The sequence below is a fragment of the Chitinophaga sp. genome, from assembly GCF_017745275.1.
Lineage (GTDB): Bacteria > Bacteroidota > Bacteroidia > Chitinophagales > Chitinophagaceae > Chitinophaga.
Genome location: NZ_JAGHZS010000006.1, coordinates 519,043 through 576,713 on the forward strand (window position 1 = coordinate 519,043; position 57,671 = coordinate 576,713).

Consider the following 57,671-nt stretch of genomic DNA (forward strand, 5'->3'; position numbering starts at 1 on the left):
GTACAAACAGGTACTTATTGATACCAAAAGACACGTCAGCAAATGCAGCCTGTTGATTTCTTTCTGCTTTACCTTCGCCGGCAGTTTGCTGCCCTATATAACTGGATACATTATAGAAATCATTAAACGCAAGGGTATTGGCGTTATAGTTTTCAAAATTGTATTTATCCTGTACAATAGAGTGGCCTAATAAGAGTTTAGAAGTGATGTTGTCAGACAACTGCTTTTTGAATGATACTAACAGGTCTCCGGTTAAATGTGATTCAAAGCTGGATCCGCCGCCGGCAGTAGGTAATAACACCTTTCTGTTAGATGCCTGGGTACCGCCCGGAACGTTATAGGGATTGGATTGTTCGTAGTCGGAATACTTCCAGCCATTACCTGTGTTCTTGTAATTAAAAGCGCTGTAAGTATACCCCAACCGGTAGCCGGCTTCGATATCGTCTGTGATAGCAACTTTAGCGCCTACATTTCCTACAAACTTATTATCGGTGCTTTTACTTCTGAAGTTAGCGAGGTTCCACCATGGGTTGTCGTTCCAGGCGTTGAAGTAGTTATCGGGAGAAGAGAAGAAGCCACTTTTAAACCAGTTTAAATCAACATGCGCCGGGGAGTTCAGGATTTGGTTGTAGATACTGCTCCTGTTCCATACCTCGTCTTTACTGGTATTGGTATAACCCAGTGCATAATCGATACTTACAACGTTGTATTTAGTGCTCCCATTTAGTTTGAAGAAGTTCTTCGCCAGTTTATTTTGTGGAATGATGTCGGAACGGTCGGTTCGCTGGTACGCTACATAAGTAGAAGAATTCTGTGATGCTGTACCAATAGATAAATCATACTGTTTGGTAATACCTGTCTGGAAAAAATCAGTACGTGATCCTTTTTTAGGAGAGTAGGTGGTGGTGATAACAGTGTCTTTATAAGTACCATCATTATACAATATTCTTTTAGGCGTACCTACTTCTACGATGCTGCCATCATATTTAGGACCGAATTGCTGATTTTCATAAGGCACGTTCACCGTTTGACCGGTTACAGGATCTACGTACTGAAATTCGCCGCCCCAGCCACCATAGGTATATTGCAGGTCAGGCAGTTTGGAAATACTTTCCCACTGTACGCTGGTTTTGAAGTTTATTTCTGTTTTACCGGCAGGCGTTTTCTTAGTAGTAATCACCAATGCACCGTTACTACCGCTGGCGCCATACAGGGAAGCCGCAGCGCTGCCTTTCAGCACGTTCACACTTTCAATGTCGTTCGGATTGATATTATTCAGGATGTACGGAGGTACAATAGCGCCGTCTAACACAACAATAGCCGAGTTGTTCCCGGTAATAGAGCGGTTACCCCGTAAATTGATTTTATAAGATGGATCGAGGTTGTTGTCCTGGGTTTGAATAGACAAACCAGATACTTTACCAATCAATCCGGAAGTAGCGTTAATGTTTTCCGCCTGGTTTAATTCTTTACCAGTGATGGTAGTAGCGGCATAACCCAGTTCTTTTGGCTGGCGCTTGATGCCATAGGCAGTAACAATGATTTCCTGGATGTTGGCCTTTGATTTTAGATGTACAACAACAGGATCTTCCTTCGTTACAGTTACTTCCACTGTTTCCATGCCAATATAGCTAAACACTAAAATTTTGGAGCTGGTGGAAGCAACGGATATTTGAAAGCGGCCATTTGCATCTGTGCTGGCGCCAAGTGGAGTGCCTTTAATACGGATGGTTACACCGGCCAAAGGAGTTCCTTTTTCATCTGTTACCAGTCCTTTTATCAGCAGGGATGCCTGTTGAGTGGACGAAGCAGGAGCGTTAGATTTTAATACAATGATGTTGTGCCCTACAATAGACCAGGTGAGTGGTTGTCCTTTTAAGCAGGCAGCCAGTGCATCGGCTATGGAAACATTGTTCAGGCTTACGGTAACAGGAGTAGTGGATTTCAGTACATCATCTTTATAAAAGAAAACGTAATCAGTCTGGCGTTCTATAGCCGCAAAAATTTGTGGAATGTTCAGTTGCTCTCCTTTCAATGTAACGTTCTGTGAGTAAGCTTTGGCGCTCAGTTGCAAACTGATGGCCAACAGAAAAACGAAGACTGGTTTCATCTTGCGTAGCGTTAGGTTAGGGCGTGCAAATAACTGTATTCTCTCAAATACATAGTTTAAGAAAATCATATTTTTTTCGGTTGAGTAATGAGCAATAGACTTTGGTCTCTCTTAATTCAAAAGCGCTTTTGGTATTCAGTGATCCCTTTTCAATTGATCCCGCTGAGGGGAATTATTTTATTTTTTAATTGTAATGGTGGAATTATTTATTTCATATTTGATGTTATTCAGATCCAGTATTTTTAAGAATTCAGATAAATTTTCATTGCGTTTTAACTTACCGGTGAATTTGACGTCTGTCACCTGGTCTTCGAACTGGACATGCACATCATACCATCTTTCTATTTGTCGCATTACGGCCGATAGTGGCACCGCAGAAAACTGTGTATACCCGTTCTTCCAGGCAATGATGGCATTCACATCTGCCGGTTGGGTAAGCGTCATTACGCCTTTGCGGGTAATATTCACCTGTTGATCAGGCAGCAGGATTTGCGACTGTGGCGTAGTATAAGTGTGTACTCTTACTTTTCCTTCTAATAATGTGGTGCTTACAGTTGGTTCGTTAGTGTAGGAGTTGATATTGAATTTGGTGCCCAATACCTCCACTTTGCAGCCGCCGTTGGCTGCTGCGGGATCCGATGCTTCTACGATAAATGGTGTTGGCTGTTGATGGGCCACTTCAAAATAAGCCTCTCCGGTAATGTATACCCTGCGTTCTCCGGCAGGAAATGTTACCGGGAACCGGATAGAGGATGCCGCATTTAGCCAGACTTTACTACCATCTGACAACTGCAGAAAATATTGGCCCCCACGTGGCGTGGAGATGCTGTTGTACAATATTTTTTCGTTTTGCTTTTCATCGCCGCTGTAAACAACTTCCCCGGATTGGGTTTTTATTACGCGCCCTGCGCCTTGTGTAGCCAGCAGCCCATTTTGCGCGCTATCTAATGCAATGGTTTGCCCGTTGCTCAGCGTGAGGATGGCTTTATTACTGCCGCTTCGGCTATGCAGGTCAGGTGACTTTAGCTGGGCTACTTTTGGTACCGGTGTGTGAGTAGCATGTTGCAGATGATAATAGCCGTATATACCCACCAATGCTGCCACGGCGGCTGCTGCGGCCCAGCGCCACCATCCCGGAGATAGGGTCCGGGTGTTGGTAGTCGCTGTCTCATTTGTATGGGGAAGAATATCACGTAAAATTTTTTCGGCATCCGCTGCGCTCAGGAAGGTGTTTATTTGTGCAGGATCCTGGTAAACGTCGGCAATCGTTTGTGCAATCAGCTCCTTTATTACGGCTTCGTTGCCGGTAAGGGAAAATAATTCAAATAGCTCTGCCAGCTCTTCTGCTGAACAGCTGTCATTTACATACTTGTGGAATAATGTTAGTAATCGATCCTGCATAAACGCTGATATAAGGTGCCACTAACCATAATAGACGCACGGCATTTATGCAAAGGGGTAGATGAATAAAAATATTTTTTTCAGAAAACGATGTTGTTGTCTAACGTATTTGAAACCAATATATTAACATCATTTGAAAGAGAAGTGATATGGGAAGGAGGCGTATGGAATTCACCAAAACTGTTGGTATAGTCGCAAACGCACAGGAAAATGACGAGTAAGAAACTCTGGTCCCGCAAAAAGGTTTGCACTATTTTATTGGCGGCCATGATATGTTTCTTGACGGTTTCTTTGGATATCTTTAGTTGCGCAGCAATTTCATCATGACTAAATCCTGCTGTTCTGCTTAAATGGTATACGTGTTTTTGTTGAGGGGTGAGTAACTTTGCGGCCATGGATAAACTGGCCTGCAGATCGCGCAACTTAATAGATTCTTCTGTACCGCTGTCAGTATCGGCGCTATTTTCATGAATGGCCCTGATTACTTTTCCTTCTGCTTTCTTTCTTCTTAATTTGCTATAAATATTATTCCGCACCATGGTATGCAGGTAGGCGCTAAAGTTTTCTACTTCATGAAGCGATTCGCGGTTTAGCCAAATGCCCGTAAATACTTCCTGCAATACATCTTTACTGTTAATGTCTGATTTCAATAATTTTTGAGCGACGAAATATACTTTCGCGCGGTGTTTTTCAAATAGTCTCACAAATGCAGTTTCGTCACCCTCTGCTATTGCAAGCAAAAGCATTTTATCCTCCATTGTTAGCCAATTACTTCGTCCTAAAATAGTGAAAATATAATTATAAGCGTAAAAAGGACCTTTTTAGTAAAATGGTACGCCATAGGAATACCGGGTCCTATTAAAGTTGATTGCAGCAGATAATCGTGAGTAAATGTGGATAAAGATGTTAGCCTGACTTAAAAGAAAAAACCCGCTCATTGAGCGGGCCTATTCTCGAATTTTTGCGGACCGGACGGGACCGCTGTATATCTTCTGAAACCCTTGTAAAATCAATGTTTTCTGAAAGTGAGCAAGGTTGTTAACCTTATCGCTAACCTTGTGTTTGAGTTGTTATAGCAGCGTTAAGAACTGTGATGATCAAATATAACAACTTTATACCTATTAATGAAAATATTCCCTTAAAGACTTCCAAGCGATGAGCTTATGTTCTGAGAATGGCAGTGATGTTTCCAATTAGAAATGGGATGGTGATAAAGTAGATAAGGTTGTAAAAGCAGATGAGAAATATACAGCCTGAATCCCAATTTTTATTCTTTATTTGTTCGTAAAGGCAGCCTGTATACAGTGGTAAGATTGAGCAGAATAAAGTAATAAATGATGTGTATATTAAGAACTTTCCAATATCCAGCCGTTTTACAAACGTAAGGTAACCGATGAAAATTAGGGAAATTATTAATATACAGTAAAGGAGCCACTTTTTGACTTGATTGTTAATCTTCAGCCGTTCCAGCCGTTTTAATTGCTTAATAACGAAGATTCCCAACATTATAAAAATTAAGTAAAGAGGAATCCAAAAGAGAGAGGTGAACAGGTCCTGAGGAGGTGACTTCATTCCTTGAGAAAGTCCCCATTTTGCAAAATTTGGGACCATTGAAAAAAGGCTGATAACTGTAGGTACAGCCGTAGTAAACAATGCTGAGGTATCGGCATTTATTAAGTTCTTTTCTTTCTTTTTCATAGCACTATTGAGGTTAGGGATCAAAATATTAAGAAAGTAATGATATGGAGGTTAATCTGTTGTTAATCCACCTTTATTGAGCTTGTAGCCAGCAATGTTTTGGTAATCCCAAAACCCTTTTTCTCATGCTCCGCATTCGTAATAACAAACCGGGGCGCTGCCGCCGCGCCCCCTTCCCCCGGCGTGGGGTTTCAAACAATGGGGGCTTGCATTGTCTATTAATTCGCCTTAACTGCGAATAGCAAGATGTATCGTTGTAGATACAACGAACTTTTCCTTTGCTCCGGAGTCGCGCGGATATAGGGCTGAAATTTAAAATTCCGGCCAATCTTTTGTTTCGTCTTCAGCTACATCTAAAAGCTCCATTAAACTGGATATATCCCAAATAATATCATCCATATCCAGCGGGACACCATCCAGTGTATGTTGTATATAGGACACGAAAGCCCTCCGTAAGTTGCGGTTGACACGCTTTGCCGGATGGTATTCCAAAAACTGTTTGAACTCCTTTTTTAGTGGTTTACTAACCTTTAACTTAGGAAGTTTATTATTTTTCATATCACCTTAAATTATAAAAGCGGCTTTGGCTGTCTGTTCAAGGTGACAAAGAATTTAGTTGTATAAAGATAATTAAATTTCGTTTGTAGAGAAAATATTTATATTTTTAGTTAATATTGATGTGTTTATAGAGAATAGACTATTAGAAATCAATCTATTAGGCAAATGTATATTTGTATAAAGCAATTTTATTTGCCTAATGGAAAAATTAATATTGAATAGACTTAAAATTGTTTTGGTAGAAAAGCATATTACGAATAAACAACTGGCTAAGGTGTTGGATAAAACCCAATCTACCGTTTCTCAATGGTGTACGAATGATAAACAGCCAAGTTTGGAAACGTTCTACCATATTGCAAAATATCTTGATGTGGATTTAAAGGATCTGTTTGTCTCCACTAAGAACAAATAAATTGCCAGTATGAAAACTTCGTTAGATCATCTCCCTCAGGATAAGCGTGAGCAGTTGAACCAGGTTGTCCAGGTTATTATCGATTCAGTACAACCTGAAAAAATTATTCTTTTTGGTAGTTATGCAAGGGGTAAATGGGTTGAGGATCAACACATGGAAGGGCATATTCTGCATGAATATGTAAGCGACTATGATATTTTGGTTGTGACGCGCAGAGGTGATGAAAGGGTGGAACATGATGTACAGGAAATGGTAGAAGCTCGGTGCAATTTTTATACGCCTGTTACAATTATTGTACATAGTATTGATTATGTAAATGCCCGATTATCCGAAGGGCAATATTTCTTTTCGGATATTAAGAAAGAGGGCATCTTATTGTACGATGCCAATAATATCCCGCTGGCGGAGCAAAGAGATTTAAGTCCCACTGACAGGAAAAATATTGCTCAGGAGGATTTTGATACATGGTTTAGTACAGCCCGGGAATTTTTGATTGATACAGAAAATGCCCTATATAGAAAAAGCCTGAAAAATGCAGCGTTTTATTTACATCAGGCCGCAGAACGTACCTATAATGCCGCTATCTTGGTATTTACTGGATATAAACCCCGCACGCACAACTTGGGCAGATTAATACGTCTATGTAGAGACTTTTCTCCTGAAATGGCAACAGTATTCCCCAACAATACTAAAGAAGAAACACATTTATTTAACCTTTTGAAGAAGGCTTATATTGATGCCCGCTATAAAAAGGATTATGCAATTACTGAAGAGGAGTTGAGCGTTCTTATTGACAGGATAAAACAGTTGCAGGCCATTACTGAGCGTATTTGTGGAGAAAAAATTGCTTCACTGGGTGCTGTGGAATAGGTGGCTTTTGTTCTTGTGCAATATTCGCTGCATTCTCCCTTTTCGACCAGCGGGAGAAAAGGGCAAGCGGTTTTTGTGGAACAAAAACACCGCTTGCTAACAGAGCGAAGCCTGTTTCAAGTCCGCGAACGGGTGGCAAGGCCGCCCGTTCAATCTTCCCGGGCAGGCAGCAACACTGCCCTGCCCAATCTTCGCGGACAGGCGGCTCTGCCGCCGTCCAGTCTCCGCAGGCGGGTAGCGAAGCTGCCCGTTAATCTCCGCTCTGCTAACGAAGGGCTGGTGAAAAGAGAAAATAGGATCGGGTAAAAAACGACAGTGCCTTTTAAACAGATGATTTTTCTGGTAGCGCCGGGTAACGATCTCCCGTTGCAAAAATCATCTGTTTAAAAGGCACAAGCCCGCCGCAGGCGAACACAGCCTAACCGATCTGCTGCTGTAAAGCTCCTCCTTCACCAAATAAGCGGTCTCTTAATTTGCGCATGTTATTACTGATCTTCCGCTGTGTGATCTTGGCGTATATCTGTGTCGTACGAATGCTCTTATGTCCTAACATTTGGCTCACTGTTTCCATGGGCACATCATTTTCCAGTGTTACCGTAGTAGCGAATGTGTGCCGGGCTGTATGAGTAGTTAAGTGCTTTCTAATCCCGCAAACAGTCGCGACCTCCTTCAGATACCCATTATAGCGCTGATTGCTGTTTACTGGCAATAACCGCTTGTGGTATACACAATAAAGATGCTCTTTATACCGCTCTATGATTTCCAATGGGATAGGTAATAGGGGAACCCGCTCCGCCGTGTTGGTCTTCACCCGGTCCTTTATTATCCACTTTTCGCCGTCAATGCCGGTTACAATATTGGCAGGGGAGAGGGTTAAAACGTCCCGGTAGGCATACCCGGTAAAACAGCAGAACAGGTAAACATCCCGTACTTCGGCCAATCTTGGGATCAGCTCTTTTTTATAAAGCGTCATTATTTCCTCCATGGTGAGCCGTTCCCGCTGAGGGTCTTCATAGGTGCATTTAAAGCCCGTCAAAGGATTAGCGCCCAGCCATCCATGTTCTACCGCCATTTTTATCACCTGTTTCAGAATCCGTACATACTTCATTGCCGCGTTTGTACCAATACCCTGCGCCGTGGTAAGGAAATGTTCGAAGTCAGCAGCAAAAGCCAACTTCACATCGTTGAGTAATTTATCTGATACATGATAACGGTGCTTTAAAAACGCTTTAACCTTCCCTTGCGCGGCTTCGTACTTCTCCAAAGTTGCCGGGGCTTTCTTTCCAGCCTTCACCTTTTCTGCAAACCGCCGGTTGTGCAGCTCAAAGGCTTCACAAAGCGTCCTTTGCTGCACACCAATGCCTAGATAAGCATTTTTCAATATTTCCGCTGTAATAGGCTTATTTAGCGATAGTAAATGACTGTAATGCCGGTGTAGATCAGCTTTCATAACGGCCAGTTGTTGGTTAATCGTTTGGGCTTCATCGGAATTGCCCTTTACGCACTGGTTTTGCTGGTTCCATAGGTTTGCATGTACATGCCGGTAAGTGGAAAGCTCCACACGTTTTGTACCTACAGTCAGGCGGAGATAAATTGCCGGCTTGTCATTTTTGCGGCGATGGCGGTTAAGCCAGAAAAGAATAGAAAAACTTTGATGACCTTTTTCCATACAACACTGATTTTTGTTAACCAATTTTGTTTCAACTTCACTTGTCTTGACACCACTTAACATTTGGTCAAACACAATCCAGATCAGCACTTCAGGCCAATGAGGTTAGCAAATATACGACGTGAATCTGCTAACCGTACCGCTCACATTTTATTTGGATTACTTTGATATATTTTGATACAGATAAAAACAAGAAACCCGCGTAAACACTTAATTTACGCGGGTTTCTTTACTTCTTTGTTCTTATCTGAACTTTAAGATGCGGACCGGACGGGACTCGAACCCGCGACCTCCGCCGTGACAGGGCGGCATTCTAACCAACTGAACTACCGATCCATTCCTGACATATTAATAAGAAGCTCTTATCTTTCTGTCTCCCAATTCGTTGTGTTCCTCCGTTTTGGGATTGCAAAGATAGCAACAAAGTTCCCAATTAAGCAAATCTTTTTTAAAAAATATTTTCAGCATTATCTTTACACCCGATCTTTAACCAATTTAATCAAATTATGCAATTCCTGGATTTCGAGAAACCTATCGCTGACTTATATGAGCAGCTGGAGAAGCTGAAGGAAAATGGTGAAAAATCAGGCGTAGACGTATCTGCTACCGTGAGCGAGTATGAACAAAAAATTGCTGATACCCGCCAGCACATCTACGACCACCTCACCGCCTTCCAGCGCGTACAGCTGAGCCGTCATCCGGATAGGCCCTATACGCTGGCGTACATCGAAAAGATGTGTACCAACTTTACGGAACTGCATGGCGACCGGAATGTAAAAGACGATAAAGCCATGGTAGGCGGTTTCGCCGATCTCGATGGTGAAACAGTGATGTTTATTGGCCAGCAGAAAGGCATAAACACCAAAATGCGTCAGTTGAGAAACTTCGGTATGGCTAACCCGGAAGGATACCGCAAAGCCCTCCGACTCATGAAGCTGGCGGAAAGATTTAATAAGCCTATCGTTACCTTAATCGATACTCCCGGCGCTTATCCAGGGCTGGAAGCAGAAGAAAGAGGCCAGGCAGAAGCTATTGCCCGTAATCTTTTTGAGATGGTAAAACTTCGCGTACCTGTTATCTGCATCATTATCGGCGAAGGTGCATCTGGTGGCGCATTAGGTATTGGTATCGGCGACCGCGTATTTATGTTGGAAAATAGCTGGTATACCGTGATCTCTCCTGAAAACTGCTCCACCATCCTGTGGCGTAGCTGGAACTTCAAGGAAAAAGCAGCAGAAGAACTGAAACTCACTTCTGATTATATGAGCCAGTTTGGCCTGGTAGACGGCATCGTACGTGAGCCACTCGGCGGAGCCCACGTAAACCCTGATGAAATGGCACAATTATTAAAAGTGCGCATTAAGGAAACACTGGCAGAATTAAAGAAAATAGATCCCGATACCCGTATAGAACAACGTATTGATAAGTTCTCCCGCATGGGTTTTTACGAAGAAAAATAAAAAATATTTAGAGATCACAATAAAAATTTCGAATTTCGGCCTTCGAAGTTCGAAATTTTTATTTTCCCGTAAACACAGTCATGGAACAACTAAAAGGCACCGGGGTGGCATTGGTAACACCCTTTAAAGCAGATGAAAGCATAGATTGGAATGCTTTGGAAAAGTTGATCAACTACGTGATCGATGGCGGTGTGAACTATGTTGTGTCATTAGGCACAACTGGTGAAACACCTACTCTTTCTGCAGATGAAAAGCTGGATTTGATAAAATTCACTTTTGAAAAGGTGTCGAAGCGGGTGCCCGTAGTGATTGGTATTGGTGGTTATGATACACGGGAAGTAGTGAAAAGGCTGGAAACATGCCCAATAGATCAGGCAGCAGCAGTACTCAGCGTAGCGCCGTATTACAGCAAGCCTACACAGGAAGGAATTATTCAGCATTATAAAGCTATTGCGGCCGTATCTCCCAAACCCATTATCCTGTATAATGTACCCGGACGTACCGGTCGTAATATGACCGCAGAAACTACCCTGCGCCTGGCGCATGAGGTGGAAAACATCGTGGCCATGAAAGAAGCTTCCGGTGATATGCTGCAATGCATGCAGATTATCCGGGATAAACCGAAAGACTTTCTCGTCATCAGTGGTGATGATGCCCTGGCACTCGGCCAGCTGGCCTGTGGCATGGATGGCGTTATTTCTGTGGCGGCCAACTATTTCGCAACGGATTTCTCCAGCATGGTGCATGCCGCACTGGTAAACGATTTCCCATCTGCCCGTGCATTGAATAACAAAATGCTGGAAGGATTTGATATGATGTTCACCGAAAATAACCCGGCTGGTATCAAGGCATTCCTGCACCACGCAGGCATCGTCGAAAATTATTTCCGACTCCCTGTAATGCCGGTCACAGATCAGCTGTACAGCAGGATAGGAGCATATCTGAAAAAATACTAGCAGAAAGCTGAAAGCATAAAGCAGAAAGCTATTTTAGCGAATGACCAGAGCCAATATTTATACGCTTTAATCATTCGCTAAAATAGCTTTCTGCTTTATGCTTTCAGCTTTCTGCTAAATAATATATGTCACCCCTTCTTCCGCAATAGCCGTATTTTCAAACACAGGCTTTGCTTCATCCAGGAAAGGTTGTAATTCAGTGTATTTGGAAGAAAAATGCCCGATAAGCAGTTGTCTCACTCCGGCTGCTGCCGCCAGGGAGGCTGCCTGCACGGAGGTACTATGATAACGTTCGGCTGCCCGCTCCTGTAAATCGTGCAGATATGTGGTTTCATGGTACATTACATCTGCGCCCTTTAGCCATGGTAAAAGGTTCTCATCAAAGATGGTATCTGCGCAATACACATATCGTTTGCCCGGAGCAGGAGGGAGGGTCACCCAATCATTTTTAATGAGCATACCATCTTTCCGCTGATAATCAGCTCCATCCTGCAGTTTGCCGAAGTAAGCCGCCGGAATTTCATAAGCCCTTGCCTGGTCAGGAATCAGTTTTCGCTTTCTTTTTTGCAGCTCAAAGGAAAACCCAAAGCACGAAATGCGGTGCTGGGTGGGAAAACAAGACACCCTTAAGTCTTTATCCTCCACAATAACACCGCTATAGCCCGGTTGAAGCGGAACAAAAGACAATTCAAATTTCAGGATGGTGCCTGAGCAATCCAGTTGTAACTGGATAATCTGCTCCAGTTCCGGTGGCGCATATACGCTGAGCGGCTCTGTGCGCCCCATCAGGCTAAGTGTATTCAACAAACCTATCAGCCCGAAATAATGATCTCCATGAAGGTGACTGATGAAGATATATCTCAGCTTGCTGCGTTTAATCCTGTATTTGGCGATCTGTATCTGGGTGCCTTCCCCGCAATCCACCAGCAGCAACTGCTCGTTACAGGTAACTACCTGGGCGGTGGGATGCCTGTCCAGGGTGGGGATAGCGGAGTTGTTACCTAAAATGGTTACTGCAAACATGTCTTTAGCGTTTAGCCGTTAGCTGTTAACTTTTATCCGCTGCGCTATACCTATGGCGGCCGCATACGGTAAAAGCGGTTATCTATTCCATTCCATCCAGTAATTCCCTTTCCAGTTCTTCCATCATCACCAGGTCTATCGCTTCTGCCATGGTGGGGGCAATATTCAGCATATCATCACCTGCTGTTTTCAGCGCAGCTGTTAACGTGTTGTTAAGACCGGTAATGGCACAGGAAAGCTGGTTGTCATACCTATGCCGGTATACTGTTAAAATGGCTTCAACGCCGCTGGCATCAATTTTTTCTACCAATGTCAGGTCTAGTATGAGATTCCGCCCTTTCAGTTCCGGTATGGAAGTGGCCGTAGCCTGGAAGTCGGCTGACAAATTAGCATCCAGATCGGTAACTTCAGGACAAAAAACGACTATTTTTTCTTTGGTATCAATTTTGAATTTCATGCGTTGGACGTTGTTTTATACTTTAATAAAATTAAATTTTGAACAGAGGGAACCCGCCTATAAAATATAACCGCAAGAGATCGAAACAAAAACCTCCTTTTCTTCGTAGATATTTTTAAACGAACGTACCCGCATCACCGCAAAAATAATTCTTATACTATTAAAGTGTAAGTTGTTTAAATCTAAAAAAGGAATAACTTTCATTCCGACACATAACGCGGTAATCTTAAGTCAGAATTATTCGTTATTATTGTATTAAGCAAGCCCCCGTAAGGGTTTTTGATAATTTAATAATCTCACAATGGACCAGAATTTTTCACCGCAAGTTAAGGAGATCATTTCGTTCAGCAGAGAGGAAGCTTTACGTCTGGGAAATGACTTCATAGGTACTGAACACCTGCTGTTAGGTATTATTCGGGAAGGCGAAGGCACGGCCGTAAAGATTCTGCAGGCTTTGAACGTAGATCTGTATGAGTTACGCAAGGAAGTAGAACTGGCTGTAAAAGATAAGACCGGAAAGAATATTGCTAACATTAATAGCCTCCCGCTTACCAGACAGGCAGAAAAAGTGATACGTGTTACCGTATTAGAAGCTAAGGCACTGAAAAGTGCAACAGTGGAAACGGAACATCTCATGCTTTCTATACTTAAGAATAAGGAAAACGTTTGTACACAAATCTTACAACAATTTGACGTGGACTACGATACTTTTAAAAACGAACTGGGCTTTGTAAAATCAGCGGACCCTAAATCAGAATTTGATGATCCGGGCGAAGAAGAGTTTGAGGACGAAAGAAAGAGTTACGCATCCAAAGCCAAACAGACAAATACCAAATCCAAAACGCCCGTACTGGATAATTTTGGTAGAGATATTACCAAGCTGGCCGAAAGCGGCAGCTTAGACCCGATTGTTGGCCGCGAGCAGGAAATAGAAAGGGTTTCCCAGATACTTTCCCGCCGTAAAAAGAACAATCCGATTCTTATTGGTGAACCCGGTGTGGGTAAAACCGCCATCGTGGAAGGTTTAGCGCTGCGAATTGTACAGCGTAAAGTTTCCCGCGTGCTGTTCGATAAGCGCGTGGTAAGCCTCGACCTCGCCGCCCTGGTGGCCGGTACCAAATACCGTGGCCAGTTTGAAGAAAGAATGAAGGCCATCATGAATGAACTCGAGAAAAACAGGGATGTTATCCTGTTTATCGATGAAATTCATACCATCGTGGGCGCCGGCGGCGCTTCAGGTTCCCTGGACGCTTCCAACATCTTTAAACCTGCACTCGCCAGGGGCGAACTCCAATGCATTGGAGCCTCTACCCTCGATGAGTACCGCATGTACATCGAAAAAGATGGCGCACTCGACCGCCGCTTCCAAAAAGTAATGGTTGAACCACCAACCGTGGATGAAACCATTCAGATCCTCAACAATATCAAGCCTCGTTATGAAGAATACCATAATGTTAGCTATACCGACGCTGCTATTGATGCCTGCGTGAAACTGAGCGACCGCTACATGACCGACCGTCTCCTGCCCGACAAGGCAATTGATGTACTCGACGAAGTAGGCGCACGTGTTCACCTCAAAAACATCAATGTTCCTCAAAATATCCTCGATCTCGAAAAACAGATTGAAGATATCAAACAGGAAAAAAATAAAGTAGTGAAAAGCCAACGCTTCGAAGAAGCCGCTGCACTGCGCGATACAGAGAAGAAACTGGGTGAAGACCTGGAACGCGCAAAAGCAATGTGGGAAGAAGAAGTGAAACACAAACGCTACCCAATTGATGAAGAAGCCATCGCGGAAGTTGTGAGCATGATGACCGGTATCCCCGTTAAACGGATGGTGCAGGCCGAAACAGAGAAATTACGTCGCATGGGCGAAGATCTCAAGGGCGCCGTGGTTGGACAGGACGATGCCATTAGCAAAGTCACCAAAGCCATACAGCGTAACCGCGTTGGTCTGAAAGATCCTAAAAAGCCAATCGGTACCTTTATATTCCTCGGCCCTACCGGGGTAGGTAAAACAGAGCTCGCCAAATCACTGGCCCGCTATATGTTCGACTCAGAGGAAGCGCTGATCCGCATCGATATGAGTGAATACATGGAGAAATTCTCTGTAAGCCGCCTCATTGGTGCTCCTCCGGGATATGTAGGATATGAAGAAGGTGGACAGCTCACCGAAAAAGTGCGCCGCAAACCTTACTCCGTTATCCTCCTGGATGAAATCGAAAAAGCACATCCGGATATTTATAACCTCCTGTTGCAGGTACTCGATGACGGTATCCTCACTGATGGCCTCGGTCGTAAAGTAGACTTTAAAAATACCCTCATCATCATGACCTCCAATATCGGAGCCCGTCAACTGAAGGATTTCGGCGCAGGCGTTGGTTTCTCTACCAATGCAAGAGCCGTAAACGAAGAAGAGAATACCAAATCAGTGATCGAAAAAGCATTGAAACGTACCTTCTCTCCTGAGTTCCTCAACAGAATCGACGATGTGATCATCTTCAACTCACTGGCGAAAGAACACATCTATACGATCATTGACATCACCATGAAGAGTGTACTGAAACGTCTGAATAACCTTGGATTTAGCCTCGAACTCACCGATGAAGCCAAAGGCTTCCTCGCAGATAAAGGCTACGACCAGCAATTCGGCGCCAGACCACTGCACAGGGCCATCCAGAAATACCTGGAAGACCCATTAGCAGAGGAAATCCTCAACATGAACATACATGATGGCGATATACTCGTGGCTGACCTGGACAAGGAAAATCAAAAACTGATCTTTACCTTGAAAAATAACTCCTCCAAGAGTAAGTCCGAAAAATCAGAAGCGTAACCTAATACGCTGATCATAAATTAATAGCCCGTCAATGGTAAATTACCCTGACGGGCTTTTTTATGTATAACATGAACATGTTAATTTCTGCGCTAATACATAACAGTTTACGGCAGAGTTAATCTAATCAAGTATTTTTGCCAGCCATTGATACCCCTTAGAGTCTGTATCCTAGTACTTCGTGTCAGATCTTCTTACCTCTCTTAATCAGATTCACCATATTAAAAATGGTATGATCATGTCATTTTTTAAAAACATTTAATATGTCACATTTGCAGTATGTATTTTATCTAATCTATATAAATAGATATTTATTAGACTAAAATAATTTACTCTTTTTTATATTAGTCGGAACAGGCTTGTGATAGCTTAGATAAGAGTTTTTTGTGCCTCGGTTTTTCATTTTATCCTTATATCCTCGCACCAGCAATGACAGGCTGGTGGTGTATTTGACTTAACTATTTATCCTTATATCTATGAGAAGATCTCTACGTAATGTAGCTCGTGTTATGCTAATAGGTGGTGTAAGCATTGTGGCTACAAAGGCACACGCCCAGCTGAAAGTAGGTAAGAATCCTACCTCTATTCAAAAATCAGCTATCCTGGAACTGGAATCCGATAAACAAGGTTTATTGCTGACACGTATCGCAGATACTTCTGTGATGACCTCTCTCGCTCCTCCGGACGGGATGATCATTTACCTGACAAAAACCGGTGAAGAAGGATTCTATGTAAGACACAACTACCAATGGGAAAGAATGGCTACCAAAGCTTCTTCCTGGGACCTGTTAGGTAACGCATTGACCAATGCTGCCACACAATTCATTGGAAGTACTAACAATATTCCTTTCGTGATGAAAGCTAATAATGTGGAAGGAATGCGGATCGATAACGGCAATGTGATTGTAAAAAATGATCTGACTTTAAGCGGTATCACCACTGACGCTACTGCGGCTTTAATGGAAGCGGTAATTGTAGATGGAACCGGTAAAGTATATAAGCGTCCATTAACCAAAGCTGCTTTTACCGATTTAACCATCAATGGCTCCGCTGAATTAAAGCAATTCATTAATACTGATAATGCAGCAGGCGATTATAAATTCACTACGGCCCCTGCTGCTGGTGGTGGTACTGAACACAAACTGAGCATCGCTACCCAAACTGGTTCCGCGGCAGGTGGACCAGCAGTGGGTTTGCTCACTAAAGCAGATTGGGATAAATTTAATACTGCGGCAGGTAAAGCCCTACAGGTGGCTACCTTCATCAACTCCGGTGATGCAAATGGTTTAACCATTGACAATAGTGGTGCTAACCCTACCATCGCTTTAAATGCTGCTACAGCAACTACTCCTGGTGGTGTTTCTGCAGGTACACAAACTTTCGGTGGTGATAAAACATTTGCAGGAAAAATCACCGGTAACAACGGCCTGGTAGTAACTACAGGTGGTGCAGATGTAACCGGCAACTCCAAAGTTACCGGTACTTTCAACGTAACCAGCACTACTAAATTGGATAATACTTTAACCATCACTACTGGTGGTGCAGATATTACCGGCAATTCAAAAGTAACTGGTGATATACAGGTTACCGGTAAATCTGCCCTCGATAACACCGTTACACTGGGTAGCGTAGCAACAGGCACCAACGAACTGTCTGTATTAATGCTTAACGGTACCAATCAAATTATCAAAAGGAATCTTCCTGCAACAGCATTCACTGACCTGACTTTCAGTTCAGACCATGCCGGTACTGATTTAAAAGTGGTAAAAGATGCCACTACCAACAATGTAAACGTAAGTATTCCATTCGCAGATCCATCTGTAGCTGGTGGTCTCGTAAGCAATGCTTCCCAATCTTTCGCCGGTAACAAAAGATTTGGAAATGATGTAGCGATAAAATCTTCCCTGAACGTGGGTGATACCAGCGCCATTGCTAATTCTACTTTACAGGTACAAGGTTCTGTATCCATGGCCATCACTGAGGTGACCAGCAGTACCAGCTATAGCGTTACTTCCACCGATTATACCATCGTTGTAAAAAATACTTCTCCTGTAACAGTGAAGTTACCTTCCATTGCAGGTACAAAAGGCCGTATCTACACTATCAAAAAAGCAGCCGCAGACGCTACCAACAGACTTGATAATCCTGTTACCATTCAGGCACAGGCAGGTCAGAACATTGAAGATGGAAACTCTATCAACATCTACAATGACTGGACTTACATCACTGTACAATCCAACGGTACAGATACCTGGTATATTATTAAGAAATAAGGTTGAACTGTATTTGAAACGGCTACGTATAACCGTAGCCGTTTCACCTCTTTTGTGCTACTTAAATGATGATGTATGAAGCTGCAAGGGCTTATGAAAGTATGTGCCATTATATTGTGCTGCTTATGCAGTAACCAATTGCTGGCACAGCAATTAAAGCTGGGAACTAATCCTTCCACACTAAAATCATCTGCTTTACTTGAACTGGAAAGTGCAAAGCAGGCTTTGTTAATTACCCGCATCGCAGATACTAACCAGATCGTTAGCCCGGTTAACGGGATGATCATATACCTGACCACTGATAACTCTTTCCGTGTCAGAGCTAATAATTACTGGAATAAATTAATTCCGGAAGGTAGCGCTATCCAATCTATCAACAACGACGCCACACCCGCCCAAAAAATAATCGCTAATTATACCCCCGCCGGTACATTTGGTTTTACAACCGCAGCAGGAACACATACGCTCACCATTCCTGATGCCGGACTCACTGCCGCAGGTTTTATGAACATTGGCGCCCAGTCGTTCAAGGGATTAAAGAATTTCACAGATGGCCTGCAAACCGCCAATCTGCGTGTAGTGAATGATTTGAGTACCCCCACAAAAATATTAGGTAAAGATGGAAGTGGTGATGTGTCGGCCCTGACGTTAGACGCTACCACGTTAAATCTTACTGCAGGCTTGCTTAAAGCCAATAATACCACCAAATTATGGAATGCCGGTAAAATAGCGGACTACGATGTATCATTCGCCACTGCACCAACAACAGATCAGGTGCTCACTTTTAATGGTACACAATGGATCGCGAAAGCTGCTGCAAGTGCTATCTTGTCTATTAACAGCGACGCTACATCTGCCCAGAAAATAGTAGCAACCTATACCCCCGCCGGTACATTTGGTTTTACAACCGCAGCAGGAACACATACGCTCACCATTCCTGATGCCGGACTCACTGCCGCAGGTTTTATGAACATTGGCGCCCAGTCGTTCAAGGGATTAAAGAATTTCACAGATGGCCTGCAAACCGCCAATCTGCGTGTAGTGAATGATTTGAGTACCCCTACAAAAGTATTAGGTAAAGATGGAAATGGTGACGTAGCAGCCCTGACCCTCGGCACTACGCTGGGTCTTACTGCTGGTAGCCTGAATGCTAATAACACTACTAAACTCTGGAACGCCAATAAAATAGCGGACTACGATGTATCATTCGCCACCGCACCAACAACTGACCAGGTGCTCACTTTTAATGGCACACAATGGATCGCGAAAGCCGCAACAGGAGGTATTACCTCCATCGGGCTCTCTATGCCATCGCTGTTCACAGTAACTGGATCTCCACTTACTGCGAATGGTACCATCACCACAAACCTGGCTAATCAAAACGCTAACCTGGTATTTGCAGGCCCGGCGTCAGGAGGAGCCGCTGCACCAACTTTCCGCTCTCTGGCAGCTGCTGATATACCCACTAACCTGGGCGGCTATATTCAGAATACCACTACGCAACAAGCCTCCTCCAATTTTAATATATCCGGTAATGGTGCCATTGCCGGAACATTAGGAGTAGGAACCGCTACACCAGGTAATAAAGTGGAAATCACAGGACCATCCTTTGCTCCTACTTCACCATTTAACATTTCAGGTCTTCGGTTAACAAACCTGGTGGGTGCTCTTTCCACATCAATACCCGCTACATCTAAAGTGCTCTCTATTAATAGCTCTGGTGATGTTATCTTAACAGACAATCCATCTACCACCAACTGGTTAACGGGTGGTAACGCTGCCACAAGCACCCAGTTTCTGGGTACTACCAATGCCGTGGATATGGTAGTGAAGTATAATAATAAAGAACTCTTCAGAGGATCAAGAGGTCAAACAGCTGCAGAAAGCGGCGGAACCGATTTCTCTGCTTATACATTAACACTCTTCAATGGCGCTACCAAATTTAATGGTCACCCATTGATTATACGTGCCAACGGTAACGATGTCCTGGCATTTGAAGATGCTGCCGGTACACCCAAATGGCACTGGAATATATTGGGAGGTGGATTGAACTTCGTGGAAACAAACGTTGCGGACTACAGACTATTTCTACAGAATGGAGGAAATGTAGGAATCGGAACCAGTACGCCAGGAGCGCTACTGGATGTGGAAGGGACAGCTATAATAGGCACCGGAGGGTCAGTATTAAACGGTATTATTCGCGCAACAAATGTGAACCCGGGATCTATTGCCACAGGGACTGCAGTTTCCAAAACATTTACAGTAACCGGTGCTGCAGTTGGAGGAAACGTCATCATTAATCCACGGGCAGACCTTACTTCCTCTTTTTCTATTGTTTCTGCCCGGGTAAGTGCTGCTAATACTGTTACCGTAATTTTTAATAACAGTACAGGAAGTGCTGTTACCAACAGGAGTTTTGATCTGACCGTTATCCAATAAGCTAATTGAAAACAAAGTACTTAATATTATCACTAATATTATTGCTGGCGGGAACTGCCTCCGCCCAGCAAGGCGTCTACATCCCCTCCGGAGCCACTGTATGGCTCTCCGGCAATACCAACGTAGGCATCTTCGCTGACATGACCAACAACGGAATCCTCGGTTCAAACCCTAATACCACTTTTTATTTCCTCAGCAAATTATGGACTAACGGTAACGGATCTACGCTACCTGACGAAAGCGCCGACGGCGTTTCCGGCACCGGCGGTACCTTCAATTTTTCCGGTGGTACCGGTATCGGGCAACAAAAAGTATTCGGTGGTTACAGCTTCATCACCAAAACAGGCACCAGCTTTCCTAACCTGCAACTCAGCAATAGCGCAGGTTTGCTGCTCGACGATCTCAGTGATCTGAAAGTCCGCAATGCCCTGCAATTCACTAATGGCCGTCTTTACCTGAATGGCTGGATCCTGCAGGTGGGCGATAAAAATCCCGGTACTATCACCGGCTATTCCGATGCCCGCTACGTGGTTACCGGCAAAGGCGTCGCCGGAGGCTTATTGTACCGCGCCGCTATCAATAATGCTGCAGGTAAAGTAGTGTTTCCAATAGGAACAGACGATAATAGCTATGCACCCGCTGCCGTGCTGATGACTGGCGGGAAAGACATGATCGGCGCAAGAGTATACGACAGTGTTTTCACAGTAGCCGCCGGTGGTACCGCTTACCCCGACAGCTTCGTTAATAAAACCTGGAATATCCGCCGCGATGATAACACCGGCGGCGAGGTAGACGTAATCCTGCAACACATGGATACCGACGAACTACCTGCCTATGCTACTTACCGCGACAGCAGTTTCATTACCCGCTTTGTTACCGGGGTGTGGGATAACGTTCCGTTTATTCCTAATAAACCCCTGGCAGGAACACTGACCACCAGCTCCATGTCCAGCCCTGCTACTATGCACCTGCGACATTTCACTGCCCTGGGCAGTAGTGAATATTTCGCCAAAACCACGCTCTTCGGATCGGCTAAACCAGCTATCTTCCTGAGCTTCGAGGCTTACCGTATCGCCCCGGCCATGGTACAGCTGGACTGGACCACCAGCAGGGAAGTATTTAATGCAGTATTTGAAGTGGAACGCCGCTATGAAAGGGAAGAGAGCTTCACCAAAATTGCAACGGTGCCTACAAAAGCCATCAATGGCAACAGCAGCATACCGCTTAGTTATATGTACCAGGATCCGAATGATTACGACGACTGGACCTACTATCGCATTAAGGCCGTAGGCAAAAATGGCAAAGTCACCTATTCGGAAATCCGGGCTGTACCACCTTTTGTACAAATCAACGTATACCCGAACCCGAACAACGGCCGCTTTATGGTGAAAATACGGGGTATTCGCGGGGATATGCAGATAGAACTGCGTGACGTATGGAGCCAGGTAATGCGGACATATGACGTGAAGGGAGACAAAGACATTGATATCTCTGGTATGCCTTCCGGCGTTTACTTCCTGGTCATTTATCATAAAGAAACAATGAAAGTGCTCTACACCACCAAGGTGGTAGTCACGCAATAGCCGTTAGCGTTATGGATTTGTGTGGAATGGAAAGCGAAACATCGCGTTTGCCATCTCCTCACAAATCCTAATTCCTGATTTCCTTGTTTTTCTCGCTGATTTGGCGCAATTTTGTAGCGTTCTTCCCTATAGACGATTCATTTAAACAGATAGTTTTGAAAAAAATAATCATCACGATAGATGGCTACTCTTCATGTGGCAAAAGCACCCTGGCCAAGCAATTGGCTAAAAAGCTGAACTATACCTATATAGACAGCGGTGCTATGTATCGTGCAGTGACCCTGTATTTTATTCAAAACCGCATCGACTGGATGTCGCATGAAGCAGTAGCCACAGCCCTGAAAGATGTACACCTGGACTTTGTACTCAATTCCCTCACTGGTTTATGCGAAATGTACCTGAACAATGAGAATGTGGAACACCTGATCCGGGAAATGGTAGTGGCAGAGAAAGTAAGTGAAGTGGCCGCCGTAAAGGAAGTACGCGACTTTGCCGTGGCACAGCAAAAGAAAATGGGCGCCCGCAAAGGCATCGTAATGGATGGCCGGGATATTGGTACCGTGGTATTCCCACATGCAGAACTGAAGATCTTTATGACCGCTGAAATCGCCATCCGCGTACAGCGCCGCTTTAAAGAACTGTATGAGAAAAACAGGAATATTACACTGGAAGAAGTAAAACAAAACCTCGAATTAAGAGATTATATAGATGCCAACCGCGAAATAAGTCCGCTGCGGAAAGCAGATGACGCTATTATCCTGGATAACAGCCACTTAAACCTCGAAGACCAGCTGCAATTAGTGATGCAATGGGTGGAGGATGCAATAATGGCGCACTCCTCCTAAAATATTATTTTCTTTTATTAAAACTCTTTTATACATTTGTTATGTAGCTGTTAATGTTACCAACCCAATAATTTTTCCACATCCTCCCGAATTTCCAATAGAATTTTATTTGCATGTTAATGCCTGTCTTTTTATAGACACATTTACATACCCAACCTTATCCTCTCTGAAAATACTGCTTAGGTAATTTTCATATAGTAAGTCATTAGTGCCAACGATTATAGTGCTGCTGATCCGACTGAATAAGACAATAGAACAGGTGCGTAACACGCAATTATATGCCGTGCTTTCAAAAAGGTCTTATCCTAGCTATATCCACAAGGACCCTTTGCTATTAACCGATTATAAATTGCTATTATATAAAATTCAGCCGGACTGTGGTATCACCGCTATTGTCAGGCATTAAAGGTAATGTGGGATGGCGTGGTTCGCCATGACCGTTCCATATTTTCAGTAGGTGTATTCGGTTAATAGGAAGAAGGGGCGAATTCTTTCGCCCTTTCGCTTTTTTAAAACTTTTGATTGTCAGCTGATTATTATGCGTACTACTACGTGCAGGTTATTCATAATTCTTTTTTAAATTGTGTTGTCTCACAGACCAGCCAATGTCTATTAAAGGTGTATGTTTTTTGTTCCTGCTCCTCCTGGGAGCCAATTCAGGAACGATAGCGCAGGATTCCCTGCGGATATCCAGGTTAATGGATTCTATTCGTACGCTCCCCACTGACACTGCTAAAGTATCCTTGTTACTTAAAACAGGTACCGCTAATAACCGCTATTTTGAATCTCATAAACAGGAAAACGTATTCCTGCAGGAGGCCCTTGGTTTGGCACAACGTCTCAAATATCCCAAAGGAATTTCAGCAGCCTACAACGAAATCGGCACCAATAAACGGAATAAATCCCTCTACATTGTAGCGGAAGATTATCATGAAAAAGCCCTGAAAGCCGCAGAAGAAGCAAAGGATACCTTTCTCATCGTTTTCTCCCTGAACAACGCCGGCGTAGATTGCCGCCGCCAGGATAAGTTGCAAAAGGCTTTCGATTATCATGTCAGGGCGCTGGTGCTGGCCGAAAAAATCAATGATATCCGTAATATCTGTGTCGCCACCAACAGCATTGGCAACATCCAACTCACTACCGAAAAGTACGATGACGCTATCACCCATTTCAACCACGCGCTGGAGCTCGAAGAAAAGAGCCACAATGAGTTGGGCGTAGCCATCAACCTGGGAAACCTGGGATACGCCTACCAGGGACAAAACAAGCTGGATCTGGCTATCCAGTATTATAAACGCTCCCTGAATATGAATCTAAAAATGGATCGCCCCATTGGGATGGCCATTTGCTATAATGCCCTGGGAGCGGCTTACAAAGAAAAGAAAGATTACGCCACCGCGATGGAATACCTGAAAAAAGCGCTGGAGGTAAATGATAAGGTAGATGATAAAGTGCATGTGGCAGAAAGCTACCTTGGCATCGGAAAATTACTCGGCGCACAGGGAAAGCATGAGGAAGCCCGTGAGAATATCATGGAATCCATTAGCATCAGTACTTTCTGGGGATTTAAATCCATGCTGATGGATGCGTATAAAGCCCTGGCAGAAGATTACAAGGCAAGTGGCGATTTTAAAAAATCACTGGAAGCTGCTGATAAATCCCTGCTGTATAAAGATAGTATTCTCGATGAACGCTCTGCAATGGCCCTCGCACAAATGCAGACCATTTATGAGGTAGACCGGAAAGATAACCAGATTCGCAGCCTGGAGCACGACAAAACGGTCAACGAACTACGCACCAGGAGAAATGTAACCACCACCTTTTTCCTGGCCGCCTTCCTGCTAATGGCAGTGGTAGGTGGTTTTTTCTATATCCGTCACCGTAACCTGCAGGCAAAAAAACAAACCTTGCAATTGGAACTCCGGTCGCTGCGCTCCCAGATGAATCCTCACTTTATTTTTAATTCCCTGAGTTCTATTCATCGTTATATCTGGAGTAATAACCAGGAAGAAGCGTCAGACTACCTGACCAAGTTCTCCCGGCTCATGCGCCTCATCCTCGATAATACACAACATACATTTGTTACCTTAAATAAGGAACTGGAATCATTAAGGTTGTATCTTGACCTGGAATCATTGCGCTGTAATGGCATTTTTGACTACTCCTTTAATATTGATCCCGACATTAATGATGAAGAAGTACTGATCCCGCCAATGATCCTGCAACCATATGTGGAAAACGCTATCTGGCACGGACTTGTACATAAATTACCAGAGGAAAAAGGATTACTGACAATCGATATCGTTCTGAAAAATCGCAGCCTCGTATGTACCATTACAGATAACGGGATAGGCCGCAAAAAGGCGATGGAAATAAAAGACAGGAAAGGACGCCTGCACAATTCGGTGGGCATGAAAGTAACAGAAGGCCGGATAGACCTGATCCGGAAAATTAATAATAAAGATGCCAGGGTAATGGTAACAGACCTGGAAGACGAGCAAGGGCAGGGCATTGGCACCAAAGTGACGATTGTATTGCCCGCGGAATTTATATTTTAACCAGCGATGTTTTATTTACTACACTTCATCCTTAAACCATAAAACAGCGAATAGCTGAAAGTTACCTGTATGAGCGAAATCAAAGCTATCATTGTTGACGACGAACAACATTGCATAGATGCCCTGCAAACAATGTTACAGAAAAAGTGTCCCGGTGTAAATGTAATTGGTACCGCTAAAAGTGTACGGGACGCAAAAGAACTGGTAGATGAATTACAACCAGACCTGGTATTCCTGGATGTGGAAATGCCCTACCAGAATGGATTTGAGCTGTTGAAATTATTTGAAAAAGTATTTTTCGACGTCATTTTTACAACGGCCTATGAGCAATATGCTTTAAAAGCGATTAAGTTTAACGCATTGGATTACCTGTTGAAACCCTTTAGTGTAAGGGAATTACAGGATGCACTGGATAAATGCAGGGAAAGAAAGAGTAATCGTGTTAAAGACCAGTCCGGAGGTTCTCCCATGGAGGTGTTCCTGCAAAACATGAAAACATTGCAGCAAACGCACAAAAAAATTGCACTCCCTACTATCAATGGCCTGGTGTTTATGCCGGTACAAAACATAGTACGCTGCGAGTCTACCGGCAACTATACCCGCATTTTCTTTACCGACAAAAAGAACCTGATGGTATCCCGTCCACTGAAAGAGTTTGAAGAGTTGTTGTCGGATGTGGATTTCTTCCGGGTACACAATTCACACCTGATTAATATGCAGCAAATGCAGTCTTATATACAGGGTGAAGGTGGTTTTGCCCTGATGAGCGATGGCACACAGGTGGAAGTTTCCAGGAGAAGAAAAGCCGACTTTTTAAAGAAAGCCATGCAGTTCTAAGAGAGATTTTAAAAAGCCTGTTCCGATTTTATTCGTTTTTATGCCAGTTATAGCTATTTACCTACCATATAATAAATGGCTATTGCGGGCATATTTTAGATAGATTACTTTTGAATTACGATTTCAATATTAACACTATATAAAGATTTTATACTCTGCATTACTAGCGTGATTAGCCCCAAAGAAAAAAGACACCTTCATGGTGTCTTTTTTGTTATATCTTATAAGATAAGAATAATCTACATATCATAGATATGATTAAACCGTGGCCAGTTCATCCGCCTTGTGCTCCAGTCCGTAGAAGGAGAGCAGCCTGCGGATGACTCCTTCAACAAGTGCATCCGGACAGGAAGCGCCACTGGTTAACAGTATGGTCACCTGATCTTTTTGAGGCAAAAAGGTATCGCCGTTAATCTCTTTTTTATGATGGAAATCCCAGTGATTGATAGCAGTACTGGAAAGCATATGTTCGGGAGATGAGATAAAATAGGTAGGCAATTTTTCCTCACATAGTTCCACGAGGTGCGAAGTATTGGAGCTGTTATAGCCGCCCACTACGATGGCCAGGTCGGCAGGTTCCTGCAACATACCGGTAACGGCAGTCTGGTTGTCGTTGGTAGCGTAGCACAGCGTATCACGGGTGTCTGCAAATCGCTCGCCGGTGGTAGCTTCGGTAAGTCCAAAAGTATTCACCATTACCTGCCGAATATAATCAGCGATCGCCTGCGTTTCGGTGGCCAGCATCGTCGTTTGGTTCACTACACCTACGCGCTGCAGGTCTTTGGCAGCATCAAAACCGGTGGAATACTGACCTTTAAACAGTTCGTAGAATTCTTCGGGAGGTCGCTCGCCGGTGATGAATTCTGCTAACAGGGCTGCTTCTTTAATATCTTTTACAACTACCGTGGGTGTACCGGCCTGGCTATGGGAAAAGGTGGCCCTGGTTTCCTCATGTTTAGGTTTACCATGTACAATCACTGTGTAGTTTTTTTGTCCGATTTGTTCCGCTTTATTCCATACCCGTTCTACAAAAGGGCAGGTGGTATTATATTTCAGCGGTTCTATACCCAGTGAGGCCAGTTGTTTTTCTGTTTCCAGGGTAGTGCCAAAAGCAGGGATGATCACAATATCATCGGGCTGCAGTTGTTCCCAGGGTACCAGTTGGCGGCCGGAAGTATCCATAATAAATTGTACCCCTCTATCCAGCAAATCATTGTTCACATGCGGGTTGTGGATCATTTCACTGAGCAGGAAAATACGTTTGCCAGGATTTTCATCTACGGTTTTGAAGGCAATCTCGATAGCATTTTCTACGCCATAGCAAAATCCAAAGTGGCGGGCCAGCAAAATTTTGATGGGCCCAAAGTCCAGTTCTGTCGGAGAAAAATCTTTCTTCATGCGGTCCTGTTGCTTGCGCTGGTTCTTGATGGCGCTGATCAGCGGACTGCGATATATGACGGGAACGTTAAATGTCTTCATGTGTTAATGGCGGAAATTGAGCGACAAAGTTAATCAGTTTTCTTTGCTCACTTTGTCTAACCAGGCTTTTTCTTCTGCACTCAGACTCTGATAGCCTTTTTCATTGATTTTATCCAACAGCTGATCCAGCCGGGAAGAGTTGTTATCGTCTGCTTTCTTGACTACTTTCAGTGGCGATTTCTTAGGTTTGAATTTGCGGGCAACCTGCTGGTTTTCCCGGCGGGTGTTGGCATCAAATAGCCAGATCAGGGGTTTACACATATCTGTACCTGCCTGCAGGGTGCGGATGTAGAGGAAGCCAAGGAGAGAGCCTCCCATATGGGAAATCAGCCCGCCAATGTTACCATTGGGTATAGAGATCAGGCCCAGTACTACCAATGCAATTGCCAGCCATTTCAGTCGTACACTGCCGAAAAACATCAACCCTATTTCATAGTTGGGCATCAGCGTAGCGGCTGCCACCAAAATACACATAATAGCTGCAGAAGCGCCTACCATGGTGCTGCCTACATACCCGGGAAACAAAACACTGCTTAAAAGATATAACAGGCCGCCGGCAATACCTCCCAGCAGGTACAACGGGAGTACCCGTTTATTACCAAGGAAGTCGCGGAAAAGATTACCGAACCAATACAGGTTAATCATATTAAACAACACATGGAATATTTCCACGTGTGTAAACATATAGGTGAGCAGTCCCCATGGTTTCAATATAAAAGCACTCAGCGGCACATGCATCGCCAGCTGATCATAGGTCCATATAAGTGGAGCGGGTTGTTTGGTCAGAAAAGCAATAAGACGTATAATGTTGATCCCCAGAAATACAACGATGTTCCAGAATAACAAATGGTTCACTGTATTACCTTGCCTGAGCCAATAGCGAATATCCGATTGAAAAGAGGTCCCGTTCATATACACAAATTAAAATAAAATCCGGGATTAAATAATAGTAATTAACATTTTGAATGAAGGAAAAAATAAGCTGCCCTACTGCCAATAAACAACAGTTCCCCTGTCCTGTTATATCAACAATAAATCCGCTTTCTGGTTGTTTTTTAGTCAAAAAAAATGCCTGTTTACACAGTTTAATTTTTTGTCGTAGTATAAAAAATAATCATGCATTTAAAAAATATCTGAAAACTGCGGCCTGTTCTGCAGGGGATAGGGCTTTTCTTCAATAAAAATGCGGATAAACGGGTAATTTTTCGTATTTTTGCCGTCCCATAAAACAGGGAGTCCGGGTATTCCGGCTTAAATTTTCAATTTTTTATGAGCGAAAACAACATTTCTAACGAACAAAACGCTGAACAACAGGCTCCGCAAGCAGTTGCGGCTGAAACAGCGACACCAAAGGCTCCTGTAGCTAAAGTTGAAACCGCACACGACGATTTCGACTGGAGCGTTGACAAACGTAACGTTTCTTCTTACAGCAAAGAAGAAAAAGAAAAGTACGACCAGACTTACGACAGCACTTTCAAAGTGTTTGAAGAAAACAGCCTGCTGACAGGTACTGTTGTAGGTTTAACCAACACAGACGTAGTTATCAACATCGGATTCAAATCTGATGGTTTGATCTCTCTGAACGAATTCCGTGATTTACCAGGTCTGCGCATCGGCGACGAAGTAGAAGTACTGGTAGTGGAAAAAGAAGACCGCGATGGTAACCTGCACCTGAGCCGTAAACAAGCTCGTCAAAAACGTGCATGGGAAAAAATCGTGGAAGTTTACAAAACAGGCGAAGTGGTTACTGGTACCGTTACCAGCAAAACCAAAGGCGGCTTGATCGTAGACGTGTATGGTATGGAAACATTCTTACCAGGTTCACAGATCGATGTGAAACCAGTTACCGATTACGACCAGTTTGTAGGCAAAACTATGGAGTTCAAGGTGGTGAAAGTAAACGAAACCATCCGCAACGCCGTTGTTTCCCACAAAGCGCTCATCGAAAGCGATATCGAACAACAAAGAGTGGATATCATCAGCAAACTGGAGAAAGGCCAGGTGTTGGAAGGTACCATCAAAAATATCACCGACTTCGGTGCGTTCATCGACCTGGGTGGTCTGGACGGCTTGCTGTATATCACCGATATCAGCTGGGGCCGTATCTCCCATCCGAGCGAAGTGCTCCAGATGGATCAGAAAATCAACGTTGTTGTGCTTGACTTCGATGACGAAAAACGTCGCATAAGCCTCGGTTACAAACAACTGACTCCGCATCCGTGGGATACTTTACCAGCTACTATCACCGAAGGTGCTAAAGTGAAAGGTAAAGTAGTTAACATCGAAGACTACGGTGCATTCCTGGAAATCATGCCAGGTGTGGAAGGTCTGGTTCACGTATCTGAAATCTCCTGGGCTTCTACCCCTATCAACGCTAAAGAATTCTTCAAATTAGGAGAAGAATACGAAGCAGTGGTAGTTACCCTGAGCAAAGACGAGCGCAAAATGAGCCTGTCTATCAAGCAACTGACAGAAGATCCATGGTCTACTATCGAAACTAAATTCCCAGTGGATAGCCGTCACAAAGGTATCGTGAAAAACATCACTCCTTATGGCGTATTCGTTGAACTGGAAACCGGTATCGGTGGCATGATCCACATCTCTGACCTGAGCTGGATCAAACGCTTCAACCACCCATCTGAATACACTAAAGTAGGTAGCGAAATAGATGTAGTGATCCTGGGTATTGACAAAGACAACCGCAAACTGAGCCTCGGTCACAAACAGATCGAAGAAGATCCATGGAACACCTTCGAAACTATCTTCCCGATCAACTCTATCCACGAAGGTACAGTTGTGAAGAAAGATGATAAAGGTGCTACTGTTCAACTGCAGTACGGTCTGGAAGCTTACGCTCCTGCTCGTCACCTGAGAACTGAAGATGAAAAACCAATCAACGTTGAAGACGTGAAAGAATTCATGATCATCGAATTCGATCGCTCTGAAAAACGTATCCTGGTTTCTCATACCAGAGTTTGGGAAAAAGCACAGGCTGAAGAAAAACAGGCTGTTGTTAGAGAGAAGAAAGAAGAAGCAGACAAAACTCGTAAAGCAGTGAAAAACATCCAGGGTAAAGTAGAAAAAGCTACTTTAGGTGATCTGGGCGCTTTAGCTGAACTGAGAGAAAAACTGAAACAATCTGAAGGTGGCGAAGAAAAAAGCGCACAATAAGATCCCGTTTCATTAAATAATAAATCCCGCTTCGAGTAACATCGAAGCGGGATTTTTTTTTGAGCAGAATTAATACCTTTCCATGTAAAAAAAGTAACGGCAGGATAGTATAGATGACGCTGATTAGATGTATTAATACTGTACCTTCTTAAGTGATCGTGCTTATGAATTTGTTAGTTCTGTTGAAGTAAAATATTTTTAACGTATAATTTTTTCTGAACTTGCTATGAGCAATAATATTCAATATACACCGCAACAATTATATGCTGCTATTGCGAAGATTATAGTAGAGTCCAAGGCGAAAGTTTACAAAAGTACAAATACCATTTTTGTTGAAAATGTATTGGGAAATAGGACGACTTATTATAGAAGAGGAATAGAAAGGACAAAGTAGAGCAGAATATGGTCAGGGGACTTTAAAAAGTCTGGCTTTGCAGTTGACATTGGAATTCGGGAAAGGCTTCGATGTCAGCAATTTACAAAACATGCGAAATTTTTATCAGGTATTTGAGATTTGGGACGCAGTGCGTCCTGAATTGAGTTGAACACATTATAGAATCATTACCAGAATTAAGGATCAACAACTTAGAGATAGATACATCGCATATGCTATTGAAGGAAACTGGAATACGAGAACCCTCCAACGTAATATTGATAGTCAATACTTGGGAAGACTACTTAAGTTTCCTGAGCAAGTACCCAAAGAACCAGCTCATTTTGTTAAGGATCCCTATCTCTTTGAGTTTTTAGGATTTCCGGGAGATCTAAATCAAACCGAAACCAGGATTGAATCTGCCTTGATAACAAACCTGCAGCAATTTTTGATGGAACTAGGTAAAGGCTTTGCTTTTGTGGCAAGGCAACAGCATATCGTTACAGAAACATCTGATTTTTTTATTGATCTGGTGTTTTATAACTATTATCTTAAATGTTTCGTTTTGCTGGACCTCAAAACACATCGATTAACTCATGAAGCAATAGGCCAAATGGATATGTATGTGCGGATGTATAATGACCTTAAAAAGGGAAATGATGACAATCCTACCATTGGAATTATTTTATGCACAGAAAAAGATGAAACTATTGTAAAATACTCGGTAATGAGCGAAAATCAACAACTGTTTGCCAGCAAATATCGGCTTTATCTTCCTGATGAAAATGAATTAAAACAGTTGATAGAGGCAGACAGAGTAAAACTCGAATTAGATGCTGTAGATAAGCAGGAAGTTTAACGCTTTCTTACTCAAATATCGCTACAACCCTTGCCGGCGCCGCACTTGCTCCTTTTATCTTCAGCGGAAATACACTCACTTTAAATCCATAAGCCGGTAATGCGCCCAGGTTCACCAACTGCTCCATATGACAGTATTCTTTCTGTTGCCCTACCAGGTGCGCCTGCCAGAAATAATTATCTCGTTGATGGGCTTTTGCCTGCTGTGCCATGTACTTTAGCGGCAAATCAAATCCCCACTGATCAATCCCCATCACTTTCACTCCCTGGTCTATCAGCCAGTGCGTGGCTTCCGCGCTCATACCCGTGCCGCGCATAGGATATTCTTTGGTGCCGATATATTGATCACGACCAGTATGAATCAGCACAATGGTACCCGGTGAAATCACAGCACCGCTTTTTTCCAGATCGGCACGTATATCCGCTACCGTTATTTCCTCGAAGTCCGCTTTATGTGTCATATTCAATACTACGCCATTGCCGTAGCACCATTCCAATGGTATTTCATCAATGGTTTTGGCAGGTTCGCCATTTACGGTAGGCGCGTAATGCCACGGCGCATCAATGTGTGTGGCAGCGTGTACACCCATACCTATGATTTTGTCATCCGCCCAGCCCTCAAATCCTTTAGGAAAAAGCTTTGCAGGGAGCCCAATAAAAAAGCGGATCAGGCCTTTACTCTGCTTATGTGTTTTGTGCTTTATTTTGATCCGCATAAACCAGGGATCCTGCTTGTTGTAAGCAATCGTTTTGGAGAGGTCAATGATTTTCATAGCTGTTGAGAAGGGGTGTTTGTTTTTTCGCTTAGGACGGGATTAGACTGATTATCCTCAATAAATCATCAGTCTAATCCTGTCACAGGACAAAAAGTTATTTTATCAATAAAGACAACTTTGCATCGTTAAATTCCAGCAGGCTATCTAATTGCATATTCGCCAACGCGTAGCGAGGATCCTTTCGGTTATGCGCCTCCGGCACCACTACGGTGACCATGCGGGCAGCTTTGGCAGCCGTCATACCGGTAACAGAGTCTTCAAAGGCAATACAGTCCAGCGGATCGCTACCCAGCGCCTTGGCGCAGGCCAGGTACACTGCCGGATGGGGTTTGCCATAATCTTCAAATTCCGCAGAATATACTGCCTGGAAAGCATCCTTTATTTGTAAGTGATCCAGTACCGCGTTGATCAGGCGTAGGGGAGAAGAAGAAGCCAGGCCTATCTTGAAATCTTTCTCCTTAAAATATTGCAGGATATAATGCAAACCCTCCATAGGCGAGCCTTCTGCAATGATTTTTGCAATAACGCTGTCGATGATTTCATTGACTACCCGCTCCGGACTTTTTCCTTCCCATTTATAATAGTTATGCCAATAGCTCACCACTTCCTTGGTACGTAACCCGGTGGTTAAATGCGTCAGCTCCGGGGAAAGCTGCACACCTACGGTGGCAAATACCTCCCGCATAGCGATGCCCCACAATGGTTCTGAATCTATCAGCAGGCCATCCATATCAAATATTACCGTGTCTAACATATACTTCCTTTAATGCGCGGCAAAGATAAGAAGAACTATGGGCAGATGCCAGTGGAATTGATGTGTACCGCCCGCAACCATCCGGCGGTATCCATCTTCCCCATAACAATATGTTATACCGGATAAGCTTTGGTTATTATGCCACTGCACAAGTTCGCCGCCAAATTTCCCTCAATTCCTTTGTGGTACTGCATTTAAACGAAATTTCCCATATTTCTCCCCGTCCTCCGCCAATTTCCCCCTTTTTTGGGGCCTTATTAAACGCTAAAAAAGTTTTGGAAAGATGGGCTGCATTTATATCTTTGTATTACTCTACTAAAATTATAGGGAATATGGGTAATGAAATGAAAATGTGTCGCAGTAATCGTTGTTGTTCTACAACATCTGCGAGGCGCGTGTAATAAGAAATACCAGTGATCAGCTTACTGTAAATCATCATTATACGAGGCCTCCGCAAATTCCCGGGGGCTTTTTGATTTTAATACGAACGACCAGCAGCCCCATAAAAAATTGCTTTTACCACCACCTGAAAATACATTTTATGCAAAGCTTCAGAACAGAACTAGAAAATCCGATTGTACAACAAGATATTATAGACCTGGAAAAGAAGATTCGCCTGTTCCGCGAAGGCGCTATTACGGACGAAAAATTCCGCAGCCTGCGTTTGGCGAGAGGAGTGTATGGACAACGTCAGCCTGGTGTACAAATGGTGCGTATCAAATTACCTTACGGTAAAATGACCCTGCAACAATGGAACCGCATCACCGAAGTTTCTGATGAATATGCAACCAGCAACCTGCACCTCACCACCCGCCAGGATGTGCAGATTCACTATGTGAGCCTCGATAGAACACCTGAACTCTGGTCAAAACTGGAAGAAGATAGTATCACCATCCGTGAAGCCTGCGGTAATACTGTTCGTAACATTACTGCCTCAGACCGCGCCGGTATTGATCCGGAAGAACCATTTGACGTAACACCATACGCAGATGCTACCTTCCGCTATTTTCTCCGCAACCCGGTAAGCCAGGAAATGGGACGTAAAATAAAAATCTCTTTTTCCTCTTCCGAGAAAGATACTGCCTGGTCATTTATGCACGACTTTGGCATGATCCCTAAAGTTAAAATCATAGACGGCAAAGAAGTACGCGGCTTCAAAGTATTGGTAGGCGGCGGTTTGGGCGCACAACCCTTTCTCGCTAAAACGGTATACGAATTCCTCGAAGCAGATTTGCTCATCCCTTATATAGAAAATGTACTGCGCGTATTTGATCGCTACGGCGAAAGAACCAGCAGGAACAAAGCTCGCATGAAGTTCCTGATCCAGAAAATAGGTATCGAGGAATTTGAGCGACTGGTTAAAGAAGAATATAAAGCGGTAAAAGTAAAAAGCGTGCCTATTGATGCAGATGCCTGGGTAGCCACTGCTCCTCCGCAAGTTGGTACTGTACCTGCTTATACCATCAAGGATCCGAAGAAATACGAAGCATGGAAAATCACCAACGTCTTCGAACAAAAGCAAAAAGGCTATTTCGGTGCATACGTGAAAATCACCCTGGGCAACATTGGCTCCGCTATCAGTCGTCAGTTGATTGAAGCGTTGCGTCCCGTGATTGCAGACGATGTACGCGTTACCGCCAACCAGGGCCTGCTGCTCAAATACATACTGCCAGAGCACCTGCCATATGTATACAGCGCATTGGAAGCCGCTGGTTTCGCAGAACCAGGATTCGACAGCATCGCCGACATTACTGCCTGCCCTGGTACGGATACCTGTAACCTCGGTATCTCCAGCAGCACTGGTATCGCGAAAGTGCTGGAAGATGTTATAAAGGATGAATTTCCCGACCTGGTGTATAATAAAGACATCAAAATTAAGATCAGCGGATGCATGAACTCCTGCGGCCAGCATGGTATTGCCAGCATCGGCTTCCACGGTAGCTCCATGAAGAGCGGTGGTAAAGTATTACCAGCCCTGCAGGTACTGCTGGGTGGTGGTATTGTGGGAGATGGTGTTGGCCGTGTAGCAGATAAGGTGATAAAAGTTCCCAGCCGCCGCGGTCCGGACGTATTACGCAGTTTGCTGCACGACTACGAAATCAATGGCGGCGAACACGAACTGTTCAATGAATATTACGATCGCCAGGGCGAAAAATATTTCTACGAGCTGCTGAAACCTTTGGCAGATCTCACTACCCTCACCGCCGGCGACTTTGTTGACTGGGGCCAGGCACAGGATTACGCCACAGCCATTGGCGTCGGAGAGTGTGCGGGGGTAATCATCGACCTGGTAGCCACCCTGCTGCTGGAAGCGGAAGAAAAGATAGAACTGGCCAGTGCTGCCATCATCAACGGTGCTTATGCCGATGGTATCTATCATACCTACTCTTCTTTTGTACAAGGTGCAAAAGCCCTGCTGCTGGGAGAAGGCGTAAGCGGTAATACGCAGATTGGTATTATCAACGACTTCGATAAACACTTTGTTGCTACCGGTAAATTCAGCTTCGATCCCGACTTTAAATCAACTGTATTGCAGATTAACGGGAACGAGCCTACGGAAAGTTTCGCTAAAACTTATTTCGAACAGGCACATGCTTTTTACAAAGCAGCACAGGCGTATCGTCAGAAGTCCAGCGAATTGGTACAGGCGTAATTATTCATTCATCAACACAAAAACCGACTCATGCAAAATATACAACCCAAACTCACATTGATAGGTGCAGGCCCAGGCGATCCGGAATTGATCACTGTTAAAGGGTTAAAAGCCATTCAAAACGCCAGAGTAATCCTTTATGACGCATTGTCCAGCAACGAACTGCTGGACCATGCGCCGGCTAACTGCCTTCGCCGGTTTGTAGGTAAGCGCGCAGGCATGCACGTTTATTCACAGGATGAAATAAACAGGATGATTGTAAAATATGCATTGACCTATGGCAGCGTGGTACGCCTGAAAGGGGGCGACTCGTTTGTATTTGGTCGTGGTCAGGAAGAAATTGCTTTTGCACAACAGTTCGGGATTACCGCGGAAGTAATTCCCGGGATTTCCAGCGCCATTTCAGTACCGGGTGTGAACAAAATTCCGGTAACGGCGCGCAATGTCAGCGAAGGTTTTTGGGTAATTACCGGGAACACACAGAACGGCAATTTATCCCGCGACCTGGACCATGCCATCAGTGCTAACACCACCGTGATAATCCTGATGGGAATGAGTAAATTAGCAGAAATTGCACAGATCTACAGCGCAGCAGGAAAAGGGAAAACCCCTGCCGCTATTATCCAGAATGGTACATTGCCCACTCAGAAAATGGGCGTAGGTAACGTGGCCGACCTGCTGGAAATAGCCGCTACGCACGATCTGCACAACCCTGCGGTATTGGTAATCGGTGAAGTAGTGAGCTTCCACGAAGCATTCCAGGCCTTAAAAAGCAAGGTGTCAGAAGAACTTAAAATTGCCGTATAATGGAAGAAAACCAATTATTCCCGGTGTTTTTCAAATTGCACCGCCTGCATGTACTCGTAGTAGGCGGTGGAAATATCGGACTGGAAAAAGCCAATGCCATGCTGGAGAATTGCCCTGATGCAACCATCACCATCGTGTCATTGGATTTTTTGCCTGAACTGAAAGCACTGACACGCCAGTATCCTAATATTGCCCTGGTGCAGAAATCCTTTTCCTGCGGCGATTTGCTGGGGAAAGACCTGGTAATAGCTGCTACCAACGACAAAACCTTTAATTATCATGTTTGGGAGAAAGCCAAATGCAGCAAAGTGCTGATCAATGTGGCCGACACACCGGAGTTATGTGATTTTTATCTGGGCTCTATTGTCAGGAAAGGAAATCTTAAAATCGCCATCTCTACCAATGGTAAATCACCTACCATTGCCAAACGCCTCAAACAGGTATTGCAGGAAGCTATTCCGGATACACTGGATGAAGTCCTCAACAAATTATCACTGATCCGTGATAAATTATCCGGCGATTTTGCCAGCAAGGTCAGGAAGCTGAACAGCATTACAGATGTGCTGGTAAAGCCCGAAAGTGAAGAAGTATAAGTTACTTTTTTAGCAGCGACAATAGTACCTGCGCCTGGTTGTTTGTTTTATCTTTTGCCCCGTAGACTAACGTTACCCGATGATGTTGCGCTCTTTGCTTTATAGCAGCCAACAAATCTTTTTTCTCCTGTAATTCCTGCAAATATTTCGTTTTGAATTCAGCAAACCGTGTGGTATCATGGTGAAACCATTCACGTAGTTCGTTGCTGGGCGCTATTTCTTTGGCCCATTCATCTACATGTGCTTTTTCTTTGGTGAGCCCTCTTGGCCAGAGCCGGTCTACCAGTATGCGGTAGCCGTCGGAGTCTGCATAGTCGTCGTATACGCGTTTAATCTGTATCATATTTTTATTAACGCATACTGCAACAGGATTGTTTTTTCCAATTCATAAGAGTGAAGAAAATTAAATATCATTGTAGCTATGAATCATCAACAAATTATAGCAGCTACAGTAGATTATGTGAAGAAGGAATTGGCAGGCGCAGAAGGAGGCCACGACTGGTGGCATATTTACAGGGTATGGCAACAAGCCAGGCATATTGCGGCAAAAGAAACCGTGAATCAACTGGTGGTAGAGTTAGGGGCGTTATTGCACGATATCGCGGATTCAAAATTTCACAACGGCGATGAGAACATAGGCCCCGCTAAGGCAGTGGCTTTTCTGCAATCGCTGGAGGTGCCCGCCGATATTATTACCGCTGTAGAAAACATTATCCGTCACATTTCATTTAAAGGCGGTAACCAGGAAGTAAAATATTATTCAACAGAGTTAGCCGTGGTGCAGGATGCAGACAGGCTCGATGCCATTGGTGCCATGGGAATTGCGCGGGCATTCAATTACGGCGGATTTAAAAACAGGGCCATCTATGATCCTGCTGTACAGCCGAACTTAAATATGACGAAGGAAGAATATAAAAATAGTACGGCGCCTACCATTACCCATTTTTACGAGAAGTTATTACTGCTGAAAGACAGAATGAATACAAATACCGGCAGGGAGCTGGCTGAAGAAAGACACGCTTTTATGGAAGTTTTCCTGGAGCGGTTTTATAAAGAATGGGAAGGAGAGCTATAATTTGTTTTACTATTATGCTGATTTTTATTATATGATTTTGAAAGATATTTAAAAGATAAAGGGAGATGGAAACAAACTGTTTCCATCTCCCTTTATCTTTTAATATCAAATTCTGAAAATCAGTATAATCAGGAAAGAGAATCCGCCGAAGGCGGATATGTTCCAACTAGATTTTTTCGAAGAACAGTGCTTTTAATTCATCTGCATCTTCCGGTTTCATTTTACCACCAAGTATCAACCTGAGCTGACGGCGGCGCAAAGCGCCTTCATATAATTTTTTTTCTTCTTCTGTATCGGTGATAATACCAGGCACCGGCCGGGAGTTACCATTAGGATCGAGGGCTACAAATGTCATGAAGGCTTCATTGGATTTATAGCGGTATTGCTGCACAGGATCTTCTCCCCACACTCTCATATGTACTTCCATAGAAGTATTGAAGGCACGGCTTACTTTAGATTCAATATGTACCACATTGCCCAGCTTAATGGGATTTTCGAAAGATATATTGTCTACGGAAGCAGTTACTACCGGCGCACTGCAGTGTTTCATGCAGGCCAGTGCCGCTGCGATGTCCATCCAGTACATCAAACGACCGCCCATCAGGTTGCCGAATGTATTGGTATCATTCGGTAAAACCAGTTCAGTCATTTGTATCAGCGAGTCTTGAGCTCTCTTTGGCGTTAAAGTCATCTTTTATGTATTTCGGACGCAAATTTACAGTTTATATATTTATAGTAGTGCTGTCATTTCCAGAACAATGCTACCCGATAAAGGTTTTTAACAAATAATTTCCTGTACTTGAAAAATCTTTAAAACGCCCTGTAGATAAGTGATGAGAGCTGAAGATATTCTCCCAAAAATTAACAAACAAATAAAGCGATTTGGTAAAAAACTTGGGAGCGATGCAAATTTGTGTAACTTTGCATGACCTTCGGAAGTTGTTTACTTGATCGGTTATACACCAAATGCAGTCCGGCACTTCCCCGTTTATAGGTCAAGTATTCTTAGCAGAATTTTAGTTTTTATGGCAAAATATATCTTCGTTACAGGAGGTGTTACTTCCTCTTTGGGTAAAGGAATTATAGCTGCCTCGCTTGCAAAATTATTGCAGGCACGCGGCTTTAGAGTGACTATTCAGAAATTTGATCCATATATCAATGTGGATCCGGGAACGTTAAACCCTTATGAACATGGTGAATGTTATGTAACGGAAGATGGCGCAGAAACCGATCTGGATCTTGGACATTATGAGCGTTTCTTGAATACGCCTACGTCTCAGGCCAATAATGTTACTACTGGTCGTATTTATCAAACAGTGATCAACAAGGAAAGAGAAGGAGCCTACCTGGGTAAAACCGTACAGGTAATCCCTCACATTACGGACGAAATCAAACGCCGTATCCTCTTGTTAGGTAAAGATGGTAAGTTCGATATCGTGATCACAGAGCTGGGTGGTACTGTAGGTGATATTGAGTCACTCCCTTACATTGAGGCGGTTCGTCAGTTACAATGGGAACTGGGAGAAGAAGATTGCCTGGTAGTGCACCTGACCCTTATCCCGTATCTGCGCGCAGCCAAAGAGCTGAAAACCAAACCAACGCAACACTCTGTGCGCCTCCTCAGCGAATATGGCGTACATCCCGATATTATCGTTTGCCGTACAGAAGAACCGCTGTACCGCGATCTGAAGAAGAAAATCGCCCTCTTCTGTAATGTACAGGTAGATGCCGTTATTGAAGCCAATGACGTACCTACTATCTACGAAGTACCCCTGGAAATGATGCGCGAGAAACTGGATGTTTCCGTGTTGAAAAGACTGGGCTTACCGGTGGAAAAAGAACCGGAACTGGCCAAATGGCGCGAATTCCTGGATAAATTGAAATATCCTAAATCCAAGGTAACCATTGGTCTGATCGGTAAATACGTGGAATTACAGGATGCCTATAAGTCAATCCTGGAATCATTTGTACACGCCGGTTCACTGAATGAGTGTAAGGTAGTGGTACAAAATATCCACTCCGAACACCTCACCCCGGAAAATGTATGTGAAAAACTAAAGAACCTGGATGGTCTCCTAGTAGCGCCAGGCTTCGGTCACCGTGGTATTGAAGGTAAAATCACCGCTATCCAGTATGCCCGCGAAAACCAGCTGCCCTTCTTCGGTATCTGCCTGGGTATGCAGATGAGCGTGGTAGAATACGCCCGTAATGTACTCGGCTGGAAAGACGCACATTCCGTGGAAATGAACCCTGACACCGCTCACCCGGTGATCAACCTCATGGAAGAACAGAAGAAAGTAACCGCGAAAGGTGGTACCATGCGTTTGGGCGCCTATGGCTGTGAACTGACACCTGGCTCCAGGGCAGAAGAAATATATGGCAAAACGTCTATCAGCGAAAGACACCGCCACCGCTATGAGTTCAATAATGACTTCATTAAGGATTTCGAAGCAGCAGGACTGGTACTTTCCGGTAAAAACCCTGAAAGTGGCCTCGTTGAAATCGTGGAGCTGCCGGAACACCCGTTCTTTGTGGGCGTACAATTCCACCCGGAACTGAAAAGCACCGTGGAAAGCCCTGCGCCGGTATTCGTTTCCTTTATCAAAGCTGCCAAGCAATACGCTGAAAGCAAGAATGGTAAAGCGAAAATGGAAGAGTCCATCGTGAAATAGGTTTTAGCCATTAGCTTTTAGCAGAAATGCAGCGGAGAACATATTATAAATGTTCATCTCCGCTGCATTTCTGCTAAAAGCTAAAAGCTAATGGCTAATGGCTAAAACCTAAAACCTAAAACCTAAAACCTAAAACCTAAAACCTCCACTGATCCTCAGTTATATACATATTTCCACTACTTATTTATTATTTTAACCGCAATTAACAGGGGTTTCACCTAAAAAGCATGGTCAATTCATAAAATCATGCTTACCTTTGCTGCCTAAATTTTAATTGCATTTCATGGATAGAAATTCGGTCATTGGGTTTTTACTGTTGGGCGTTTTGTTGGTAGGATACATATTCTTCAACCAGAAGCAACAGGCAGGAGCCGCAAGGGAAAAAGCCAGGCAAGATTCCATAGCAGAACTTAATAAGCCTAAAACCATTCCGGCAGATACAGCCAGTCTTGCTGCTGTTGCAAATGGTGGCCAGCTGGATTCAGCGCATCAGGCCATGTTGAGCGGAGAGTTCGGTACTTTCGCCGCTGCTGCTACCGGCAATGTGCAAACCTCCGTATTGGAAAATGATGTGGTGAAAATCACCTTCTCCAATAAAGGCGGACAACCATCTACTGTTCAACTGAAACAATATAAAACGTATGAAGGCGCCCCACTGATGTTAGTGGAAGGCTCTTTTAACCGTTTATCTGTGGAAGTACCGGCCAGCGTAACCAAAGTACTGAACAGCGCTGACCTGTTCTTTACCGCCGGACAACCCCAGGAACTGGCAGGTGGGGCTAAATCTATCGCCTACCGCCTCAATACCAGCAATCCTAACGCTTACCTGGAATTCATTTACTCCCTGAAACCCGGCAGCTATGTGGTAGATTATACCATTCACGCAGTGGGTCTGCAAGGACTGCTCCCTGGTAATCAGAATTACCTGAACCTCCAATGGAACAGCCAGGAAGACAAACAGGAGCATGATATGCAGAATGAGCGCCTGAACAACCAGGTGCACTACATGCAGGAACATGATAAACACGACTACTTCACCCTGAACCGCACCAGCCACGAAAAACTGGAGAAGAAACTGAAATGGGTGAGCGTGAAACAACAGTTCTTCAACACTACCCTCATCGCTAAAAATGATCTTTTCAATAACGCGGATGTAAATACCAAAGTACCGGAAAGCCCGAATATTGTAGGCCAAACCTTCACCACTATTCAGATTCCGTACAACCGCGCCAATGATTTCTCTTTCCCGGTGGAAATTTATTATGGTCCTAACCATTATAAAACACTGAAATCATTTGATATTGGTTTGCAGAAAATCATCCCGCTGGGTACTGGTATCTTCGCTTTCGTGAAGTATGTGAACATCTTTATCATTATCCCGGTGTTTAACTTCCTGAGCGGATTTATCAGCAACTATGGCGTGATCATCATCCTGCTCACCATCTTCATTCGCTTACTCATAGCGCCTTTCACTTACCAGAGCTATGTATCACAGGCTAAAATGAAAGTGCTGAAACCAGAAATTGACGAGCTGAAAGCGAAGTTTGGTGATGACCAGCAAGGTTTTGGTGTTGAGCAGATGAAACTGTTTAAGAGCGCCGGCGTAAACCCACTGGGCGGATGTTTACCCGCTTTATTACAGTTGCCGATCCTGGTAGCGATGTATAGCTTCTTCCCATCCTCCATTGAATTACGTCAGGAAAGCTTCCTGTGGGCAAAGGATTTATCTACTTACGATTCTATTCTGAACCTGCCGTTCAACATACCTTTCTATGGTAATCACATCAGCTTGTTCACCATCCTGATGACTATCACCAGCTTGATCCTGGCCTTCTACAACCGTGGTATGACCGATCAGAGCAACCCGGTAATGAAGTACATGCCATACGTAATGCCAATTATGCTGTTGGGTATCTTCAACCGTTTGGCTGCGGCCCTCACTTTCTACTACTTCCTGTCTAACGTGATCAGTATCCTGTTGCAGTTTGTGATCCAGAAGTTTATCATCAACCATGATAAAATTCATGCACAAATCCAGGAAAACAAGAAGAAGCCGAAGAGCAAATCCAAATGGCAGGAAAAACTGGAAGAAGTACAGAAGCGCCAGCAGGAAATGCAACAGAAGAAAAAATAGGATTAATACAATCTGAACAAATCAAACATAATTTTTAGCAGAAGGCTTCCCCATCAGGAAGCCTTCTCTATTTTTGACAGGATATGAAGAAGAGTTGGTTATTATTTATATGCGCTGCAGGTATCAGTGCCAGCGCATACGCACAGGATACTATTCCTGATGCTGCCCGGATTCAGGGCATTGTGAATTACCTGGCCTCCGATAAGCTGAAAGGTCGGGGTACTGCCGAAAAAGGCGGCATGAAAGCCAGTCGCTATGTAGCAAAACAGTTTAAAAAGCTGGGGCTGAAAACCGTGAATGGTAGCAGCTATTTCCAGGATTTCACGTTCGACCGGAAAGCCCATAAAAATATTCCAAGTCGTAATGTGATCGGCTTCCTGGATAACGGTGCCGCACGTACGATCATCATAGGTGCTCACTATGATCACCTGGGAACAGCCGCTTTATTTGATGGCAAATACCCCATCGGGGAAATTCATAATGGGGCGGATGATAATGCTTCCGGTGTAGCTGGTTTGCTGGAATTAGCCCGTCATTACGGAAAAAATGGACAAAAAGAGCCGTTTAATTTCCTGTTCATCGCTTTTGGGGGAGAGGAATTGGGTCTACAGGGGTCTAAGTATTATACGGATCATCCGTTGATGCCATTGAACCAGGTGCATTTCATGCTTAATATGGATATGATTGGCCGCTACAACCCGGAGCGGGGCATTGGTATTGGAGGTCATAGCAGTGCAGTGGAATGGCCGGCTATTTTCAAAGATGTACAACAGCCGGGTATTAAATTTTTTACAGATGGCGCTGGCAAAGGAGCATCAGATCATCATAATTTTTACGTGAATGGCGTACCGGTGATGTTCTTTCATACAGGAGGGCATGATGATTATCATAAGCCTACCGATGATGCCCCTAAGTTACAAGCCCAATCGGAAGCGGCGATCCTTCAACTGGAAATTCAGCTGATTAACCGCGCCATGGCATTTCCGGCATTACAGTATGTAGGGGAGAAGTCTTAGGCCACGAGTTCCACTTCATAAACGGGACTAAACAGGTACCATCTGTTAGACGCTACCTCTTCACAGCGGTAGCGTTTTCTTATTTTTTCACCCCGCCGGAATACACGTCCATCTTTGGTTTTGAACAAACCATTTAAAGGAACCTGTTCTACAAAGAAGTGATTTTCTTTTTGCCGGTCATAATTTTTGAGTACCCGCATTAGGTTTTCATCTGCACAGGAGCTGGCGGCGGGGTTGGCCATACTCTGACGTACGGCCGTTTCCACGTCGGGAGGCAACAGGTTTTTGCCTACAAATCCGTGCAGGATCCAGGTGTATTCCTGTTTCCATTCTTTGCCGTGGGAGGCTACGCGGTTGGCGTATTTGTTAAAGGTAGTCAGGTGGGCAATTTCGTGCAGCAGCGTTAGGAGGAAGGCGTATTTATTCAGGGAGCCATTAATGCTGATGCGATGGCCTTTACCTTGTCCGTCAGGGTGACGGTAGTCGCCAAGTATACTGGACCGTTCCCTGGTAACGGTCAGATGTACCTTATAGGTAACCAGGAAATCCATGACCTGTCCGAAGGTGCCTTCGGGTAAGTAGGACGCTAAAGCATTCAGGGGCGCCTCTTTTTTCAAATAGATTACTTTTTTAGCTTCGTCAGCCGGAAAAGGCTGAGTGTTTCAAATACAGTATACACCAGGTACAGGAACAACAGCATGAAAATAGTCAACTTGCTGACATTGGGCTTATAAATAAGCACATATACAACAACACCTATTACACAAAGAAAGAGTTTACTAAGGGTGGCGCCGTAAACAGCCCGGATAAATGCATTATGGTTGGAGGAAGCAAGTCCCTGGCGGCTCATCAGGTAAGACACCAGGGAGATAATAGCCATGATCAGGTTACCGGCCATAAGCACATTCACATGTGTGCCGAGGTCCAGCAACCTGGGTTTGAATATGATAAAAAGTCCGTTAATAATACCAAAAACTGCAAATAGCCGTATAAAAAATCTATCACTCATGCCGTCGGGTGTCTTTTATAATTTGCCACAAAAGTATGGCTAATGCAATTAAAGAAAAAATGATAAGGAATACAGGGAACCGCCAGCCAATCCACTGGTCTAGTTTATACCCTGCAAACACACCCAACCCGAGGGTGGCCATCATCTGGAAGGCCAACCCGGCGTAGCGAAATAATACGTTACGGTTATTCTGCTTCCTGGAGGACGGATTTTCCATGTTTCTGATTATCTGGCTGCTGATCATCCATGTAGCAACGGCCATTGAATTTAGCTGTAGGCTCCATTTCGAAATGAGCAGTGTACACATCGCCTTTTACTAAAGCATTCCCTTTCAGGAACAATAATTCTTCTACCTTGATAATACCGGTAACTTTACCCAGGATATCTGCGCTCTGGCATACCAGGTCGCCCACAATATCGCCTTCCGGACCTACCACTATCTTTGCTTTGGTTGATACCAGTCCGTTTACCTGACCATCAATTCTGATGTCGCCTTCACATACAATATCCCCCTGGATAGTAGTGCCAGTGCCTATAATGTTTACTGTAGAGGTAGGCAACATAAATTGTTTGTCACCTTTCGATTTCTGATTGCTATTAAACATAGGGAGTTAGGTTTTTCAAGTTTAGTGATGTAATATAATTAAAATATTAAATATTTTGGTTTTTATGTACTTAGATATTTAAATCCACATACACATGAACTATTCACACTGATAATTAAATACTTAAATAATAAAGTTAGTAGGTACTGTTATCAACAGTTGGCACTTTTAACATGGTGGTGTCCAGTTTCCCGGTAAACTCCCCATTAATCACCTGCTTGATATTTTTCAGGTATTGATCACGGGCATTAATGGCTGTTTCTAATGAGTCAGTCCGCATTTTGAGACGGATAAATTCTTTACGTTGCTTCAGGTCTCCATAACCAGGTATATAATAACGCAACGGTGTAAATACCACGGTGGCTACCGTAATAGCAACCAATAATACAAACAGGGTACTGAAAGCTATATACACGCTCATACGGGAAAGTTTGAACGATGTCACTTCTTCATAGGTATCATCATTCATAATTACCAAACGGTACTTATGACTGAGTTTTTCCAGGTTTCTTCTGCTGTTTTTATTCCCCTTCTTGGCCATGTTTGTGGTACTTAACGAAAATTAAGGCGGGCTAAAGTTAAACAATATTTTTAAAGCAAAAAGTGAGAAAGCAAAAAGCGGAAAGCTTTTGCAGTCCATGAAAGAAGGGGATAAATGCCATTAGGTTAGCTTGCTGATCCGCTATAATGACTCACAAGGATCGCTTTTTGCTTCCCCTTTCCGCTTTCTGCTAAAAAATTATCCTATCTTTAAAATATTTTTTCAAACAGTAAGTTATATATATTTAGCCTATACACCCTGGCATCCATGAATTGCATCAAACTGCTACTTAAATATCTGGGAATTAGTACATTGTCATTTTGCCTGGGTTTGCCGGCGGTCTGGGCACAGAACAGGCCGAGAAATCAGTCGCAGCAATATAATCCTCAGAGTCAAAACCCCGTTAATCAACAACAGCAACAGCAGCAACGACCTGCTGCCAAACCCCTTTTTAAACCAAAGGAACCTCGCATAACAGATCGGCGTCCGCCATCTGAAGTGATGCTCGAAAAAAAGAAATGGACCTGGAAACGACAGTTTTTCCAGAACATGGCTACACGCTTTAACTATTACTTCCACGCCAAACAAAAACTCGACCGGGTAGTCAGAACCGCTAACCGCGACGGCCAGGATAATTATAACACCTTGTTGCCTTTCTATCCGTATAGCCTGCAAAGCCAGGGCTTCAGCAAAGGAGAGCTGGACTCAGTAATCGATAAAACCACCATGGGCATTCAGTTGCATGACCCCCGTGGTAAATGGATAGACGACTGCTTCCTGCTCATGGGCCGTGCTTATTTCTACGAAGGTGACCTCGATAACGCCAATAAAACATTCCAGTATATCAACATCAAATTCGCTCCTAAACAAAAATCGGAATACAAAACCGTAGTAGGTGCCCGCGAAAATGACCAGATATCCATCGCTACCCGCGAAAAAAGAAAAGGCTTCTTTGGACGCCTGAAACATACCAGGGCCCGTAACGACGCCTTCCTCTGGCGGGCCAGAACATTACTCGAACAAAAAGAATACGACGAAGTACAGGCGCTCCTGAACCTGCTCAATAACGACCCGAACTTCCCACACCGCCTCGAAGGCGACCTGGCAGAAGTACGTGCTTATGGTAATTATGTACAGAAACGCTATCCCGAAACAATTGATCCCCTGAAACAGGCGATCGATAAAAGTAACAACCGGGTAGCCCGTGCCAGGATGTCGTTTATCCTCGGACAACTTTACGTACAGCAACACCACGCAGATTCCGCACTGGAACGCTTTCGCGATGTGATTGGGATGAAACCCGATCCTATGATGGACTTCCAGGCCCGGATCCAGATTGCCAAAACAAATGCACAAACCACTGGTGATATCGCAAAAAGCATTGCCGGCCTGCATCACATGCTGAGAAAACAACGCTTTTCGCGCTTCAAAGATGGGATCTACTATACCATGGGAACCCTCATGTATCCTAAAAACCCGGATGCTGCTATCGGCTACATGAAACAATCACTGAAAGTACCCAGTGATAACCTCATGCAACGCACGCTTACTTATAAAGGCATCGCGGATATTTACTACGATCAGCGCAGCTACGGAAATGCGAAAAAATATTACGACAGCACCGCCGGCGTGATGACCAAAGACTTCATGGACGCGTCTACCGTAACTATCAGGAAAGAAGTATTGTCTGATGTAGTAGCCAAACTCGAAACGATTCACCGGGAAGATAGTCTGCAGAAAATTGCGTCGATGTCGCCCGCTGACCGGAATATATTCCTCACAAAAATGGCGGCTGTATTGAAGAATGAAGCAGCCGACCGGAAAAAGAAAGAGAAACTGGAAGCAGCCAATCCGCTGGATGTGTCTTCCATGGGCATGAACGCCGCAGGTGCCTATGGCCCTAAAGAGGAAAAAGGCGATTGGTATTTCTATAATCAGGCCAGCAAATCTGCCGGTTACTCCGAGTTTAAACGCAGGTGGGGTAATCGTCAGCCCGGTGATAACTGGCGCAGAAGTCAGAACGGTGTGGTGAATGCTACTAACAGCAATGCTCCAATTGAGGTAGTAGATGAGACTAAAAAGGGGGTGACCAATAGTGTATCTCCGGATAGTGTGAGCGTAGATTTGTTAGCTGCTGGTCTGCCACTGACACCGGAAAAACTGGATGCTTCCCGGAAGGCGGTGAAAGAAGCCTGGTTTGATCTCGGTAAGCTCTATCATGATAAACTGGAAAATTATCCACTGGCCATAGAAACCTACGATTCACTGTTGCTGTTGTTCCCGGATCATCCGCGGAAACCGGAAGTGTTGTATTCTCTCTATATCTGGAATAGTAAGTTGAATCGTACTGCCCAGGCCAACCAGTTTAAAACCATGGTACTTAACCAGTATGGTAATACGAACTTCGCCGATATCATTCGTTCCGGTGGATTAAATGATGTGGATGGTGCCAGAAAGAAGCAAATCAGTGCGGCCTATGATTCTGCCTATACCGCTTTCCGGAATGGCGACTATACAGGCGCCATGGCCATGAAGCGCCAGGCCGACAGCTCCTTCGGGTTTAGTTTCCTGAAGCCTAAGTTCGATTTGCTGGAAGCGATGTTGATTGTTAAAACAGATACTGCCTTTGCCACAGATTCCCTGCAATTATCGCGCAAAGCAGTACAGGCGGTGCTGACCAAATACGCCGCAGATGAGCCTATCCGCCTGCAGGCCCAGGCCTTGATGGATGCATTGGATCATCGTGCAGAACTGACCAACTACCTGGCTAAATTGGAAGTACGGAAGAAAGACGCCAATGGGCAACTGCTGGATGAAAATATTACCATGCGTTATCCCTGGCAAAATCCGCAGCCTGTGCTGGCAGACAAGGTAACTACTGCCACCGCCAAAGCACCGGTTGATTCATCCAAAATAACTGCCGGTATGGTAGGCCAGGTGCCTAAGCCTATAGTGCCCGTGGCCCCATCAAAGCCGGTTACGCCATATAAAGTAAGTGCTGATAATCCTTATTTTGTAGTGCTTTCCTTTGACCGGGTGTCGAAGGAACTGATGGATGAAGGACTAAATCAGTTTACCCGTTATAATTCTACTAAACATGCAGCTGATAAAATTGAGGTGGGTAGCTTTGTGCTGACCCCCAATGATGTTATGCTCATTTTCAGGATATTCCCCAATGAAGACAAAGCATTGGAATACTTCGATGAAATCAGGGATGCTGCTGCGACCAGTATTATACCCAAAATCCGGCCTACAGAATACCATTTCTTCGTTATTTCGAGAGACAATTTTATCTTGTTGAACAGCACGAAAGACCTCGCCGGGTACCGTAAGTTTTTTACAGAAACTTATGTGACCCAGTAAGTATGTTTGGAAATTTAAATAGCTTTGTCGGTCAAACTCTTATAAACAGGCTTGTTTATTGCAGTTGAAGTTTATTGAAAAATTTACATATATAGCCAACAGATAGTAATAAATTGCCATTCATTTAACAGGAATCTGGCAATTTGGCCATAAAACAAATTATATAAGCGCATGAAAAAATCGGTGAAAATATTGTGGCGGGTGGCTTTTGGATTCTTAGCATTACTTGTTCTCTTTGTTTTACTCATTAATTTCCGGGTGATTGGCAGCATGCCTTCTATGGAAGAATTGGAAAATCCCCGCGCAGCGCTGGCAGCAGAAGTGATTGCGGATGATGGAACCATTTTGGGTAAATACTACCAGGTAGATCGTTCCAGCAGCGATTACAATGAGATTTCCAAAAACGTGATCAACGCGCTGATTGCAACAGAAGAAACCAGGTTTTACGATAACTCCGGTATTGATGCTAAAGGCACACTGGCTATCCCTTTTTACCTGATGATAGGTAAGAAACGTGGTTCCAGTACTATTACCCAACAGTTGGCCCTGAACCTGCGGGCAGATAACCAGGGTAAACAACGCTCCAACAATCCTATTGGTCGCGCTTTCCAGAAAGTACAGGAATGGATTATTGCTGTGAAGCTGGAAAGAAACTTTACCAAACAGGAAATACTGACCCTCTATCTCAATACGGTGGCTTTTGGTGATAACGTTTATGGTATTGAAAATGGCGCCAGAACATTTTTTAGTAAAGATGCCGGTCACTTATCGATAGAAGAGGCAGCTATCCTGGTGGGAATGCTCAAAGGAAACACCATCTATAATCCCCGTCGTAATCCGAAGGACGCACTTATTCGGCGTAACCAGGTGATCGACAATATGCAGAAGGCCGGATTTATTACGCCAGCAGAAGCGGCATCTGCTCAGAGTAAGCCGATTGTATTACACTATAATAAAATTGACCACAACAAAGGATTGGCGCCTTACTTCCGTGAGGTATTGCGGGATGAGCTGAAAGCCTGGTGTAAAAACCATAAAAAAGCTGATGGTTCTGAGTACAATCTATACAGGGATGGGTTGAAAATTTATACCACCATTAATCCAAGAATGCAGTTGTATGCAGAAGAAGCGGTGGCCAAACACCTGGCAGTACTGCAAAAATCGCTCAACGCTCAAAATGACGTGAAAACGGGCAGTATTTGGAAGAAATGGCCAAAATTCCTGGATCAATACATGAAAGAATCAGATCGGTACAAGGCACTGAAAGAAGACGAGGTGGATGATTCTGCCATTGTCCGCATTTTCAATACCCCTACACGTATGAAGGTGTTTGGTTGGAAAAGTGCTACTGAACCGGATTTAAACGAGATCGATACGGTAATGACTCCAATGGATTCCATTAAATACACCCGCGCTATTTTACAGGCAGGGTTTATGGCGATGGATCCGGAAAGTGGTGAAGTAAAAGCATGGGTAGGCGGACCTGATTTCCGTTACTTCAAGAACGACCACGTTGCTAAAACACGTCGTCAGGTAGGTTCCACCTTTAAACCATTCCTGTACTGCTTTGCAATCATGAATGGGATGTCGCCAAACACCGTATTACCGAACGAACCGATTAATATTAACGGCTGGACTCCTCATAACTCAGAAGGTAGCACCGGTGGTAGTATTACGATGGCAGGCGCATTGGCAAAGTCACTCAACCTCGTGGCTGCTTACCTGATTAAACAAATCGGTGCCAAGCCATTTGCTGATTTTGCTAAGAATAAAGTAGGCTTCAGCAGTGATATTCCGGCTTATCCGGCCATTGCGCTGGGGGCTGTGGAGATCTCATTGTATGAGCTGTTGCAGGGCTATACCATGTTCCCGGCCAGGGGTATCAATACCAAACCTATTTACATTACCCGTATAGAAGATAGAAATGGTAATATCCTTGAAACATTTGCACCGGTAAAGCGCGAAGTTATCAGTGAAAGAGAAGCTTATACCATGGTGAAAATGATGGAAGGTGTAGTAGCACCAGGTGGTACAGGAGCGCGTATCCGTTCCCGTTATAACATCCAGGGTGAAATAGCAGGTAAAACCGGTACTACCAACGATAACACCGATGGTTGGTTTATGGGCTATACACCGAAGATCCTGGCGGGTGCCTGGGTAGGTTGCGAAAATAACTTTATTCACTTCAGCACTACTGCTATCGGGCAGGGTGCTAATACGGGTCTGCCTATCTGGGCATATTTCATGCAGAAGGTATATGCAGATCCAACGCTGAAAATCAGTACTAATGATCACTTCCCGGTTCCTGCCAACATGAGTGAGGATGATATCTACATGAATTATGACTCTAACGTAAAACCAGGCGCTGAGTCAGAAAATGTAGGAAATGGGTCAGCAGATGATTACGGCTCCGGCGATGCGAGTGATTATGCCACACCTGGTGCAGATAAAACGGAAACAACGCCTCCACCGGCGCCGGCACCTAAACCGAAGGAAGAGCAGAAAGATAAGCCAAAGGCTACGATGCCGCCTCCGCCTAAAAAGAACGACTAATTTAGTTAGCATAAAGCAAAAAGCTATTGAGGCGAATGATTAAAGCGAAAATAATGTTCGCTCAGATCATTCGCCTCAATAGCTTTTTGCTTTCAGCTTTATGCTTTATGCTAAAAAGTAAGCCCCCCTGCCAAAGGCGGGGGGGCTTACTATATCGTGAATGCACTTAATTATGCACTTACTGCTTTGTTAACCAGTGCAGCAGCTTCGCTCAGGAGGATAGCTGACTGTACTTTCAGACCGCTTTGTTCGATCAGTACTTTTGCTTCAGCAGCGTTGGTACCTTGTAAACGAACAATGATTGGAACGTTGATGTTGCCAATAGACTGGTAAGCATCAATTACGCCTTGTGCCACACGGTCGCAACGAACAATACCACCGAAGATATTGATCAGGATTGCTTTTACCTTAGGATCTTTCAGGATGATACGGAAACCTGCTTCTACGGTTTGTGCGTTGGCAGTACCGCCTACGTCCAGGAAGTTAGCTGGTTCACCGCCACTCAGTTTGATCATATCCATGGTAGCCATGGCCAGGCCGGCACCATTTACCATACAACCTACGTTACCATCCAGTTTTACGAAGTTGAGGTTGAATTTGCTGGCTTCTACTTCAGTAGGATCTTCTTCTGAAATATCACGCAGTGCTTCCAGGTCAGGATGACGCATCAGGGAGTTATCATCCAGGTTTACTTTCGCATCAACGGCAATGATTTTGTCGTCGCTGGTTTTGAACAGTGGGTTGATTTCCAGCATGCTGCAATCCAGGCCTACGTATGCGTTATAAAGGTTGGTCACAAATTTCACCATGTTTTTGAACGCTTCACCGCTTAAACCAAAGTTGAAAGCAATGTTACGTGCCTGGAAAGGCTGCAGGGTCATATTTGGTTTTACCCACTCTTTGAATATTTTTTCAGGAGTGCTGTGTGCTACTTCTTCGATATCCATACCACCTTCGGTAGAATACATGATAACGTTCTGGCTTTTAGCACGATCCAGCAGGATAGACAGGTAGAATTCTTTTACCGGGTTAGCACCTGGGTAGTACACATCCTGTGCTACCAGCACTTTATTTACCAGCTTACCAGCTTCGCCGGTTTGGATGGTTACCAGGGTACCTCCTAATATATTGCCAGCTATGGTTTTGATGTCTTCAGCATTTTTTCCTACGGCCACACCTCTTTGTTCGGTACCACGGATCTTACCTTTTCCGCGTCCACCGGCGTGAATCTGGGCTTTTACAACGGCAAATTCATTACCAAATTGCACTTTCAGCTGCTTATATGCTTCCGCAGCCGCTTCAGGGGTATCCACCGGGATGCCTTCCTGTACCGGTACATTATATTTTTTCAACAGTTCTTTAGCCTGGTACTCGTGTAAGTTCATCGGAATAAAATTTGCCGCTAAATTAGGGCTTTATGTTTTAAATATAAAACTGCAGTCATTTGTGAATTAAAAAATAACTTTGCGCGGGTTTGTTTTTTAAATCCGACTTTTAAATAATGTATAAACAGATGAGTGAACTAACAGCAAAGATCACAGCAGCGGGAGAATATATCAGCAAATTCTGGCAGGATAAGCCGGTAGCCGGTATCATACTGGGCAGCGGGCTCGGTAACCTGGCAGCGGAAATAACCAATAGCGTGGAAATTCCTTACAGCGATATCCCTCATTTTCCTGAATCTACCGTAGAAGGACATTCGGGTAAATTAATCCTGGGATACATGCAGGGGAAACCTGTGGTGGCCATGGCAGGGCGTTTTCACTTTTATGAAGGATTTTCTATGCAGCAGGTCACTTTCCCTGTTCGTGTTATGAAAGCGCTGGGTATCCATACATTATTTATCTCCAATGCCGCCGGGGGCATGAATCCCGCGTTTAACGTAGGGGATCTGATGATTATCCGGGATCATATCAACCTGCAGCCGGAACACCCGCTGCGTGGCAAAAATGAAGATACCCTGGGGCCCCGGTTCCCGGATATGAGCGAGCCTTACGCCAAATCACTGATAGCATCCGCATATAAAATAGCTGCAGCCAACAATATATCTTTACATACAGGTGTATATGTAGGTGTGCAGGGCCCTACCTTTGAAACCAGGGCAGAATACAAATACATGCATATCATCGGGGGCGATGCTGTAGGGATGAGTACCGTGCCTGAAGTGATTGTAGCGGCACATGCCGGCCTGAAAGTATTTGCCATGAGTGTGATTACCGATATCGGTATCCGCGAAGAAGAGAATGTGATTACCCATGAGGAAGTACTGGCAGCTGCCAAAGCAGCAGAACCTAAGCTTACGCTTATCTTTAGTGAATTAATCCGGCAACTATAAACGCTTTTGTTACTTTCGGATGAGGCAAATTTTCATTTTCATAGCCCTGCTGTTTTTTTGCGGGAACCAGGTACAGGCCCAGTTTAACTCCGGCCGCTTCGGCAATATGGGTGGCGGTGGAGGAGGTAACAGCAAAATGCAGCGGGATACCGGAAAGCATGAACACGAGCTGGATACCATCACCCTGACCTATAAACTGCTCGGCGACCCGGTACATTATAGAATAGATTCTTCTGTGGCTGATTTTCAGTCGAACTACCTGCGCGTACCTTCTAATTACGTGACACTCGGTAATACCGGTAGTGCAGAGTACAATATTATCTATACACCACTCATGAAACCCGGATTTGACGCCGGTTTTCATTCGTATGATATCTATTCCAACACCCATAAGGACGCGAAATTTTATTATACCACCCGCCCTTACACGGAGTTGCAATACCTGGTAGGAAGTAAGCAGGAACAGGTGATCGGCCTATCGCATACACAAAACCGGACCGAACGCTTCAACTTTGCGTTCGACTACCGCAAAATAAATGCGCCGGGATATTATCGTACCCAAAATACCAACCACGATATTTACCGGTTTACGGCCCGTTATCAGAGCAAAAATAAACGTGCCAATACCTACTTCAGCTTCTATTACAATAAGATCAATGGAGGGGAGAATGGTGGCCTTAGATACGATTCCCTGTTAAAGGACCCGGACTACAAACAACGTAAAAGTTTGCCGGTAAACCTGGGGTCCGATGCATCCCAAACTTACTCTTTCTTCGGAGGTGGTGCGCTGCCCGTAAAATCCAGCTACCGGGAAACCGGCCTGCTGATTCAACAGCAGTACGACTGGGGCCACGGCGACAGTATTCACGTAAACGATACCCTGGATATTTATAAATATGATCCGGTATTCCGCGTGCAATACACGTTTAACTATCAGAACGATGACTACGGCTTTATTGATAGTGCGCCGGATACCGCTTTCTATACCAAACATTACAATTTTGTTCCCGCTGATACCGTAAATGCGCAGCATAAATGGAAGATGATTTCTAATGATCTGTCGCTGATACAGTTTCCTGTACGCGGCAACCAGGGCCACTTTATCAACCTGGGTGCACGGTTTGAAAGTATAACGGGCACCTTCCTGGATGCCAATATTAATTTCAGTAACCTGGCCGTACACGGAGAATATCGTAACAGAACCCGCAACCAGAAATGGGATTTCTCTGCAAAAGGAGAGTTTTATGTGGTCGGGCAAAATATAGGTGATTATGGTGTATATGGTAGTTTGAGCAGGCACATTAATGATCTTTTGGGAGATGTGCAACTGTCGGTGAATAACGTAAACCGTGAGCCATCCTACGTGTTCAAGTACTTCAACAGCAATCAGGATGCGTGGTATAATACCTCCCTGGCCAAGCAAAATACTACGCAACTGCAATTTGCCTCTGTTAATAAAAAGTTGAAATACACCCTGGCGGTGAACTATTTCCTGTTCACCAACTACACTTACTTCAAAGATTTTTATCACAGTGAACAGTATGGTTCCCTGTTCAATCTGCTGCAGGTTACATTCAGCAAGAAATTTATGCTGGCGCCATTTGCCTGGTACGTGGATGTTGCTTTCCAGCAATTACATGGCAACGGCCCCCTCAATGTACCTACTATCTGGACACGTAACCGCTTCACTTTTGAGAAGAAACTGTATACGAACCTGAACCTCATCACCGGCCTGGAGTTCCGTTATAATACCAGTTATTATGCAGACGATTATTCCCCGCTGACAGGCCAGTTCATCTACCAGCAAACGCAAAAGATCAGCAATACGTTGCCGGATATGGCCGCATTTGCCAATTTCCGTATCAAATCCTTCTCTGCTTATGTCAGAGCAGAAAATTTAAATACCTTCTTTGCTACCAATAACTATGCTGCCCCATTGTATCCTTTAAACAACTTCGCCTTCAGGGTGGGGCTGCGGTGGTGGTTTATCAATTAAGCAGTTAGCGTTTAGCCATCAGCTTTTAGCAAAATGCCGCGGAGATTAACATGTAATATGTTCCTCCGCGGCATTTTGCTAAAAGCTGATGGCTAAACGCTAATGACTTTATCAGCTTTTTTCGCTATCTTTGAGTCTTCATCATGAAACGATTTTTTGCCATATTATTTGCCGTATTGTACACCACGCTGACCAGCGGGTTTACCATAAATGTGCATTATTGCATGGGCAAACTGGCGGGTATTGACTTGCAGGAAACTGAGGCACATGAGTGCCGGATATGCAAGATGCCGGCGAAAGGCATGGATTGTTGCAAAGATGAATCGAAGTTTTGTAAGGTAACGGAGTCGCATCAGGCGGCCAAAGCCCTGCAACAGAACTTTAGTTTAAATATCGCCCTGGAACTGCCCGTAAAAACCTTGGCAGCGCCGATTTTGGCGGAATCAAACATCCCCGCGGGCAATTATCATCATGATCCGCCCGATCTCCACAAGACCCCCATTTTTATCCGAAACTGCACTTTCCTGATCTGATCCGGCGGTATATTTTATGCCCGCTTTGAGCGGAGCCATCATGCTATGGCCGCAATTTCTTCATTTATTTAACTGAATCAGATCATGAAAACATTAGCTGTTATATTACTCGCACTGGGTTTATCTTTTGGCGCCAATGCGCAATTTAAAAAAGCAGCGGTACATGCTACCGGACTTACCTGCGCCATGTGTTCCAAAGCCACTTATGAATCACTGCAGTCACTGCCTTTTGTGGATAAAATAGATACCGACCTCGATAACACTACTTTTATACTCACCTTCAAAACAGGGGTACCCGTAAATATTGATGCCATTAAAGCAAAGGTGGAAGATGCTGGTTTCTCTGTCGGCAAACTGGTAATGACCGCCAATTTCGATGCGCTGTCGGTC

General features: G+C 44.2%; 47 protein-coding genes and 1 tRNA gene (2 of these 48 only partly in view). 28 read left to right on the forward strand and 20 right to left on the reverse strand.

Going from position 1 to position 57,671, the window contains the following annotated elements; all coding sequences use genetic code 11:
- The 4 genes from J7623_RS19175 to J7623_RS19190 all read right to left on the reverse strand — a co-directional run.
- Positions 1 to 2,110, reverse strand: partial view of a SusC/RagA family TonB-linked outer membrane protein gene (locus J7623_RS19175; RefSeq protein ID WP_291923323.1) — the 5' portion only. It extends 1,310 nt beyond the left edge of the window; the window shows 2,110 of its 3,420 coding nt (coding positions 1-2,110); its start codon is at positions 2,108 to 2,110; the stop codon falls past the left edge of the window.
- Positions 2,111 to 2,287: 177 nt separating this feature from the next.
- A complete protein-coding gene (locus tag J7623_RS19180) occupies positions 2,288 to 3,511 on the reverse strand; it encodes a FecR family protein (RefSeq protein ID WP_291923325.1) in 1,224 nt (407 codons plus the stop codon).
- Positions 3,512 to 3,591: 80 nt separating this feature from the next.
- The gene (locus tag J7623_RS19185; RefSeq protein WP_366839384.1) at positions 3,592 to 4,269 is read right to left on the reverse strand and encodes a sigma-70 family RNA polymerase sigma factor; all 678 of its coding nucleotides are present in this window, start codon (positions 4,267 to 4,269) and stop codon (positions 3,592 to 3,594) included.
- Between the two features lie 1,252 nt (positions 4,270 to 5,521).
- Complete coding sequence (locus J7623_RS19190) at positions 5,522 to 5,767, reverse strand: hypothetical protein (protein WP_291923329.1); 246 nt, start codon at positions 5,765 to 5,767, stop codon at positions 5,522 to 5,524.
- A gap of 199 nt (positions 5,768 to 5,966) precedes the next feature.
- Between J7623_RS19190 and J7623_RS19195 the strand changes: the two genes are divergently transcribed.
- From J7623_RS19195 to J7623_RS19205, 3 genes are all read left to right on the forward strand, one after another.
- Positions 5,967 to 6,179 (forward strand): helix-turn-helix transcriptional regulator, encoded by a 213-nt coding sequence (locus tag J7623_RS19195; RefSeq protein WP_291923331.1) that lies wholly within the window; start codon positions 5,967 to 5,969, stop codon positions 6,177 to 6,179.
- Between the two features lie 9 nt (positions 6,180 to 6,188).
- Positions 6,189 to 7,049, forward strand: a complete 861-nt coding sequence (locus J7623_RS19200; protein WP_291923333.1) for a HEPN domain-containing protein — start codon at positions 6,189 to 6,191, stop codon at positions 7,047 to 7,049.
- Between the two features lie 75 nt (positions 7,050 to 7,124).
- Positions 7,125 to 7,355 carry a hypothetical protein gene (locus tag J7623_RS19205; protein WP_291923335.1) on the forward strand — a complete coding sequence of 77 codons (231 nt, stop codon included), beginning with the start codon at positions 7,125 to 7,127 and terminating at the stop codon, positions 7,353 to 7,355.
- A 112-nt stretch (positions 7,356 to 7,467) separates the two neighbouring features.
- Here the strand turns inward: J7623_RS19205 and J7623_RS19210 are convergent, their stop codons facing one another.
- A complete protein-coding gene (locus J7623_RS19210) occupies positions 7,468 to 8,718 on the reverse strand; it encodes a site-specific integrase (protein ID WP_291923337.1) in 1,251 nt (416 codons plus the stop codon).
- 262 nt (positions 8,719 to 8,980) lie between these two features.
- A tRNA-Asp gene (locus J7623_RS19215) sits at positions 8,981 to 9,054 on the reverse strand.
- Between the two features lie 170 nt (positions 9,055 to 9,224).
- Here J7623_RS19215 and J7623_RS19220 point away from each other — a divergent pair.
- Both J7623_RS19220 and dapA read left to right on the forward strand, forming a co-directional pair.
- On the forward strand, positions 9,225 to 10,178 hold the full coding sequence (locus J7623_RS19220; RefSeq protein WP_291923339.1) for an acetyl-CoA carboxylase carboxyltransferase subunit alpha: 954 nt from the start codon (positions 9,225 to 9,227) through the stop codon (positions 10,176 to 10,178).
- A gap of 80 nt (positions 10,179 to 10,258) precedes the next feature.
- The gene (gene dapA / locus J7623_RS19225) at positions 10,259 to 11,134 is read left to right on the forward strand and encodes a 4-hydroxy-tetrahydrodipicolinate synthase (protein ID WP_291923341.1); all 876 of its coding nucleotides are present in this window, start codon (positions 10,259 to 10,261) and stop codon (positions 11,132 to 11,134) included.
- 114 nt (positions 11,135 to 11,248) lie between these two features.
- On the opposite strand, the gene J7623_RS19230 is transcribed toward dapA, so the two are convergent.
- Positions 11,249 to 12,157 (reverse strand): ribonuclease Z, encoded by a 909-nt coding sequence (locus tag J7623_RS19230; RefSeq protein ID WP_291923343.1) that lies wholly within the window; start codon positions 12,155 to 12,157, stop codon positions 11,249 to 11,251.
- A gap of 82 nt (positions 12,158 to 12,239) precedes the next feature.
- A complete protein-coding gene (locus J7623_RS19235; RefSeq protein ID WP_291923345.1) occupies positions 12,240 to 12,614 on the reverse strand; it encodes an STAS domain-containing protein in 375 nt (124 codons plus the stop codon).
- 301 nt (positions 12,615 to 12,915) lie between these two features.
- Here J7623_RS19235 and J7623_RS19240 point away from each other — a divergent pair, with 301 nt between their 5' ends.
- From J7623_RS19240 to J7623_RS19270, 7 genes are all read left to right on the forward strand, one after another.
- Entirely contained in the window at positions 12,916 to 15,450 is a 2,535-nt protein-coding gene (locus J7623_RS19240) for an ATP-dependent Clp protease ATP-binding subunit (protein WP_291923347.1), read from the forward strand.
- Positions 15,451 to 15,926: 476 nt separating this feature from the next.
- On the forward strand, positions 15,927 to 17,723 hold the full coding sequence (locus J7623_RS19245) for a hypothetical protein (protein ID WP_291923349.1): 1,797 nt from the start codon (positions 15,927 to 15,929) through the stop codon (positions 17,721 to 17,723).
- Between the two features lie 75 nt (positions 17,724 to 17,798).
- Positions 17,799 to 20,162: a hypothetical protein gene (locus J7623_RS19250; protein ID WP_291923352.1), complete on the forward strand. Its 2,364-nt coding sequence runs from the start codon at positions 17,799 to 17,801 to the stop codon at positions 20,160 to 20,162.
- A 5-nt stretch (positions 20,163 to 20,167) separates the two neighbouring features.
- Positions 20,168 to 21,745, forward strand: coding sequence for a T9SS type A sorting domain-containing protein (locus J7623_RS19255; protein ID WP_291923354.1), 1,578 nt, complete (start codon positions 20,168 to 20,170; stop codon positions 21,743 to 21,745).
- A 155-nt stretch (positions 21,746 to 21,900) separates the two neighbouring features.
- Complete coding sequence (gene cmk, locus J7623_RS19260) at positions 21,901 to 22,590, forward strand: (d)CMP kinase (protein WP_291923356.1); 690 nt, start codon at positions 21,901 to 21,903, stop codon at positions 22,588 to 22,590.
- A gap of 605 nt (positions 22,591 to 23,195) precedes the next feature.
- On the forward strand, positions 23,196 to 25,148 hold the full coding sequence (locus tag J7623_RS19265; RefSeq protein WP_291923358.1) for a tetratricopeptide repeat protein: 1,953 nt from the start codon (positions 23,196 to 23,198) through the stop codon (positions 25,146 to 25,148).
- Between the two features lie 69 nt (positions 25,149 to 25,217).
- On the forward strand, positions 25,218 to 25,985 hold the full coding sequence (locus tag J7623_RS19270; protein WP_291923360.1) for a LytTR family DNA-binding domain-containing protein: 768 nt from the start codon (positions 25,218 to 25,220) through the stop codon (positions 25,983 to 25,985).
- A gap of 258 nt (positions 25,986 to 26,243) precedes the next feature.
- On the opposite strand, the gene J7623_RS19275 is transcribed toward J7623_RS19270, so the two are convergent.
- Together J7623_RS19275 and J7623_RS19280 are read right to left on the reverse strand one after the other, a co-directional pair.
- Positions 26,244 to 27,464, reverse strand: coding sequence for a 4-hydroxy-3-methylbut-2-enyl diphosphate reductase (locus J7623_RS19275; protein WP_291923361.1), 1,221 nt, complete (start codon positions 27,462 to 27,464; stop codon positions 26,244 to 26,246).
- Between the two features lie 33 nt (positions 27,465 to 27,497).
- A complete protein-coding gene (locus tag J7623_RS19280; protein WP_291923363.1) occupies positions 27,498 to 28,376 on the reverse strand; it encodes a rhomboid family intramembrane serine protease in 879 nt (292 codons plus the stop codon).
- Between the two features lie 357 nt (positions 28,377 to 28,733).
- Between J7623_RS19280 and rpsA the strand changes: the two genes are divergently transcribed.
- From rpsA to J7623_RS19295, 3 genes are all read left to right on the forward strand, one after another.
- On the forward strand, positions 28,734 to 30,635 hold the full coding sequence (rpsA, locus tag J7623_RS19285) for a 30S ribosomal protein S1 (RefSeq protein WP_291923365.1): 1,902 nt from the start codon (positions 28,734 to 28,736) through the stop codon (positions 30,633 to 30,635).
- Positions 30,636 to 31,078: 443 nt separating this feature from the next.
- Complete coding sequence (locus tag J7623_RS19290) at positions 31,079 to 31,180, forward strand: hypothetical protein (RefSeq protein ID WP_291923457.1); 102 nt, start codon at positions 31,079 to 31,081, stop codon at positions 31,178 to 31,180.
- A 120-nt stretch (positions 31,181 to 31,300) separates the two neighbouring features.
- Positions 31,301 to 31,867, forward strand: coding sequence for a PDDEXK nuclease domain-containing protein (locus J7623_RS19295; protein ID WP_291923367.1), 567 nt, complete (start codon positions 31,301 to 31,303; stop codon positions 31,865 to 31,867).
- A gap of 7 nt (positions 31,868 to 31,874) precedes the next feature.
- Here J7623_RS19295 and J7623_RS19300 read toward each other — a convergent pair whose 3' ends face one another.
- Together J7623_RS19300 and hxpB are read right to left on the reverse strand one after the other, a co-directional pair.
- Entirely contained in the window at positions 31,875 to 32,639 is a 765-nt protein-coding gene (locus J7623_RS19300; protein WP_291923368.1) for a cyclase family protein, read from the reverse strand.
- 97 nt (positions 32,640 to 32,736) lie between these two features.
- A complete protein-coding gene (gene hxpB / locus J7623_RS19305; RefSeq protein ID WP_291923370.1) occupies positions 32,737 to 33,396 on the reverse strand; it encodes a hexitol phosphatase HxpB in 660 nt (219 codons plus the stop codon).
- Positions 33,397 to 33,937: 541 nt separating this feature from the next.
- On the opposite strand from hxpB, the gene J7623_RS19310 reads away from it, so the two are divergent.
- The 3 genes from J7623_RS19310 to J7623_RS19320 are packed head-to-tail and all read left to right on the forward strand — an operon-like array spanning position 33,938 to position 37,449.
- Positions 33,938 to 36,049, forward strand: a complete 2,112-nt coding sequence (locus tag J7623_RS19310) for a nitrite reductase (RefSeq protein ID WP_291923372.1) — start codon at positions 33,938 to 33,940, stop codon at positions 36,047 to 36,049.
- A gap of 30 nt (positions 36,050 to 36,079) precedes the next feature.
- Complete coding sequence (cobA, locus tag J7623_RS19315; RefSeq protein WP_291923374.1) at positions 36,080 to 36,856, forward strand: uroporphyrinogen-III C-methyltransferase; 777 nt, start codon at positions 36,080 to 36,082, stop codon at positions 36,854 to 36,856.
- Positions 36,856 to 37,449: a bifunctional precorrin-2 dehydrogenase/sirohydrochlorin ferrochelatase gene (locus tag J7623_RS19320; RefSeq protein ID WP_291923376.1), complete on the forward strand. Its 594-nt coding sequence runs from the start codon at positions 36,856 to 36,858 to the stop codon at positions 37,447 to 37,449. The genes cobA and J7623_RS19320 overlap by 1 nt, the downstream gene beginning before the upstream one ends.
- A gap of 1 nt (position 37,450) precedes the next feature.
- On the opposite strand, the gene J7623_RS19325 is transcribed toward J7623_RS19320, so the two are convergent.
- Positions 37,451 to 37,792: a DUF488 family protein gene (locus tag J7623_RS19325; protein WP_291923378.1), complete on the reverse strand. Its 342-nt coding sequence runs from the start codon at positions 37,790 to 37,792 to the stop codon at positions 37,451 to 37,453.
- 78 nt (positions 37,793 to 37,870) lie between these two features.
- Between J7623_RS19325 and J7623_RS19330 the strand changes: the two genes are divergently transcribed.
- Positions 37,871 to 38,524: an HD domain-containing protein gene (locus J7623_RS19330; protein WP_291923380.1), complete on the forward strand. Its 654-nt coding sequence runs from the start codon at positions 37,871 to 37,873 to the stop codon at positions 38,522 to 38,524.
- Between the two features lie 166 nt (positions 38,525 to 38,690).
- On the opposite strand, the gene J7623_RS19335 is transcribed toward J7623_RS19330, so the two are convergent.
- Entirely contained in the window at positions 38,691 to 39,215 is a 525-nt protein-coding gene (locus tag J7623_RS19335; protein WP_089893755.1) for an acyl-CoA thioesterase, read from the reverse strand.
- Between the two features lie 334 nt (positions 39,216 to 39,549).
- On the opposite strand from J7623_RS19335, the gene J7623_RS19340 reads away from it, so the two are divergent.
- The 3 genes from J7623_RS19340 to J7623_RS19350 all read left to right on the forward strand — a co-directional run bounded on the left by J7623_RS19340 (position 39,550) and on the right by J7623_RS19350 (position 44,346).
- The gene (locus J7623_RS19340; RefSeq protein ID WP_291923385.1) at positions 39,550 to 41,196 is read left to right on the forward strand and encodes a CTP synthase; all 1,647 of its coding nucleotides are present in this window, start codon (positions 39,550 to 39,552) and stop codon (positions 41,194 to 41,196) included.
- 283 nt (positions 41,197 to 41,479) lie between these two features.
- A complete protein-coding gene (gene yidC / locus J7623_RS19345) occupies positions 41,480 to 43,330 on the forward strand; it encodes a membrane protein insertase YidC (RefSeq protein WP_291923387.1) in 1,851 nt (616 codons plus the stop codon).
- Between the two features lie 83 nt (positions 43,331 to 43,413).
- Positions 43,414 to 44,346: a M20/M25/M40 family metallo-hydrolase gene (locus tag J7623_RS19350; protein ID WP_291923389.1), complete on the forward strand. Its 933-nt coding sequence runs from the start codon at positions 43,414 to 43,416 to the stop codon at positions 44,344 to 44,346.
- On the opposite strand, the gene J7623_RS19355 is transcribed toward J7623_RS19350, so the two are convergent.
- The 5 genes from J7623_RS19355 to J7623_RS19375 all read right to left on the reverse strand — a co-directional run bounded on the left by J7623_RS19355 (position 44,343) and on the right by J7623_RS19375 (position 46,501).
- Positions 44,343 to 44,963, reverse strand: a complete 621-nt coding sequence (locus J7623_RS19355) for a SprT-like domain-containing protein (protein WP_291923391.1) — start codon at positions 44,961 to 44,963, stop codon at positions 44,343 to 44,345. The genes J7623_RS19350 and J7623_RS19355 overlap by 4 nt on opposite strands.
- Before the next feature lie 5 nt (positions 44,964 to 44,968).
- Positions 44,969 to 45,355, reverse strand: a complete 387-nt coding sequence (locus J7623_RS19360) for a hypothetical protein (RefSeq protein WP_291923393.1) — start codon at positions 45,353 to 45,355, stop codon at positions 44,969 to 44,971.
- Entirely contained in the window at positions 45,348 to 45,572 is a 225-nt protein-coding gene (locus J7623_RS19365) for an AtpZ/AtpI family protein (RefSeq protein ID WP_291923395.1), read from the reverse strand. The genes J7623_RS19360 and J7623_RS19365 overlap by 8 nt, the downstream gene beginning before the upstream one ends.
- Positions 45,541 to 45,960, reverse strand: a complete 420-nt coding sequence (locus J7623_RS19370; RefSeq protein ID WP_291923397.1) for a polymer-forming cytoskeletal protein — start codon at positions 45,958 to 45,960, stop codon at positions 45,541 to 45,543. Before J7623_RS19370 ends, J7623_RS19365 begins: the two co-directional genes overlap by 32 nt.
- A gap of 136 nt (positions 45,961 to 46,096) precedes the next feature.
- Positions 46,097 to 46,501: a hypothetical protein gene (locus J7623_RS19375; RefSeq protein ID WP_291923399.1), complete on the reverse strand. Its 405-nt coding sequence runs from the start codon at positions 46,499 to 46,501 to the stop codon at positions 46,097 to 46,099.
- A 267-nt stretch (positions 46,502 to 46,768) separates the two neighbouring features.
- On the opposite strand from J7623_RS19375, the gene J7623_RS19380 reads away from it, so the two are divergent.
- Together J7623_RS19380 and J7623_RS19385 are read left to right on the forward strand one after the other, a co-directional pair.
- Positions 46,769 to 49,864, forward strand: coding sequence for a hypothetical protein (locus J7623_RS19380; RefSeq protein WP_291923401.1), 3,096 nt, complete (start codon positions 46,769 to 46,771; stop codon positions 49,862 to 49,864).
- A gap of 171 nt (positions 49,865 to 50,035) precedes the next feature.
- Entirely contained in the window at positions 50,036 to 52,417 is a 2,382-nt protein-coding gene (locus J7623_RS19385; protein ID WP_291923403.1) for a transglycosylase domain-containing protein, read from the forward strand.
- 170 nt (positions 52,418 to 52,587) lie between these two features.
- Here the strand turns inward: J7623_RS19385 and sucC are convergent, their stop codons facing one another.
- The gene (gene sucC, locus J7623_RS19390) at positions 52,588 to 53,802 is read right to left on the reverse strand and encodes an ADP-forming succinate--CoA ligase subunit beta (protein WP_291923405.1); all 1,215 of its coding nucleotides are present in this window, start codon (positions 53,800 to 53,802) and stop codon (positions 52,588 to 52,590) included.
- A gap of 128 nt (positions 53,803 to 53,930) precedes the next feature.
- On the opposite strand from sucC, the gene J7623_RS19395 reads away from it, so the two are divergent.
- From J7623_RS19395 to J7623_RS19410, 4 genes are all read left to right on the forward strand, one after another.
- On the forward strand, positions 53,931 to 54,752 hold the full coding sequence (locus J7623_RS19395) for a purine-nucleoside phosphorylase (RefSeq protein WP_291923406.1): 822 nt from the start codon (positions 53,931 to 53,933) through the stop codon (positions 54,750 to 54,752).
- A gap of 19 nt (positions 54,753 to 54,771) precedes the next feature.
- Positions 54,772 to 56,748 carry a putative porin gene (locus J7623_RS19400; protein WP_291923408.1) on the forward strand — a complete coding sequence of 659 codons (1,977 nt, stop codon included), beginning with the start codon at positions 54,772 to 54,774 and terminating at the stop codon, positions 56,746 to 56,748.
- Between the two features lie 143 nt (positions 56,749 to 56,891).
- Positions 56,892 to 57,281 (forward strand): hypothetical protein, encoded by a 390-nt coding sequence (locus tag J7623_RS19405; RefSeq protein WP_291923410.1) that lies wholly within the window; start codon positions 56,892 to 56,894, stop codon positions 57,279 to 57,281.
- A gap of 84 nt (positions 57,282 to 57,365) precedes the next feature.
- A protein-coding gene (locus tag J7623_RS19410) for a heavy-metal-associated domain-containing protein (RefSeq protein WP_291923412.1) crosses the window boundary here: on the forward strand, positions 57,366 to 57,671 show its 5' portion. 240 nt of this gene lie beyond the right edge of the window; the window shows 306 of its 546 coding nt (coding positions 1-306); its start codon is at positions 57,366 to 57,368; its stop codon lies off the right edge, out of view.

Bases quoted from the DNA above. Each gene is read 5' to 3' on its own strand.
- J7623_RS19180 (WP_291923325.1), bottom strand. From the start codon at position 3,511: ATGCAGGATCGATTACTAACATTATTCCACAAGTATGTAAATGACAGC.
- J7623_RS19185 (WP_366839384.1), bottom strand. From the start codon at position 4,269: ATGGAGGATAAAATGCTTTTGCTTGCAATAGCAGAGGGTGACGAAACT.
- J7623_RS19190 (WP_291923329.1), bottom strand. From the start codon at position 5,767: ATGAAAAATAATAAACTTCCTAAGTTAAAGGTTAGTAAACCACTAAAA.
- J7623_RS19195 (WP_291923331.1), top strand. From the start codon at position 5,967: ATGGAAAAATTAATATTGAATAGACTTAAAATTGTTTTGGTAGAAAAG.
- J7623_RS19200 (WP_291923333.1), top strand. From the start codon at position 6,189: ATGAAAACTTCGTTAGATCATCTCCCTCAGGATAAGCGTGAGCAGTTG.
- J7623_RS19210 (WP_291923337.1), bottom strand. From the start codon at position 8,718: ATGGAAAAAGGTCATCAAAGTTTTTCTATTCTTTTCTGGCTTAACCGC.
- J7623_RS19220 (WP_291923339.1), top strand. From the start codon at position 9,225: ATGCAATTCCTGGATTTCGAGAAACCTATCGCTGACTTATATGAGCAG.
- dapA (WP_291923341.1), top strand. From the start codon at position 10,259: ATGGAACAACTAAAAGGCACCGGGGTGGCATTGGTAACACCCTTTAAA.
- J7623_RS19230 (WP_291923343.1), bottom strand. From the start codon at position 12,157: ATGTTTGCAGTAACCATTTTAGGTAACAACTCCGCTATCCCCACCCTG.
- J7623_RS19235 (WP_291923345.1), bottom strand. From the start codon at position 12,614: ATGAAATTCAAAATTGATACCAAAGAAAAAATAGTCGTTTTTTGTCCT.
- J7623_RS19240 (WP_291923347.1), top strand. From the start codon at position 12,916: ATGGACCAGAATTTTTCACCGCAAGTTAAGGAGATCATTTCGTTCAGC.
- J7623_RS19245 (WP_291923349.1), top strand. From the start codon at position 15,927: ATGAGAAGATCTCTACGTAATGTAGCTCGTGTTATGCTAATAGGTGGT.
- J7623_RS19250 (WP_291923352.1), top strand. From the start codon at position 17,799: ATGAAGCTGCAAGGGCTTATGAAAGTATGTGCCATTATATTGTGCTGC.
- J7623_RS19265 (WP_291923358.1), top strand. From the start codon at position 23,196: ATGTCTATTAAAGGTGTATGTTTTTTGTTCCTGCTCCTCCTGGGAGCC.
- J7623_RS19270 (WP_291923360.1), top strand. From the start codon at position 25,218: ATGAGCGAAATCAAAGCTATCATTGTTGACGACGAACAACATTGCATA.
- J7623_RS19275 (WP_291923361.1), bottom strand. From the start codon at position 27,464: ATGAAGACATTTAACGTTCCCGTCATATATCGCAGTCCGCTGATCAGC.
- J7623_RS19280 (WP_291923363.1), bottom strand. From the start codon at position 28,376: ATGAACGGGACCTCTTTTCAATCGGATATTCGCTATTGGCTCAGGCAA.
- rpsA (WP_291923365.1), top strand. From the start codon at position 28,734: ATGAGCGAAAACAACATTTCTAACGAACAAAACGCTGAACAACAGGCT.
- J7623_RS19300 (WP_291923368.1), bottom strand. From the start codon at position 32,639: ATGAAAATCATTGACCTCTCCAAAACGATTGCTTACAACAAGCAGGAT.
- hxpB (WP_291923370.1), bottom strand. From the start codon at position 33,396: ATGTTAGACACGGTAATATTTGATATGGATGGCCTGCTGATAGATTCA.
- J7623_RS19310 (WP_291923372.1), top strand. From the start codon at position 33,938: ATGCAAAGCTTCAGAACAGAACTAGAAAATCCGATTGTACAACAAGAT.
- cobA (WP_291923374.1), top strand. From the start codon at position 36,080: ATGCAAAATATACAACCCAAACTCACATTGATAGGTGCAGGCCCAGGC.
- J7623_RS19320 (WP_291923376.1), top strand. From the start codon at position 36,856: ATGGAAGAAAACCAATTATTCCCGGTGTTTTTCAAATTGCACCGCCTG.
- J7623_RS19325 (WP_291923378.1), bottom strand. From the start codon at position 37,792: ATGATACAGATTAAACGCGTATACGACGACTATGCAGACTCCGACGGC.
- J7623_RS19330 (WP_291923380.1), top strand. From the start codon at position 37,871: ATGAATCATCAACAAATTATAGCAGCTACAGTAGATTATGTGAAGAAG.
- J7623_RS19335 (WP_089893755.1), bottom strand. From the start codon at position 39,215: ATGACTTTAACGCCAAAGAGAGCTCAAGACTCGCTGATACAAATGACT.
- J7623_RS19340 (WP_291923385.1), top strand. From the start codon at position 39,550: ATGGCAAAATATATCTTCGTTACAGGAGGTGTTACTTCCTCTTTGGGT.
- yidC (WP_291923387.1), top strand. From the start codon at position 41,480: ATGGATAGAAATTCGGTCATTGGGTTTTTACTGTTGGGCGTTTTGTTG.
- J7623_RS19350 (WP_291923389.1), top strand. From the start codon at position 43,414: ATGAAGAAGAGTTGGTTATTATTTATATGCGCTGCAGGTATCAGTGCC.
- J7623_RS19360 (WP_291923393.1), bottom strand. From the start codon at position 45,355: ATGAGTGATAGATTTTTTATACGGCTATTTGCAGTTTTTGGTATTATT.
- J7623_RS19365 (WP_291923395.1), bottom strand. From the start codon at position 45,572: ATGGAAAATCCGTCCTCCAGGAAGCAGAATAACCGTAACGTATTATTT.
- J7623_RS19370 (WP_291923397.1), bottom strand. From the start codon at position 45,960: ATGTTTAATAGCAATCAGAAATCGAAAGGTGACAAACAATTTATGTTG.
- J7623_RS19375 (WP_291923399.1), bottom strand. From the start codon at position 46,501: ATGGCCAAGAAGGGGAATAAAAACAGCAGAAGAAACCTGGAAAAACTC.
- J7623_RS19380 (WP_291923401.1), top strand. From the start codon at position 46,769: ATGAATTGCATCAAACTGCTACTTAAATATCTGGGAATTAGTACATTG.
- J7623_RS19385 (WP_291923403.1), top strand. From the start codon at position 50,036: ATGAAAAAATCGGTGAAAATATTGTGGCGGGTGGCTTTTGGATTCTTA.
- sucC (WP_291923405.1), bottom strand. From the start codon at position 53,802: ATGAACTTACACGAGTACCAGGCTAAAGAACTGTTGAAAAAATATAAT.
- J7623_RS19395 (WP_291923406.1), top strand. From the start codon at position 53,931: ATGAGTGAACTAACAGCAAAGATCACAGCAGCGGGAGAATATATCAGC.
- J7623_RS19400 (WP_291923408.1), top strand. From the start codon at position 54,772: ATGAGGCAAATTTTCATTTTCATAGCCCTGCTGTTTTTTTGCGGGAAC.
- J7623_RS19405 (WP_291923410.1), top strand. From the start codon at position 56,892: ATGAAACGATTTTTTGCCATATTATTTGCCGTATTGTACACCACGCTG.